The organism is Pseudomonas nitroreducens, from assembly GCF_014204515.1.
Lineage (GTDB): Bacteria > Pseudomonadota > Gammaproteobacteria > Pseudomonadales > Pseudomonadaceae > Pseudomonas > Pseudomonas nitritireducens_A.
This window is the reverse complement of sequence record NZ_JACHLI010000010.1, coordinates 172,493-220,475: the sequence shown is the minus strand read 5'-3', so window position 1 is coordinate 220,475 and position 47,983 is coordinate 172,493. Positions and strand designations below refer to the sequence as shown.

Sequence of the window (47,983 nt, the reverse complement as noted above, 5' to 3'; positions counted from 1 at the left end):
CACATAGTGGCGCGCCACCTCTAGCTTGAACTTCCCATCATGCCTTGCCATGTGGACCCCTCAGAGTTGGTGTCCAACATCTGGGGGTCAGTTCAGCCGGAAGGTAATCATGACTCAGCCTCACAGTGCTTTCAGGCCCCTCCCGGCCGGCCCCGAGCATCGTCTCAAATCGATTCCGCTGGCGGTTCACACGGCCAGCGCTTCGTCCTGGGGACGCCCCTGGCGCAAGCATTCGCTGGGGCTGCCCGCTCCGCGTGCCCTGACATTCAAGGGCCTGCGCTTGCCGGCCCAGGCCCTGCGTTCCTGGCTGCACCTGCTCGCCCGTGCCGGCATGCTGGGCGCACGTCCGGTTCCGGCCAGCATCCTGAGTCCGCCGCTGGATGATGACGACGTCCCACAGCGAATCCAGGACCTGGGTTTTGAATTTTCCTCCGAGATGATCCTGGATTTCGCCCAGCTGGCTCGACAGTCACGTCTCAAAAACGAGGAGGGCGCAGCTCAAAACGATACGGAAGTGCCCGCCCCGGAACTTCAAATTGCGACGTTGGATCCGTCCCCGAATTCGGCTCTGGAGCCGTTGACGGAAACCGACAGTGTTTCTCCGGATTGCATGGATCAGGTCTTCCTGGATGGCCAGGCAACCGGTGCGGAAAGCGCTCCCATTGCACCTGAGCAACTATCTCCTGCCACTTCGATACAGGATGCCCCGCCTGCGGTCGAGGCCGCGCCAGCCCAGGAGGCTGCTGCACCGGCAGTTGAAACCGAGGCGCAAGCCCGGCACGCCCGGCGCATGAACAAACTGTATGAGAGATTCGTCGCCAAAGCGGCCGGCCAGAGTGAGAGTGATCCGGCTGAGCCCGCCGGCCTTGGCCTGTCCGCCTCAGGAGATGCGGGTCCTGAGTGGGCAGAGTCGGTTGTGGCCCATTCCGGCGAGACGGACGTGCCGGCCGAGTCGGGTATTTCGGCCTCCCGTGATATGGACGGTCAGGAGGCATTCGAGACAGTACAGCCAATGTCCGCTTCGCTCGACGAACCTGCCGTTTCGGAAGCGATGGATCCGCACGAGCAGACTGGCGTCCCTGCTCCGGAACTGGCGGCGGTTGCTGAGCCTGTCACGCAGGCGATTGCCGAAGCCGTTGCCGTACTCCACCCGGAGTCACCTGCAGATGAGACGCCGTCTGCCGCGGTTGAGGTCGAAGCCTTCGCCCGAGCGCTGGATGAAACCGTCGCTGCAGAGGGTGCCAAGCAGCCTTCGCCGACGGTCTCGGACGTCCCCGCAATGGCCCCGGAACTGGAGCCGCTCGCCGAACAGGGCGAAGCGCCAGTAGTGACGGAAGCAACCGGGCAAGCGGCCTTGGCGGAGCTGGAAGAGATTGCAATCGCTGTCTCGAAAGTCGAGACAGTCTCCGAGCCGGGCCTTGTGCAGGCGGTCGAGCCTCCTGCGTCGGCGGAAGCAGGAGAGGTCGCCGAAGCTATGCCGAGCGCAGAAGCGGTCGATCAGCCCGAATTGCTCGTCGTTGACGTTCATGACAGGCAGATCGAGGCTGAGGCGGACGTGCCAGCCGCGGTGAGGGCCGTTGAACAGCCGGAGTCACCGATGACCACGCCAGAGGCAGTCATGGCTGAGCCGGAAGCTGAGGATTTCTTCGAGCAGACCGCTGCGCAAGCGACCGGGCCAGCCGAAATACCTGCGATGGAAGAGCTTGAACCGGTCCGCGCTGCTGATGCGGTTTCGCAATCCCTGGACGAGGTGGTCGCCGTGGAACTGGACGAGTTGACCACGCTGCGCGGGATGGAGGCGCGGGAAGAAGTTGCTGCGGCCGTGCCTGCCAAGGAACCGTTCGTGGGACCACCGGTACCAGCTTCCCACGGCTCTCTGCGGACCCTGGAATCGGAGTTCGTCGGCGATGCCACGGTGACGGAATCTGCGCAAGCCGATGCACCGAACGAATGGCCCGAGGTGGCCATGCAGTGGGAGCCGGTGGATCGAGCGCTTCAACCAGAGCTGGAAATGGCCGGTTCTTTGGCTCCCGATGTTCCAGTGGAAACTGAATTCCAGTTGGACGAGATCACCGACGATGACTCTTTCGATCCGATGATCTCCAGCCTGGAAGATGCACTGGCACTGCTGGCGGCAACCAATGGCCCGAGCGATGTCGAGCCTCGGCGTAAGCGGACTGACGATGTCAAACGCAAAGTCGTGCCTGTGTTCGCGGCTCGGCGGGCGACACCGGCACAGCGGCCATCAGCTCTGGCCGAATCGGATGGCTCGCTGGCGGCGATCTTCGCCAAGGCCTTCAGCCCCCAGATGACAACTCACAGCAACCTTGAGGCAGTAGCGCTTCAGGGAATCTTGATCCAGAAGGAATTTGCAATGAGCGAGACACTAGAAGTAGTCACTGAGGCCGAGGGTCTGGACCAGTCGGTTCCCATCACCTCTTCGGAGTTGCAGGAAGTGGCGGCGACATTGAGCGTACCGAAGCTGGAGGCTGACCCGGACGACGTGCTGTCCGACGTCCAGAATACCCTCAACTCCCTGGCGGGCATGGCCCAGGGGCTGACCCAGCAGAAACAGGCGGCGGGCCGACTGCAGGATGAGCTGGAGGAGTGGAACAGCCAACTGTTGGAACGCGAACGTCTGGCCAGTGATAAGGAGGAGCGTCTGGCCCAGCTGGATAGCCATCTTCTTGAAGCCAAGACCAACCTGGATCGTCTGGCGGCGGAGAACAATCGACTGCTGACCGAGCGCAGCGAAGCTCTCAAGCAACTGGCTCACTCGGTGGACCAGCGTGACAGGAGCACCCTCAAACGCGCCGAGGCGATGCAGGTCGAGCAACTACGCAACGACGAACTGGCGGCCAGTCTGCGCGCCCGATCCATTGAGCTGGATGAGCGGGAAAGTTCGCTCAAGCGCAAGGGTGAAGAACTCGCGGTTCGCCTCAAGCAACTGCAAAGCGCCAAGGACAAGTTCAGCGCCATCGTCAAGAGCTTCAACGAAACGGTGCAGTTCAACACGACGCTGTCTGCCATCTCGAAATCGGTAACCGAGTAAAGCCCGAGGCCGGGATGTCGACGACACTCCGGCCTCTGTTTTTCTGCATCGACGAGCGAAGTCCGGAGGTCCGATGCCATCAGAACAAGGGAAGGTCTGGTGGCATCCGCTTTTCGGACTGCTGTAGCCACCGATGCAGTCGTTGGAACGCCCCTGCGCAGGGTTCGAGCCTTGCTGTCAGGGACGGGAACCAGATGAAACGCGGCCGAGACTACAAGGAGTGACATGGCCCGCATCGTACTCATCGAACCGTCACGGCGCGACTTCATCGCAATCCGTCGGTTCCTGCAATCCAGCGGTCATCAGTGCGACCTGCATTTCAGGTTCGCACGTCAGGCACTGAGCCATCTGAAAGTCGGTGATTTCGACCTCCTGGTGATCACTCTTGAGCTACCGGATATCCATGGTCTGGAGCTGGTTGCGATGTTGCGCCGCGCCGGTCAGTTGGTCACTGGTACTCCCGTGCTGGTGTGTTCAAGCCTGGGGTCGCCACTGAACATTCAGCGTGCCATCCGCGGAGGCGTTTCCGGTTTCCTGCTGTTGGACGATCGTCCGACGCTGATCGGTCGGGCTGTCGACGCTGTACTGGCAGGTGGGACCATCTTTCCCGAGCAGGCGCGGGTTCCCCTGGGGGACGATCCGCGTGCGAAATCTGCGCTGATCTTCCCTTCTCATCTGGTCGCTGTCCTGCATGGCCTGCACCGCGGCGTCACCACGGCGTCACTGGCCGAGCACCTGGCGCTTTCCGGAGCCAGCATCGGTCAGCACAAGCGGCAGTTGATGCGCAAGCTGTCTGCAGGAACGCTGGATGAACTGTTCCGGGTCAGTGAGGAGATCGGTTTGCTGCAGCGGCGGCGGGATTTGCCAGATAGCGACTCTGAGTGCGGCGGGACCCTCGGGCCCTAGGGTGGGGAAAGCTTCCCGAAGCGTCTGCCGTGGGCACCTGACGTATGACTTCTTGCGTAGTTTTCCTTCACCCATGAAGGAATTTACTGACATTCACGCCGCCGCGTAGCTGTGAGAATTCCATCTGCAACCTGTTCTGCCTTTCCATCAGAGAGCGCAGGGCAGCCCATCGACATCTATCGACCGGTTTGCCCTCCGAACCCCAGGAGAGGCAGTGCCTGTCAGTCACCGATCCTGTTCGGCGGTTCATGCCGGGTGGTGGCTGGGGTACGGGCGATCACCCTCAGGGTAGGACGTTTCATGACTTCAACATCGAAGCAGAGCGAAGAACACGGACTCTCCCGCGTGGACAGCGCTATGCAGAACGGTCAGGCCATCGAGCCACTGGGATCTCCGATGGATGCGGAGTGTGACAAGGCACTGCTGCATTCCGAGCTTTCCGCGGTCCATCGCCCCCGGGGCGCGTCGCGTTCGTCCCTGTCGGCAGGGTACATCCCGATTGCCGCCTCAGGTCCCGAGCAGCCGGTGAGCAGTGATGTTTTCGACCCGCTTGCCCAGGAGCAGATGGTGAGCGAAACAGCCCCGGCGCCCGATGACAATGCTTTCGAGCTGCTCGAAAGGGACCTGGCTGAGCTCGGCTCGTTCCTCGAAGCTCCTGGCGTGGACCCGGACGACGAGCACCAAGGCGCCGCGCCTGCTGTGGCTCCGTCCGTTCCAACCGCCCTGTCAGAGTCTGCCGTGTTCGACGCTGCCGATCAGCTCACTTCCGCTCAGCCAATTTCCCACTCTTCCCACGAGGAAACCTCGATCATGAATGTCCAAGTTCAACACCAGCGGGAACAAGCCAGTTCCGATACCACCATCGTTCGGGATGCAGTCGAGTCTGCCGTGACCGCTTACCAGTCGTCGGCGATGGAAACTGATGGCGTTCTCCATGATGTGCAGTCGACTCTCGATTCGCTGGCTGGCATGGCTCACGGCCTGTCTCAGCAGAAGCTGGAAATCATGAAGATGCGCGAAGCGCTGGAAGAGCGCCGGCTGACAACAGTAGAACGTGAGCGCCAACTGGCCGAGCGCGAGGATCGCTTGAGCCAGCAGGAGCTGCGCCTGCAGGAGGAGAAACAGGGGGTCGAGCGCGTGGCCGAGCAGAATGCTGCAGTCCTCGCTGAGCGCAGTAATGCGCTGCAGGCCCTGGCAGAAACCGTGGACAGTCGTGATCGCGCAACGACCAAACGTGCCGACGTACTCAACCAGGAGCAGCAGAGCATCGAACGTCAGCTCAACCAGATGCGCTCCCGCGCCCAGGATCTGGATGATCGCGAAGCCGGGTTGCAGCGCCAGAGCGCTGAGCTGGCAGACCGCTTCAAGCAGTTGCTGGACGCCAAGGAACGCTTCGGCGCCATCGTCAAGGGCTTCAACGAGACCGTACGCTTCAATACCACCTACAGCGCCATCAGCAAGTCGGTTGGCAGCGCCGAAGAGGTCTGAGCAGGCCACGCCTGCAGGGCATGAAAAAGCCCGGCAATTGCCGGGCTTTTTCGTGGTCGCGGAATATCCCTTACGCCAGTTGCAGCCAGATCGGCGCGTGGTCCGAGGGTTTTTCCATGCTGCGGATGTCGTAATCCACGCCGGTATCGGCGATGCGTCCGCGCAGGGCTTCGGAGGCGAGAATCACGTCGATGCGCAGGCCGCGCTTGGGGTTGTCCTCGAAGCCGCGGCTGCGGTAGTCGAACCAGCTGAAACGGTCGTCCACGCTGGGGTTCTGCAGGCGGAAGCTGTCCACCAGGCCCCAGCCCTTGAGACGCGCCAGCCACTCGCGTTCTTCGGGCAGGAAGCTGCACTTGCCGGTCTTCAGCCAGCGCTTGCGGTTTTCCTCGCCGATGCCGATGTCGCAATCTTCCGGGGAGATGTTGATGTCGCCCATCACCACCAGGGGCTGGTCAGGCTGGAAACGGGTTTCCAGCAGGTCCTGCAGGTCGGCGTAGAAGCGCTGCTTGGCCGGGAACTTCACTGGATGGTCGCGGCTTTCGCCCTGGGGGAAGTAGCCGTTCATCACGGTGATCAGCTGTCCCTGGGCGTCCTTGAAGGTGCCCCAGATGAAGCGCCGCTGGGATTCCTCGCCGTCGTTGGGGAAGCCGCGCTGCAGCTCCAGCGGTTCCTCGCGGGAGAGCAGGGCCACGCCGTAATGGCCCTTCTGGCCGTGGTAGTGAACGTGGTAGCCGAGGGCTTCGATTTCCGCGCGGGGGAACTGGTCGTCGGCGACCTTGGTTTCCTGCAGGCCGATGACGTCCGGCTGGTGGCGCTCGATGACGGCCTGGAGCTGGTGGGGACGTGCGCGCAAACCGTTGATATTGAAGGAGACGATTTTCATCCTGGACGTCCTGGCAAAAGGAGGATGCTAGCCCAAGCTGGCCGGCCCTGGCGACCCCGGCGCGGCGCTGCTAGGGTTTCGGAGCCGGAACCCGACCCTAACAACAAGAGGCGTCCGCATGCCTGATACCCTCGCCGAAGTCCGTCTGCTGGACAGCGGATACAGCCGTGAAGTCCGTTCGCTGCTGTATCACGCCTATCGCCATGAGCCCACCTTCGCCTACCTGTTCGAGTCCGATCGCCCCGGTTTCGACCAGCGCGTGCGCGCAACCATCCGCGAGTTGGTCAACCAGCACTTCCTCGAGGAGCTGCCGGCCATCGGCCTGCTGCTGGAGGACCGGGTGGTGGGTGTGGCGCTGATCGTCCCGCCGCAACGCCGTCTGGATGTCACCGAAAGCTGGTTCTGGCGCATGCGCATGCTGCTGACCACCGGCCTGGGCTGCACCCGGCGTTATCTGGACTACCACGCGGCGGTGCTCGGCTGCCTGCCGCCGGGACCGTATCACCTGCTGCCGCTGATCGGCATCCACCCCGAGTTCCAGGGTCGGCACCTGGGCGAACAACTGCTCGATGCGCTGCACGCCTGGTGCGCCGAGGACGGTGGTTCCCAGGGCCTGGTGCTCGACACCGGCAACGCGCGCTACCTGGAGTTCTACCGTCGCCACGGCTATCGGGAATTGGGTGAGGTGGCGCTGGGGCCGATCCGCGAGCACGTGCTGTTCCATCCCAACCCCGTGCCGACAGCGCAGCAGGGGTTGCAGCTCTGAGGTAATGGCGGCGCTCAGCCGGCGTGGGCCAGGGCAGGACAGAAGGGTGTCGGGTCCAGTGGCCAGATCGGTTGCCCGGCGCTGTCCACCAACTGGGCGGCGCCGCAGTCGGTGCGGCGCACGCTGAAGCGCACCTGACCCTTCAGGTCGCGCAGGCTCAGCAGACCTTTCCAGTCCTGGCCCTGCACGTTTTTCAGGCTGTAGTCCCTGACCATCTGGTGCTGGGTATCGACCTCCAGCACCGTACCGCGCGCCGGCACGATGAGGCGGCCTTGCAGGTCGTAGAGCGCGGACGGGGAGTCGGCGCTGAGCCCCGTCTGGCTGCGCAGGAACCGGCCGCTGGGGTCCAGGCTGGCGCCGATGAAATCGGTGGGCGCGACCAGACGAATCGCGGAGCGATCGAGAATGCCGACGGCGGGCAGTTCGATCGGTTCGCCCTGGTAGCTCAGGCGGATTTTCGGTGAATGGCGGTCGCTGAAGAGGAAGCGGTCCTGCCCCAGGGCGCCGATCTGCTCGTAGTCGGGAGCGATGAGTTCCTTGCCCTCGTCGGTACTGAAGATGCCGCGAGTCATGTGCATCGGCGCCGAAGAATAGGTGCCGATCATCGCGTAGCCCGCTACGTAGTGACTCTGACCCCAGGGGTCGGTACCGGCATTGCCGGCATAGTCATAGGTGGGGGGCAGGCGCCACTGGCCCTGGCGGTCGATGAGGCCGTAGCGGCCGAACAGGCTGGCACCGTCGTGGCGCCACTCCTGGGCGAGGGCGCCCTGCTGGCCGAACGGCAGGCAGTTGACGAAGCGCGGCGCGATGACCACCTGGCCGTGGTAGTCCAGGTAGCCGCAGGGCTTGTCCTGCGCCTCGCGGAAGGCCACCAGACCCTGGCTGGGGACGCCCAGCCAGGGGTACTTGAGGCCGAACAGCGCGCTGCCGCTGCGGTCCGCCAGGCCGAAGCGGCCGGCCGCACTGACCACCGAATAGCCATCGTTGCGCGGACCGATGTGGTCGTAGGCGACCGGTTGCTGCGCGCCGCTGTCCAGGTCGATGACCCAGTTGCTGGCACCGCGCCGAGCCATCAGCAACCGGGTTCTGTCGGGGCTGTCGCTCTGGGTCGGGATCCAGTCGTAGAGCGCCTCGGTCAGCGCCTGCCCGTGGGTGTCGAGCACACCGTTCCAGCCGTCGATCTCGTAGACGATGTAGCTGCCATCGCTGCTGGGCGTGAGGCGATCGAAGCGCGGCGCCTGCAGTTGTCTGCCGTGGCGGTCCAGGATGCCGTAGAGACCGTCGCGGGCGAAGCCGTACAACTGGCCGGGCAGCAGGATCAGTTCGTCGGTGAAGGCGCTCCGCAGCACCTTGCCGCCGTCGAGGCTGATCAGGTCCCAGTGGCCATTGCGCGAGGCGAAGACCGGGCTGTCCAGGCCGGTCGCCAGGATATTGCCGAAGTCGTTGTCGAAGCCCAGCAGCACCTTGCCGTCCGGGGCCAGCACGCCGCACTTGCCGTTCAGGCAGAGCGCCGTGGCGGGTTGCTCTGTCGGGGTGGAGCGGGCTGCTGCCGATGGGCTTGAGTCGCCCGCGCCCGGTTTGCAGGCCGACAGGATGAGCAGTGACGTGGCCAGAATGGCCAGGCGGAAGGTGGGGATCAGGCAGTTGTTCATCGAAGCTGGAATGTGCGGACTGGAGGATCGCCAGTCTGCAAGAGACGCCCGCTGGGCCTGGAGATGAAAGTCCCGATGCAGTGTGTAGGATCGTTCTGTTGTTGTAAGCGGACCTGTCAGCGGCTCTGCATTGGGCTATTCTGCGGGGCCCCTCGCCGTAGACGTCTAGGATCGCGTATTCCCGTGCTAGCATTTCGCGCCATGAGAGTTGTCCAAGGATTGCTTGGGCTGCTGCTGGTAATGGCCTTCTGCTTGCAGAGGGTACTGGCGGCCGAAGCCCATCTCGATGTTCGTATCACCCCCGCCAACGCTGCGCTCAAGGCCAATATCGAGGCCTACGTGGGCAGCCTTGGCGAGCGTGATCTGGCGGCCCTGCAACGGTTCCGGCGCAATGCCGGCGAGCAGGCGCAGAAGGCCGCCCAGGCCCTGGGCTATTACCAGGCGCGGATTCGCACGCGGGTGCGTGACGACAAGGTGCCGACCCTGCGGATCACTGTGACCCCCGGAGAGCCGATCCACCTGCGCCACGTGACCGTTCGTGTCGATGGCCCGGCGGCGCAGCTCAGGAGCTTCCGCGTGCCCGGCGGCGATGCGCTCAAGCCAGGGGCGCAGCTCAATCACGGCGCGTACGAGGACGCCAAGCGGCTGATCCAGAACCAGGCCTCGCGCTTCGGTTTCTTCCGCGGCCAGTTCACCCAGCAGCAGTTGCGCGTCGACCCCGAGGCCGGCGTCGCCGACATCGATCTGGTGTACGCCAGCGGGCCGCGCTACCGCCTGGGCAAGGTCGACTTCGCCGGCGACTTCCCCTTCGACGAGGACCTGCTGCAGCGCATGGTGCCGTTCAAGGAAGGCGCCGACTACGACTCCGAGCAGATCGCCGACCTCAACCAGGCGCTGCAGTCCAGCGGCTATTTCGACGGCGTGCGGGTCGACGCCACGCCGACCAACGCCGATGCCGAGGTGGTCCCGGTTCACGTCCATCTGGAAGCGCGCAAGCCGCGCACCATGGGCCTTGGCCTGGGCTTCTCGACGGACGTCGGGCCGCGCGCGCGGGCCACCTGGACGCGCCACTGGGTCAACCCGCAGGGCCACAGCCTGGGCTTCGAGGCGGAAGTCTCGGCGCCCCGGCAGAACGTCGGCGCCTGGTACGAGATTCCCCTGGACCCGCCGCTCACCGACAAGCTGCGCTTCACCAGCGGCTACCAGTACGAAGACCTGGTGGACACCGAGAGCAAGCTGCTGACCCTGGGCGGCGAGTGGCACCACAAGCTCGACAGCGGCTGGCAGCGGGTCGTCTCGCTGAACTGGCAGCGCGAGGAGTACAAGCTGGGCGACGATTCGGGTCTGAGCAGCTTCCTGATGCCGGGCATCGGTTATTCGATCCTCGAGGCCGACAACAAGATCGACCCCGGTGAAGGCTACCGCTTGCAGTTCGAAGTGAAGGGCGCCAAGGAAGGTCTGCTGGCCGACGCCGACGTGGCCCATGTCAACGCCATGGCCAAGGGCGTCACCAGTTTCTGGGGAGGACAACGCTTGCTCGGTCGCTTCCAGGTCGGCGGCATCGCCACCAACAACTACAGCGCCATCCCGCCGTCGTTGCGTTTCTTCGCCGGCGGCGACCAGAGCGTGCGTGGCTACGACTACCAGACCCTGTCGCCAAGGAACTCCGATGGCGACCGTATCGGTGGCCGCTACATGGTCGCCGGCAGTGTCGAGTACCAGTACCCCATCGCCGAGCGCTGGCGCATCGCCGCCTTCGTCGACCAGGGCAACTCGTTCAACTCGCTGGACTTCCCCTCGATCAAGACCGGCGTCGGTATCGGCATCCGCTGGATTTCCCCGGTCGGCCCGCTGCGCCTGGACCTTGCCGACGGCCTCGACGAAGACGGCGGCATCCGCCTGCACTTCTCCATGGGGCCTGAGCTGTGAGTCGCGCGGGCTGGATGCGCGCGTTGCGCTGGAGCCTGGGCGGCCTGCTCGGGCTGATCCTGCTGCTGGCCATCGGGGTAGCGATCCTGCTCGGTACGCCGGCGGGCAGTCGTGCCTTGCTGAGCTGGGTGCCGGGCCTCTCCGTCGAGGAGTTCGACGGTCGCCTTGCCGGTGGTTTCAGCGCCAGACGCCTGGAGTGGAGCGATGGCGCCACCCACCTGGTGCTCGACCAGCCGCAGATCGACTGGTCGCCGGCCTGCCTGCTGCGCATGACCCTGTGCCTGCGCCAGGTGGTTGCCAATGACGTGCTGCTGACCCTGCCGCCCAGCGAGCCGAGCGAGTCCTCCGGACCGATCGAGCTGCCCGATCTCAGCCTGCCGTTGTCGCTGGAGCTGGGCGACATCCGCATCGGCCGTTTCCTCCTCGATGGCCAGGAACAGTTGCGCGACGCCCAACTGGCGGCGCACTGGGACCATGACGGGTTGCACATCGACTCGGTGAGCCTGGCCCGCGATGGCCTGAGCCTGTCGCTCAAGGGCCTGCTCAAGCCGACCCAGGGCTGGCCGCTGGAGGCCGAAGGCACCCTGGGCCTGCCGGCGCCGGGTGACAAACCCTGGACCCTGCAACTGCAGGCCAGGGGCGAGCTGATGGGCCACCTGAAATTGCAGGCGCAAAGCAGCGGCTACCTGGACGGCAAGCTGGAAGGCGACCTGCAACCCCTGGCGGAGAACCTGCCGGCCACCGCCCTGGTGACTGCCGACGGCTTCAAGGCCGACGCTTCGCTGCCCGACACCCTGACCCTGAACCAGCTGCGTCTGAATGCCAGCGGCAACCTCAAGGACGGCTACCAATTGGCCGGCGCCGCCGTGCTGCCCGCCGAGGAAAGCCCGGTAGTACTGACCCTGCGTGGCCGCGTGGATGCCCAGGGGGCGGACATCGCCGCGCTCGACCTCAGTGCCGCCAAGGACCAGCGCGTGGCCGTGACCGGCCGCCTGGACTGGAAGGACGCCTTCGCCGCCAACGCCAGGCTCGACTGGCTGGACTTCCCCTGGCGCCGCCTGTACCCGCAGATCGACGAGCCGCCGGTCAGCGTGCACACCTTCAAGGCCGAAGTGAGCTACAGCGCTGGCGCCTACCTGGGCAACTTCGATGGCGCCTTCCGAGGGCCCGCCGGCGATTTCACCCTGGCCAGCCCGGTGTCGGGCAACCTCGCGGAAGTCTTCCTGCCGTCGCTGAAACTGGTGGCGGGGCAGGGCAGGGCCGAGGGACACCTCAAGGTCGGTTTTGCCGATGCGGTGACCTGGGATGCCGCCCTCGACCTGTCCGACCTCGATCCGGCCTACTGGCTGGAAGAGATGCCCGGCCGGCTCGGCGGACCGCTGCGCAGTCAGGGTTCGCTCAAGGGCGAGGTGCTGAACCTCGACGCCAACCTCGACCTGCAGGGCCGCCTGCGCGGCCAGCCGGCTGCGCTCAAGGCGAAAGCCACGGCGGCGGGGCAGGCGTGGAAGGTCGATGACCTGTCCCTGCAACTGGGCGACAACCGCATCAGCGGGCAGGCCGCGCTGGACCAGCGCCTGTCCGGCCGCCTGGACATCGCGCTGAATCGCCTGGGCCAACTGTGGCCGCAACTGTTCGGTCAGGTCAGCGGCCGCCTCGATCTGGCCGGCACGCTGCAGGCGCCGCAAGGCCAGCTGAAACTCGATGGCCAGCGCGTCGCCTACGCCGATCAGGGATTGCGTTCGCTGGACCTGACGGCCTCCCTCGACGCCGCCCAGCGTGGCCGGGTGACTCTGACGGCGCAGGGCCTGCGCAGCGGCGACAGCGATTTCGGCGTGCTCAAGCTGGAAGGCAGCGGCGACCGCCAGCGCCAGCAGCTCACGCTGAACCTGCAGGGCAAGCCGCTGGCGCTCGACCTTGGCCTGGATGGCAGCTGGAACGGCAAGGATTGGCGCGGGCGCCTCGCAAAAGGCGACATCCAGAGCGGTGGCCAGGACTGGCGCCTGCAACAGCCGGCGCGCCTGGAGCGCCTGGCGGACGGGCGGATCAACCTCGGCGCCCATTGCTGGGCCTCCGGTCCGGCCAGCCTGTGCATGGAAGACCAGCGGCTGATGCCCGATCCGCGCCTGCGCCTGCACCTGCGCGAGTTCCCGCTGGACAGCCTGGCGCGCTGGCTGCCCGACGACTTCGCCTGGAAGGGCAAGCTCGACGGCGACGTGCAGCTCGACCTGCCGGCCAGCGGGCCCAACGGCTCCGTGCTGATCAACGCCAACAACGGCACCCTGCGCATCAAGGAGCAGGAGGAGTGGGTCGACTTCCCTTACCAGCGCCTGCAACTGGAAAGTCGCCTGACGCCCCGGCGCATCGACACCAGCCTGCAGTTCCTCGGCGACCGGCTGGGCAGCCTGGAGGCCCAGGTGCAGCTCGACCCGCGGCCGAAGAGCAAGCCGGTGAGCGGCACCTTCCGCCTCAACGGCCTGGACCTTGCCGTGGCCCGGCCGTTCGCGCCCATGGTGGAAACCCTCAAGGGCCACCTCAATGGCAGCGGGCAGATTTCCGGCGGCCTGCTGGCGCCGCGGGTCGATGGCCAATTGCAGATCAGCGATGGCGAAATCTCCGGCGGCGACCTGCCGACCCGCTTCGAGCAGTTGCAGGTCACCGCGCGGATCGCCGGCGAGCAGGTCGACCTGAGCGGCGACTGGAAGGCCGGTGAGCACGGCAACGGCAGCCTGTCCGGGCGCATCGCCTGGGCCAGCGGGCTGGATGTCGACGTCAAGCTGCGCGGCAATCGCCTGCCGGTGACGGTGGAGCCCTACGCCAATCTCGAGGTCGAGCCTGACCTGACGGTGCAGATGGCCGGTGACAAGCTCGCTGTCTCCGGCTCGGTGCAGGTGCCGCGCGGCGCCATCGTGGTTCGCCAGTTGCCGCCGTCCACGGTGAAGGTGTCCGACGACACCGTGATCGTCGGTGACAAGCAGGAGCCCAAGGCCGCTACCGCGCTGAACATGGACATCGACGTCAGGGTCGGCAGCGACAAGCTGACCTTCAGCGGTTTCGGCCTGAACGCCGACCTTGCCGGCCAGGTGCACATCGGCAACAACCTCGACACCCGCGGCGAACTGCGCCTGAACAATGGCCGTTACCGCGCCTATGGACAGAAGCTGACTATCCGCCGCGCGCGGCTGCTGTTCGCCGGACCCATCGACCAGCCCTACCTGGACGTCGAGGCGATCCGCAAGGTCGACGACGTGGTCGCCGGCCTGCGCCTGACCGGCAATGCCGAGCAGCCGCGCAGCGAAGTGTTCTCGGAACCGGCGATGAGCCAGCAGCAGGCGCTGTCCTACCTGGTGCTGGGGCGGCCGATGTCCAGCGGCGAGGACAGCAACATGCTCGGCGAGGCAGCCCTGGCCCTGGGCCTGGCCGGCAGCGCGCCGCTCACCGGCGAGGTCGCCCAGCGCCTGGGTATCCAGGATTTCCAGCTGGACACCGAAGGCACCGGCAACAGCACCAGCGTGGTCGCCAGCGGCCAACTCTCCGACCGCCTCAGCCTGCGCTACGGCGTGGGCGTGTTCGAGCCGGCCAACACCATCGCGCTGCGCTACCTGCTGAGCAAGAAGGTCTATCTGGAGGCCGCCAGCGGGCTGGCCAGCTCGCTGGATATCTTCTACAAGCGCGACTTCTGACGACCGCTTGTCCGGCGGTCTTCATGGCGTCTTAAGGAAGCCGCCGCAGACTCCCCAGCGCCGCCGTTCGCGGCGTCAGGGGAGTTCTCATGCGTCTGGACTTCGTCAGGGCCCACCTGCTCGAATTCATCAACAAGGGCTTTCCGGCCCGTCAGCTGCGTCGGCTGGCTTCGCGCGACCTGCTGCGCGGCAGCGCCGCCGGCCGCCAAGCTGCCCCAGCGCTGACATCGGCCTTGCTGGAATGGTCGGCGCTGGAGCCGGCCGTGGTGCTGGAGCGCCTGGAGAGCCACCGTGACGGCCTGAGCGAAAGCGAGGCGGCGGAACGGCGGCTGCGCGTGGGACCCAACGAAGTCGACCAGGTGCGCCCCATCGGGGCCGGGCTGCACCTGTGGTACTGCTACTGCAATCCCTTCAACCTCCTGCTCAGCGTACTCGCGGCGGTGTCCTGGTGCAGCGGCGACATCGAGGCGGCGCTGGTCATCGGCAGCATGGTGGCGATCTCCACGCTGCTGCGTTTCATCCAGGAAAAACGCTCCAATCGCGCGGCCGAGCGGCTCAAGGCGATGGTCAGCAACACCGCCACGGTGTTCCGCAGTGCCGAGGAGCAAGGCACGACCCAGCGCCGGGAGGTGCCGATCGACGAACTGGTGCCCGGCGACCTGCTGTGGCTCTCGGCGGGCGACATGGTGCCGGCCGACGTGCGCCTGCTCAGCGCCAAGGACCTGTTCGTCGGCCAGGCGGCACTCACCGGCGAATCCCTGCCGGTGGAGAAGTTCGCCCAGCTGCGCGATGCCCGCCAGAGCAACCCGCTGGAGCGCGACAGCCTGTGCTTCATGGGCACCACCGTGGTCAGCGGCTCGGCCCAGGCGGTGGTGATCGGCACCGGTGCGCGCACCTACTTCGGCTCCCTGGCCGAGCGGGTGATCGCCAGCGACCGGACCCCCACGGCTTTCCAGGCCGGGGTGAACCGCGTCAGCTGGCTGCTGATCCGCTTCATGCTGGTGATGGCGCCGGTGGTGCTGTTGCTCAACGGCTTCACCAAGGGCGACTGGCCGCAGGCGGCGCTGTTCGCCCTGTCCATCGCCGTCGGCCTGACCCCGGAAATGCTGCCGATGATCGTCACCTCGACCCTGGCCAGGGGCGCGGTGGCGCTGAGCCGGCGCAAGGTGATCGTCAAGCGCCTGGACGCCATCCAGAACTTCGGTGCGATGGATATCCTCTGCACCGACAAGACCGGCACCCTGACCCAGGATCGCATCGTCCTCGAGCGCCATACCGACGCCTTCGGCCAGGTGCAGGATCGCGTGCTGCAACTGGCTTTCCTCAACAGTCACTACCTGACCGGCCTGAAGAACCTGCTGGACGTCGCCGTGCTGGAGCATGTCGAACTGCGCCAGGCGCTGAAGGTCGACAGCCGCTTCCACAAGCTCGACGAGATCCCCTTCGATTTCGCACGCCGGCGCATGTCGGTGGTGGTCAGCGAACGCGACGATCTGCACCTGCTGATCTGCAAGGGCGCCCTGGAGGAGGTGCTGGCGGTCTGCACGTCGGTGGAGACCGCCGCGGGCGTCGAGCCGCTGACCGGGGCGCGCCTGCAGCGCATCCGCGCGGTGGCCGACGAGCTCAACCAGGAAGGCCTGCGGGTAGTCGCCGTGGCCACCCGCGAACTGCCGCCCGAACGCGATGCCTACGGCGTGGCGGACGAAACCGGGCTGTGCCTGGCGGGCTACATCGCCTTCCTCGATCCGCCCAAGGAAACCACCGCCCCTGCGTTGCGCGCGCTGGCCGCCAGCGGCGTGGCGGTCAAGGTGCTCACCGGCGACAACGAGCGGGTCAGCCTGAAGGTCTGCCGCGACGTCGAGCTGCCGGTCAGCGGCGTGCTGCTCGGGCCGGAGCTGGACGAGCTGGACGATGCCGCGCTCGGCGAGCTGGCCGAGCGCACCACGCTGTTCGCCAAGCTCACCCCTGGTCACAAGGAACGCCTGGTCCGCGTGCTGCGCGAGCGCGGCCACGTGGTCGGCTTCCTCGGCGACGGCATCAACGACGCACCGGCGCTGCGCACGGCGGACATCGGCATCTCGGTGGATTCGGCGGTGGACATCGCCAAGGAAGCCGCCGACCTGATCCTCCTGGAAAAAAGCCTGATGGTCCTGGAGGAGGGTGTCATCGAAGGGCGGCGTACCTTCGCCAACATGCTCAAGTACATCCGCATGACCGCCAGCTCGAATTTCGGCAACGTGTTCAGCGTGCTGCTGGCCAGCGCCTTCATCCCGTTCCTGCCGATGCTGCCGTTGCAGCTGCTGGTGCAGAACCTGCTTTACGACCTGGCGCAGGTGGCGATTCCCTTCGACCAGGTCGACGACGAACTGCTGCGCCAGCCGCAGCAGTGGAACCCGGCGGGCCTGGGGCGTTTCATGCTGTTCTTCGGGCCGCTCAGCTCGATCTTCGACATCGCCACCTTCTTCGTGCTGTGGCATGTGTTCGGCGCCCAGTCGCCCGGGCAGCAGGCGCTGTTCCAGTCCGGCTGGTTCGTCGAGGGGCTGATCTCGCAACTGCTGGTGGTGCACATGATCCGCACGCGGCGCCTGCCGTTCCTGCAGAGTCGCGCCGCCTGGCCCCTGCTGGGCATGACCCTGGCGATCAGCGCGGTGGCGATCTTCCTGCCCATGGGCCCGCTGGCGCATTCGTTCCGCCTGCAGCCTTTGCCGCTGGGCTACTGGCCGTGGCTGGTGGCGATCCTGCTGGGCTACATGGCGCTGACCCAGGCGGTGAAGGGCTGGTTCGTCCGCCGCTACGGCTGGCAGTGAAGCTTCACAACCGACGGACGAAACGCTGAGCCGCTGGTCATTCGACATCTACGTTCAATACACTCGGGGCATCCGTCTTCTCCTGTCGTGAGTCGTGATCTTGCCGCTGCAAGCCCCGCCACCGTCGTTTCCGCCCCGCGCACGCCTGACGTGCCTGGCCTTTCTGGGCCTGGCGCTGCTGGCCGCGCCGCTGGCCGCCTGCGAGAAGACCCTGCGCTGGGACGACGACCCGCCGTTCAGCATGCAGTTGCCCGATGGTCGCATCGGCGGCCTGTACGTCGAACTCAATCGCGAAGTGCTGGAACGCCTCGGCTGCCAGGTGCGGATGGTCAAGCTGCCCTGGGCCAGGGCGCTGCGGGAACTGGAACAGGGCCGGCTCGACGTGCTGCCCGGGGCCTTCCGCAAGCCCGAGCGCGAGGTCTATGCCTGGTTCTCCGGCACCGTGCTGCCGCCCTCGCGCAATATCCTCTTCGTCCGCCGCGACCTGCCGCAGCGTGACAGCCTGCAGCAGTTATCCGATCTGCCGGGCAGCGATTTCCGCCTCGGTGCGCAGATCGATGTTTCCTACGGCGAACCCTACCGCCAACTGATGGCCGACCCCGACTTCGCCGCGCGGGTGTTCTTCAACCCCAGCCGCAGCAACCTCTGGCACATGGTCGACAAGGGCCGCATCGACGGCATCATCGCCGACGAGCACAGTGGCCAGTACGAACTGCAGCAGCTGGGCCTGGGCGGCAATATCGGGCCGACGCCGGTGGTGGTGTCAGCCGAATCCGCCGAAGTCGCCTTCAGCAAGCGTACCCAGGACGAGGACTTCGTCCGCCGCTATGCGCAGACGCTGAAAATGCTGGTGGACGAAGGCGAAGATCGACGCATCCTGGCGCACTACGTCAGCAATTGATCTCCCACCCGGTCAGGGTTTGCGCCAGAGATTGGTGCGCCGCGCCTTCGCTTCGTGCTCCTCGAACTGGTACTGCCCCTCTTCCTCGGGTGTCTGCGCGTCGTTCTGACGCCAGCGTGCCAGGCCGATGCTCAGCTGCGCGCGGCCGATATCCAGGGTGTGGCCACAGTTCGGGCATTCCGCCGGGGTGACCCAGACCGCCGCGCGGAGACTGCCGTCGGCTTGCTGCTCGGCGAGCTTGAGCGTGGCGCTCTTGCCCAGGGAAAGCTGCACCAGAGCGGCGCGGGAGCGCTGGCCGAAGGGTTTCTCCAGCTCGGGAGCCTGGATGCCGCGCAGGTGGATGGTGGTCTCAGTGCCGTCGCTGCGCTGGCAGGTCAGCTGGTCGCCGCTGAATACGGCGGTGACCTGGCACTCTTCATCCGCGAAGGCGGCAAGGGGCAGGAAGACAAGGGCGAGCAGGGCGGCGGGAACGAAACGCATGGGACCTCCGGTGGACCCCGTCAGCATAACCGCTGGCGGCGTCCTCCGGGGCCCTGATGCCGGGCTTTTACTGGATCAGCGCCATCACCTGTTCGCTGTAGCGCGGGCCTGCGGCCGCGCCGGCCGGGAAGATCGCATCCAGCTCCAGCAGCTCTGCCCGGGTCAGCGCCAGGTCGACGGCGGCGACGTTCTCCTCCAGGTACTTGCGCTGCTTGGTGCCGGGGATCGGCACCAGATGCTCGCCCTGGGCCAGCACCCAGGCCAGCGCCAGTTGCGACGGTCTCACGCCGCGGGCAGCGGCCAGTTCGGCGACCTTGTCCACCAGTTGCAGGTTCTTCGCGAAGTTTTCCCCACTGAAGCGCGGGCTGGAGCGGCGGTAGTCGTCTGCGGCGAAGTCATCCGGGCTTTTCAGCGCACCGGTGAGGAAGCCCCGGCCCAGTGGGCTGTAAGGCACGAAGCCGACGCCCAGGCGTGCGCAGGCGGCCAGCACGCCGTTTTCCTCGGGGTCGCGGGTCCACAGCGAGTATTCGCTCTGCAGCGCGGTGATCGGGTGGACCTTGTGGGCGCGCTCCAGCGTCTCCGCCGAAGCCTCGCTCAGGCCCAGGTAGCGTACCTTGCCGGCCTTCACCAGTTCAGCCATGGCGCCGACGGTTTCCTCGATGGGCACCTTGGGGTCGACCCGGTGCTGGTAGTAGAGGTCGATGTGATCGGTGCCCAGGCGTTTCAGGCTGCCTTCCACGGCCTGGCGGATGTATTCCGGGCTGCCGTTGGCGCCACGCACCTGGGGTTGTTCCGGGGTGCGCACGATGCCGAACTTGGTAGCGAGGAACACCTGCTCGCGCTTGCCCTTGAGCGCGCGGCCGAGCAGTTCTTCGTTGGTGTGCGGGCCGTAGATGTCGGCGGTGTCGAGCAGGGTGATGCCCAGTTCCAGCGCGCGGTGCAGGGTGGCAATGGATTCCTGCTCGTCGCTACCGGTGGTGTAGAAGTCGGACATGCCCATGCAGCCAAGGCCGATGGCGGAAACGACGGGGCCTTGCGGGCCCAGGCGACGGGTTTTCATAGGAGGATGCTCCGGGTGGGAAAGGGGGCAGGTCCATTCTTGTTGTTTGCTGGGCATGGATAAACCGGTGGATTACGGTTTAACTATTCGGTCTGGATGAATAATCGGAGTCGCCATGGACCGCTTGCAGGCCATGCAGGTCTACACCCGCATCGTCGAACTCAAGGCCTTCGGCAAGGCGGCGGACAGCCTGCAACTGCCGCGCGCCAGCGTGACCCAGCTGATCCAGCAACTGGAGGCACACCTGGGCGTGCAACTGCTGCGCCGCACCACGCGGCAGGTCAGCGTCACCGCCGACGGCCAGGCCTACTACGAACGTTGCGTGCGCCTGCTGGAAGACCTGGAGGAAGCGGAGAACTGCTTCTCCGACTCACCGGCCAATTCCTCCGAGAATCCGCGCGGCAAGCTGCGCGTCGACCTGCCCAGCTCGCTGGGGCGGCTGGTGGTGATTCCGGCCTTGCCGCAGTTCTGTCGGCGCTACCCGCAGATCGAGCTGGAGCTGAGCCTCAACGACCGCCAGGTGGACCTGGTGCGCGAGGGCGTGGATTGCGTACTGCGCGCCGGCGAGCTGCCCGACTCCAGCCTGGTCGGCCGGCGCATTGCCGAGTTGGAGCAACTTACCTGCGTGAGCCGCGATTACGCGCAGGAGTTCGGCCTGCCCGAGCACCCGGAGCAGCTGGAAGGGCACCTTGCGGTGAACTACCAGTCCGCCTCCAGCGGGCGCATCTTCGACCTGGAATTCCGCTTCGACGGCCAACTGCGCACCCAGCGGCTGCCCAGCCGGATCACGGTGAACAACGCCGACGCCTACATTGCCGCCTGCCGCGCCGGCTTCGGCCTGATCCAGGCGCCGCGCTACCACCTGAGCGAGGGCCTGGCCAGCGGCGAACTGGTCGAAGTGCTGCGCGGCTGGCAACCACCGCCACTGCCGGTGAGCGTGCTCTATCCCATACGCCGGCAGATGTCGCGGCGCCTGCGGGTGTTTTCCGACTGGCTCGGCGGGCTGTTCGCGGCGGGCATCGGCTGAGCCGTCGCTCGTCGGAAAGCTGCTGGCCTGCGCTGCCGGCGTCACCGGCCTGACTATGCTCAAGGCCGCCGTAGAGCGGTCCGCAGTCGCCGAAGTTGCGGCGTTTCTTTTCAACCAAAGTCTGAAGGAAACGACCCAAATGAGCATCGTCAAAGCGAAAGATGGCACTGAAATCTTCTACAAGGACTGGGGCAGCGGGCAGCCGGTGGTGTTCTCCCACGGCTGGCCGCTCAATGCCGATGCCTGGGATGCGCAGATGCTGTTCCTGGTGCAGAAGGGCTACCGGGTCATCGCCCATGACCGCCGTGGGCACGGCCGTTCCGGCCAGCCGGCCAACGGCAACGATATGGATACCTACGCCGACGACCTGGCGGCGGTGATCGACGCGCTGGACCTCAAGGATGCCACCCTGGTGGGCCACTCCACTGGGGGTGGCGAGGTGGCGCACTATATTGGTCGCCATGGCACCCGGCGGCTCTCCGGCGCGGTGCTGATCGGCGCGGTGCCGCCCCTGATGCTCAAGACCGCGGCCAACCCCGGCGGCCTGCCGATCGACGTGTTCGACGGCATCCGCAAGGGCGTCAAGGAAGACCGCTCGCAGTTCTACAAGGACCTGGCGCTGCCGTTCTACGGCTACAACCGGCCGAACGCGAAGACATCCCAGGGGGTGATCGACAATTTCTGGCTGCAGGGCATGACCGGCGGACACCTGGGCCATTACCTGTGCATCCACGAGTTCTCCGAGGTGGACTACACCGAGGACCTGAAGAAGATCGACGTGCCTGTGCTGATCCTGCACGGTGACGACGACCAGATCGTGCCCATCGGCGCCGCCGGCCAGCGCTCGGTGGAACTCGTCCAGCGCGGCGCGCTCAAGGTCTACAAGGGCGGCCCCCACGGCATGTGCACGACCATGGCCGACCAGGTGAACGAGGACCTGCTGAACTTCCTCAATCGCTGAAGTGAAGTCTCCGGGGCCGCCCGGCCCCGGTATTCGACACGAAGTCAGCGCTCGCCGGACTGTCCGCCGACGGTCTTGCTGATGGCGCTCAGCGCCGTGTTGAAGCGCACGGTCTCGTTGAAGCTGCGGACAATGGCGCTGAAGCGCTCCTTGGCATCCACCAGTTGCTTGAAACGTTCGGTCAGCTCGTGGTCCTTCTGCTGCAGCATGGTCTCGCGGCCATCCAGTTCGGTGTGGCGCACGCGCATCTGCGCCAGCTTCCTCTCCAGTTGCTCCTGCTCGGCCTGCAATACTTCTGAACGCTTGGCGGTGGCGCGGTCGCGGCTGTCGACGGTTTCCGCCAGCGACTGCAGGGTGGCGCTGCGTTCGGCCAGGGTAGCGGCCTGCTGTTCGCCCAGTCGGGCCAGCGCGGCCTTCTCCTGCTGCAGGCGTTGCTCCCATTGGCGCAACGCTTCCTCGCGCTCATTGAGCAGGCGCTCGCGTTCATCGGCCTGTTCGTGGCGTGCGTCCAGCGTCTCGCGCTCCTTGATGGACTCCAGGCGCTGCTGCGACAACCCCTGGGCCATGCCGGCCAGGGAGTCCAGGGTGCTCTGCACGTCCTGCAGGACGTTCTCGGTGTCGCTGGATTGCGCTGACATGGCGTCCGCCAGCAACGGGTCGGCGGCACTCGGCGAATTGGCGGTCGACGCAGCGGGTTCGCTGCTGCTCCGGCTCGCCTCGCGCTGCAGGGTCTCGTTCAACCTGTCCAGCTGATCCAGGGTGCGCTGGGCGCTCTGCTGCTGTTTCAGGGCATAGTCGGTGGCGCCCGGCGAGTAGGCGCTGGACTGGCCGGGGGCGGCGCCGAGGGAGTCCGGCAGTTGGCCGGGCGGCAGGTCGTAGAGTTGCGAGAGGTGATCATCCGGGTGGGCGAAGGGGCGCTGCGGGTCGGGCTGGCCGGCTCCTTCCGTGGGTTCCTTGGAGTTGCGAATACTCATGGTGGTCTCCTGGGGCTGTTCCTTCGGGTCGCCCGGCGGTATCGGAGTCGATGGGTTGGCGCGCGGTGCAAACAGGCTGCCCAGGCGCGCGGTGAACTGGCGAACCCGAGCCATGGCCGGTAACCGCTGCGGCAAGGCCGGAGCCAGGGTCTGCATCTGCGTCTGCAGGGACACGGACGGCACGGAGACTGAGGGTTCGAGCGACTCTGGCATGGCGGTGCTCACGCGGGATGCTTGCGCTGTCTCGGGCGGCGTACTGTGTGGCTCGCTCTCAACTGGGTAGCCGACGATCGCCCATTAGCAGTTTAGGTCGAGACCGAAGCTTTGCCGGGCGAAGTGGATTTGTGGTGGGGTGGGTGACGAACGGCAGATCTTCAGCGGTGCTCCAGCACGTTCACCAGGCTGCCCAGCGGATCGCGCAGAAAGAACCGGCGCACGCCCCAGGGCTCGACGGTCAGCGGGTAGACGACCGCGTGACCGCCGGCAAGGGCGCGTTCATGCACCTGATCGAGATTGTCCACTTCGATGGACAGGTCCGGCACCGGTGCGCCGGAGCCGCCTTCGCTGGCCAGGCTCAGTTGCGCGAGTGCGCTTTCACCGCTGGCCAGGGTGATCAGCCAGCCGTGGTCCATCACCACGTCGAGGTCGAACAGTTCGCGGTAGAAACGCGCCACTTCTTCAGGCTTGCCGGTGGCGAGGTTGGCGACGATGCGGCGAACGGTCATGGCGGCGCTCCGTAAAGGGACGCCGCCAGCATAGACGCTCAGTGGGCCGGGCGTGCCGGCGGCATGCGCCGACGGTGGATGCGGTAGAACTGGTAGAGCACGCCGAGGATGCAGAGCAGCAGGGCGATCATCACGGTGGTCTGCACCGGCGGCGAGTCCGGGCCCTGGCCGATGGGGGCGGACGGCGGCAGGCGCGACAGCGATTCGTTGAGCGAGGGGATCATCATCAGGAAGAAGCTGAAGCTCATGGCCGCCGTTTCCAGGTACTCGCCCAGGCCGCCCAGCGCACTGATCCGCTGCGCATAACTGCCCACCGCGATGGCCACCAGGCAGAGGATGCCGATGGCATGCCCGGCATTGAAGCCGCCGGTGCTGGACAAGCCGAAAGCGGTCAGCACGCCGAGGATCATTCCGTAGACATACCAGCGCCCGAGCGGGCTGCGCGGGTCGATGCGTCCCGCGCGGTAGAACGCCCAGATGCCGGCGACCAGGGGCACCAGGCTGATGGCGGTATGCACGATGCCCAGGGTGGAAAGCGGGTTGGCCATGACGAACTCCTCGCAAGCGGACACATTTGTACGAGCAGGAACGCCACGCATCCACGAACTGTGCCGGGGCACGGAGGGGCGGGTGTGTTGTCAGGTTAGACGCAACCCGCGTGGGAGTAGGCCTTGGCCGTGGTCAGCCGACGAACGTCACAGGCGCTTGTTGAGCCAGCGCGCGAGGCGGTCGCCGCCTAACTGGATCAGCGTCACCAGCGCCACCAGCAGGATGATCACGGTGAGCATCACCTGGGTGTCGAAACGCTGGTAGCCGTAGCGGTACGCCAGGTCGCCAAGACCGCCGGCGCCAATGGCGCCGGCCATGGCCGAGGAGTTGATCATGGTCACCAGGGTGATGGTGAAGCCGGCCACTATGCCCGGCCGCGCCTCGGGCAACAGCACGTTCCAGATGATGTGCCGGGGCTGGCAGCCCATGGCCTGGGCGGCTTCGATCAGGCCGTGGTCGACCTCGCGCAGGCTGACTTCGGCGATGCGCGCGAAGAATGGCGTGGCGGCGATGGTCAGCGGGACTACCGCGGCCCACACGCCATAGCTGGTGCCGACGATCAGCCGGGTGAAGGGGATCAGCGCGACCATCAGGATCAGGAAGGGGATCGAGCGCAGCACGTTGACCACGCTGCCCAGGCCCTGGTTGAGTAGGCGCGCCTGGAAGATTCCGCCGCTGCCGGTGGTGACCAGCACCAGCGCCAGCGGGATGCCCACCAGCAGGACGATGGCCGAGGACGCGCCGATCATCAGCAGGGTGTCGAGCAGGCCTTGCAGCAGGCGATCAGGCATGGGTGAGCACCTCCAGCCTATCGGCGACATCGCGGGCCCGTTCGAGCAGTTGCGGGGCGCTGGCGGCGGGGGCGGCGACGCTCAGCAGCAGGCGACCGAGGGCGCGGCCCTGGATGCGCTCGATGCCGCCGTGCAGCAGGCTGATGCGGCTGCCCAGGGCCTGGGCGATGGCCAGCAGGTCCGGCTCCTGTTCGCGCACGCCGGTGTAGTGCAGGTCGAGAATTACCTCGTTGTCCGACGGATGTTCCAGCCGTGCCAGCAGGTCCGGCGGCAGGTGCTGCTGCAGCGAGCCGAGCAGGGTGCGGCTGACCTCGTGCTGCGGGTTGCCGAAGACTTCCCAGACATCGCCCTGTTCGACGACGCGACCGCCTTCGAGCACCACCACGCGGTCGCAGATTTCGCGGATCACCGCCATCTCGTGGGTGATCAGAACGATGGTCAGGCCCAGGCGGCGGTTGATGTCGCGCAGCAGCGCGAGGATGGCCTGGGTGCTCTCCGGGTCCAGTGCCGAGGTGGCCTCGTCGCACAGCAGGATTTCCGGCTGGTGCACCAGCGCGCGGGCGATGCCGACGCGCTGCTTCTGCCCGCCGGAGAGTTGCGCCGGGTAGGCGTGGCGCTTGTCGCTCAGGCCAACGAGCTGCAGCAGTTCATCGACCCGCTCGGCGATGCGCGCCTTGGGCACGCCAGCCACGCGCAGGGGCAGGGCGATGTTCTGCGCAACCGTCTTGGCCGACATCAGGTTGAAGTGCTGGAAGATCATGCCGACGCGCCGGCGCAGGCCGACCAGTTGCTGCGAATCGAAGGCGCCGATGTCCTCGCCGTCGATCAGCACCTGGCCGACGCTGGGATTTTCCAGGCGATTGAGGGTGCGGATCAGCGAGCTCTTGCCGGCGCCGCTGCGGCCGATGATGCCGAACACTTCGCCACGGCGGACGGAAAGGTCGATGTTGCTCAGTGCCTCCACCGGGCCGTGGTGGCCGGCATAGGTCTTGCCCAGCCCGCGCAGGGCGATGTGCTGGGTGGCGAGTTCGAGATTGCGGTTGAAGCTGACCATGGTGGGGGCCTGTTCGGTAGATCGGAGTGGGCGTTTTTCCCTCTCCCTGGCCCTCTCCCTGAAGGGAGAGGGGACTGGTTCGGTGTGGGGGCAGAGATCGGCATTCGCCCCGGACTCCGGCGCGGCACGACGGCTTTTGTAGGAGGGGGCATGCCCACGCGGTGGATGCCGGCGCGGTTATTGCCAGCCCGGCTGGTAGAGCGAGCCGTGGGCCTTGTCCAGCGCGGCGCGGACCTGCGGCGAGTGCTGGTAGAGGTCGACGAACTGCTTCAGCTTGCCGTCCGGGTCCTTGTAGTCATCGCGGGTGACGAACTGGATGACGTACTCCTTGTTCTCGATGCCGTCGAACAGCAGCGCGCTGTTCGGATCGAGGGTGCCGGCCAGGCGGATGTAGTGCGGGTAGCCCTGGGCGAGGTCGACATCGTCCAGCGCGCGCACCAGTTGCACGGCTTCCAGCTCGATGATCTGGAGGTGCTTCGGGTTGGCCACGATGTCATCCAGCGTCGCCTTGTAGCCCACGCCATCCTTGAGCTTGAGCAGCCCGGCCTTCTGCAGCAGCTGCAGGCCGCGGCCGCCATTGATCGGGTCGTTGGCGATGGCGACCTTGGCGCCCTCGGGCAGGTCGGCGATGGCCTTGTATTTGGTCGAGTACAGGCCGACGTTGTTGATGATCCCCGGCGCGAAGGCCTTCAGGTGCAGGCCGCCTTCGCGGTTGGCGTTTTCCAGGAAGGGCGTGTGCTGGAAGTAGTTGGCGTCGATGTCGCCGTGGTCGAGGGTGATGTTCGGCGCGTTCCAGTCGGTGAACTCCACCAACTCGACCGTCAGGCCCTGTTGGGCGGCTTCCTTCACCGCCACTTCCAGCGGCGGTGCGAAGGCGGCGGTGGGGCCCAGGCGCAGTGTGTCGGCGGCCTGGGCGAGGCCGGCGGCGAGCAGGCTCAGGGACAGACCGAGGGAAAGCTTCAAGCGTGCATGCATGGCAACGAATCCTTTTAGAGTTTCTTAGAGAGAGAAAGCTGGAGTCGCTCCAGTGGCGGTTGCCTGGCGGAAGCTCGCGCCGACATGCCGGGCAGGCAGGCGGGCGCGGCCGGCGCCGAAGAGTTTTTCCCGCAGGGTGCCGTCCGCGTAGGCGGTCTTGTAGGCGCCGCGGTTCTGCAGTTCGGGCACCACCAGGTCGATGAAGTCGGCGTAGCTTTCCGGCTCCACCGTGCGGGTGAGGTTGAAGCCGTCCAGGCCCGCCTCGTTGATCCAGCCCAGCAGTTGGTCGGCCACCTGCAGCGGGTCGCCCACCAGCGTGGTGTAGCGCCCGCCGAGGGCGAGTTGCTCCAGCAGCTGGCGCACGGTGGCGTCGGTGCGAGCGACGGTGAGGGCCTTGGTGGCGGACTCGATGGCGTTGGTCTTCTCGTAGCGGATCGGCTCGTCCAGCGCGTAGCGCGAGAAGTCGATGCCGGTGGTGCTGGCGAAGTGCGCAAGACCGGCCTCGGCGCTGGCGAAGCGGCGGTACTCGGCGAGCTTGTCGCGGGCCTCGGCCTCGGTCGGTGCGACGATGACGTTGATGCCCATGAACACCTTGATGTCGTCCGGGCGGCGGCCGGCATCGACCGCCGCCTGGCGGATGCGGTCCACCAGTGTGCGGGTGGCTTCGCGGGTCTGCGCGGAGACGAAGACGCACTCGGCATGGCGCGCAGCGAAGGCCAGCCCGCGATTCGACGCACCGGCCTGGAACAGCAGCGGCGTGCGCTGCGGCGACGGTTGGCTGAGGTGGTAACCCTCGACATCGAAGAACTCGCCGTGGTGGCGCACCTTGTGCACCTTGCCCGGCTGCGCGTAGAGGCGTCGCTGGCGGTCGGCGAGCACGGCATCGTCTTCCCAGCTGCCTTCCCAGAGCTTGTAGAGCACTTCCAGGTATTCGTCGGCGCGGTCGTAGCGGCGGTCGTGGTCGATCTGTCGCTCCTGGCCCATGGCGCGGGCGGTGCTTTCCAGGTAGCCGGTGACGATGTTCCAGCCGATGCGCCCGTCGCTCAGGTGATCCAGCGTGGAGAGCCGCCGGGCGAACGGGTAGGGCGCCTCGTAGGTGAGGTTGGCGGTGACGCCGAAGCCCAGGTGCTCGGTTGCGCCAGCCATGGCCGAGACCAGCATCAGCGGGTCGTTCACCGGCAGCTGGATGGCCTCCTTGGCGGTGAGTTCGATGCCGTTCTGGTACACGTCGTAGACGCCGAGGATATCGGCCAGGAACAGGCCATCGAACAGGCCCTTTTCCAGCAGGCGGGCGAGGTCGGTCCAATGGCTGAGCTTGTTGAAGTCGCTGGAGCGGTCGCGCGGATGGGTCCACAGGCCGTGGTTGATGTGGCCGACGCAATTCATGCTGAAGGCGTTGAGGAGGATCTGCTTCTGGCTCATGGGAAATCCTTGTTGGCAGCCTGCTGCGGGCGGCCTTTGCAGGCGCGGAGCTGGTCGGCGATAGCCCGAGTGGCCGGCGCGATGGCGGATAACGCCAGAGGCGTTATCCGCCCTACACGGGTCGGATATGACGGTGCCAAAACCTTCCCCTCACCCCAGCCCTCTCCCAGGGGGAGAGGGGGCAGATTGTGCCGGCTGATACTTTGGTTTCCCCCTGCACCGAACGGTCCCCTCTCCCTTTGGGAGAGGGCTAGGGTGAGGGGCTCTTGGCGAAGTGCGGCGCAGAACATCAGATCGCCCCTCGGGCGCGGTGGCGACTGGTCGTTGAGGTAGTAGGGGAACACGCCTTGGGCGTTATGCGCCCTGCATTGCTTGGGAAGGTCGGTGCCAATGCTTGGCCCTCACCCCAACCCTGGCTACGCGCCCCGCTCAGAGGGAGAGGGGGCAGATTGTGCCGGCTGGTACCTTGGTTTCCCCCTGCACCAAACGGTCCCCTCTCCGTTTGGAAGAGGGCTAGGGTGAGGGGCTCTTGGCGAGGACTGGCACGGAGCATCAGATCGTCCCCCGCCGCGGCGGTAGCTGGCCGTTGAGGGTGTAGTTGCCCACCGCGAAGTACTTCCAGCGCGCCGGGTCGTGCAGGGTGTGCACGCGGGCGTTGCGCCAGTGGCGGTCCAGGCCCAGCTCGGCGAGGCTGGCGCGGCTGCCGCCCAGTTCGATCAGCTTGGAGCCGGCCAGCAGCGAGACCTCGGTGGTGATCGCCCGCGCTTCGGCCACGGCAATGGAGGCGGCCGCGACGCTCTCGGCGGTCGGCTCGGCGGTGGCGGCATCGAGCACACGGCCGGCGCGGTCCAGCAGTGCCTCGGCGGCGTGCAGGCGGATCGCCAGGCGGCCGATTTCGTTGATCGCCAGTGGGTCGTCACTGGCCTTTTCGACGCCGGCATCGATCCACGGCCGCGCCTTCTCGCGCAGGAACAGCAGCGTGTCCTCGTAGGCGCCACGGGCGATGCCGACGTCGATGGCGGCGTGGAGAATCTGCGCGAAGGGGCCGACCGTGGTCGGGCGCTCGAAGGCACTCTGGAACGGCACGATGTCGTCATCGCTCACCGGTGCGCCAGCGAAGGTCACGCTGCCGCTGCCGGTGGTGCGCTGGCCGAAGCCGGACCAGTCGTCGATCACCTCCACGCCCGCGGCATCGCCGGCGATGAAGGCGAACTGCTGGATGCCGTCGTCATCGATCACCAGGGTGGGAATGCGCTGCGCGTAGAGCGCGCCGGTGCAGTAGAACTTGCGGCCGTGAATGCGCAGTTGACCGTCCTCGCGCTTGAGGCGGGTGGTGCGCTCGTGGGCGGTGCGCGTGCCGATTTCCGCCAGCGCATTGCCGAAGCGCACGCCGGCCAGCACCTCGGCGAACAGGCGGGCTTTCTGCTCTTCGTTGCCGTTCACCCGCAGCAGTTCGACGGCGTAGAAATGGTTCTGCGGAATCTGCCCCAGCGAGCCGTCGGCGGCGGAGATGATGGCGATCGCGCGGGCTACGGTGACGCGGGAAACCCCCGCGCCGCCATGCTCGCGCGGCACGGTGATGCCCCACAGGCCGGAGCGGCTGAAGCGCTCCAGTTCGTCCCACGGCAGACGCCGCTCGCGGTCGCGGGCGATGGCGTCTTCGCGGAAGTCGGCGGCCAGGGCGCGGGCGACCTCCAGGGCTTCGTCGTCGCTGCGGATGATATGGACCAGATCAGGGGTTACGAGGCTGTTCATCGGCGCTCCTCAGATCCAGGAATGACGCGCCGGACGGGCGCCGTTGAGGTGGTAGGCGCCGACTGCCTGGACCTTCCAGCGCACCGGGTCGTGCAGGGTGTGCACGCGGGCGTTGCGCCAGTGGCGGTCGAGGTTGAATTCGGCCAGGGTGGCGCGGCTGCCGGCCAGCTCGAAGAGCTTTTCGCTGGCGGCCAGGCTGATCTCGGTGGTCAGCACTTTGGCCTCGGCCACGGCGATGGAGGCGCGGGCGGCGGACTCGTCGTCGATGGGCCGTGCGCTGACCTCGTCGAGCACATGGCCGGCGCGCTCCAGCAGCGCTTCGGCGGCATGCAGTTCGACTTGCAGGCGGCCGATCTCGGCGATGGTGAAGGGCTCTTCGCTGGCGTTCTCGACGTTCGCATCGATGAAGGGACGGGTGCGCGTGCGGATGAAGTCGCCGGCGTCTTCCAGGGCGTTGGCCGCGATGCCGGCATCGATGGCGGCCTGGATCAGTTGCGACACGGCGCCCTGGATGCTCGGAACGTCGGCCAGGCGGCCGTTATGGATCACCAGCGAGCCGGCGACCGGTGCGTTATCCAGCAGCACGGTGCCGCTGGCAGTGGTGCGCTGGCCGAAGCCGGACCAGTCGTCGACGATGCGCAGGCCGTCCACGCCACGCTCGACGAAGCCCATCACGGCGCGGCCTTCCTCGTCGATGGCCTTCACCGCGACCCAGTGGGCGAACAGCGCGCCGGTGGAGTAGAACTTCTCGCCGCTGACGCGGAAGTGTTCGCCGTCGCGCAGCAGCCGGGCCTTGAGCTCCAGGGTATTGCGGGTATTGCGTTCGGGGCCGGCATTGCCGATACGCCGGCCATTGAGCACGCCACCGAACAGCACGCGCTTCTGCGCGTCGCTGGCGACGTTGTCGATGACGTTGAGCAGGCCGAACTGGTTCTGCGGAATCTGCCCCAGCGCCGGGTCGGCGGCGCAGATCACGCGGAACACCTCGGCCACGGTGGCGTAGGACACCTGCGCGCCGCCGTATTCGCGGGGAATGCTGATGCCGCCCAGGCCGAGGGCGGTGAAGTGCTCCAGCTCGCGCCAGGGCAGCGCGCGCTCGCGATCGCGGGCGGCGGCGCCGGGTTTTGCCAGGCGGGCCACTTCGTGGGCGGCGTCGATGGCCTGGACGTCATTGTCGATGCGGCGCGCCGGGAGTTGCCGGGGCGCCTGGTCACGAAGGTCCTTGGGTGCGGATTCGTTGGTCATGCGGATTCCTGTTGTTATCGCTGTTCGGGAGGCTCCCTCTCGCCAACCCTGGCTGCGCGCCCCGCTCCGAAGGGAGAGGGCCGTTCGGAGTGCGTTGCCAGCTTGGATTCAGCCGGTCAGGCGCGTGGTGCAATTGCAGGTGTTCTCAGGGATATCAGGCGGCTCGGATAGCCCCCTCTCCCTTCAGGGAGAGGGCGGGGGGAGAGGGCTTCCCCGCGCGCGCCAGAACTCGCATCAGAAAGCCGGGGCAATCTCGCCCTTGTAGCGGGTCAGGATGAACTGGCGGACTTCCGGCGAATTCAGCGCCTTGGCCAGCTTCTGGATGCCCGGGTCCTGGATGTTGTCCGGGCGGGCGACGAGGAACTCGGCATAGAGGTCCTTGCCTTTCTCCACGATCAGCGCGCTCTTGGTGTCGATGCCGGCTTCCAGTGCGTAGTTGGCGAAGATGAACGCCAGGTCCACCTGCTTCACCGCGCGGGCCAGCAGGGCGCCCTCCAGCTCACGGATCTTCAGGTGCTTGGGGTTGTCGGTGATGTCGCGCTCGGTGGACTGCGGGTTGCTCGGGTCCTTGAGCTTGATCAGGCCGCTCTCGGCCAGCAGCACCAGGGCGCGGCCGGTGTTCACCGGGTCGTTGGGGATCGCCACGCTGGCGCCATCGGGGATGTCGGCAAGGGACTTGTATTTGGTCGAGTAGGCGCCGAACGGCTCGATGTGGATGCCCACCACCGGCACCAGGTCGGTGTGGCGGGTCTTGTTGAAGTCATCGAGGAAGGGGCGGTACTGGTAGTAGTTGGCGTCGAGGTTCTTCTGCGCGAGCTGCAGGTTGGGCTGGATGAAGTCGGTGAAGACCTTGATGTCCAGGTCGACGCCTTCCTTGGCCAGTACCGGTTTGACGAACTCGAGAATTTCCGCGTGCGGTACCGGGGTGGCGCCAACAACGAGTTTCTCCCCCGCGTGGGCGGAGAAGGCGACGACGGCCGCCAGAATGGCGATGGCCTTTTTCATGGGTGTTGCTCCTTGGGGCATTGGTGGGTGGGCCGTCGTGGTGTGGACGTGAGGCCTTGATGGCAGCGGGGCCCGGCTGCCGGCGGGTGGATCGCAAGTGCCGCTCCCGGACGGGGAGTGGGCGGGGAATTCAGCGTCGGGTGTAGCGCACCACGAGGCGGTCGCCGCTCATCTGCAGGGCCTGCACCAGCAGGATCAGCAGGGCGACGGTGATGATCATCACGTCGGTCTGGAAGCGCTGGTAACCGAAGCGGATGGCCAGGTCGCCGAGGCCGCCGCCGCCGATCACGCCGGACATCGCGGTGTAGTCCACCAGCACGATGGCGGTGACGGTCACGGCGGCTATCAGCCCGGTGCGCGCCTCCGGCAGCAGGGTGTGCCAGATGATCTGCCAGGTGCTGGCGCCCATCGCCTGGGTGGCTTCCACCAGGCCGCGGTCGACCTCGCGCAGGGCGGTTTCCACCAGCCGCGCGAAGAACGGCGTACAGCCCACCACCAGTGGCGGAATGGCGCCGGCGACGCCCAGCGAGGTGCCGGTGATCAGCGTGGTGACCGGGATCAGCACGATCAGCAGGATGATGAAGGGCAGCGAGCGCAACATGTTCACCACCACCGAGAGCGCGCGGTACAGGCCGGGCCTGGCATGCAGCTGGCGCTTGCCGGTGAGGTACAGCAGTACGCCCAGCGGCAGGCCCAGCAGCACGGTGAAGGCCAGCGCGCCGCCGAGCATGGCGAGAGTGTCCAGGCAGGCCTGGGCGAGGTCGTGCCAGTCGAGGTTGCGGAACCAGCCGTCCATCACTGCTGGCCTCGGCGCAGCTTCGCGGCGCGGTGTGAGGTGCCGAGGCGGTCGCCCTGGCCGAACAGCTTGTGGCGCAGGGTGCCCTGTTCGTACTCGCGCTTGAACAGGCCGCGCGCCTGCAACTCGGGCACCAGCAGGTCGACGATGTCGACGAAGGTTTCCGGCGCCACCAGGCTGGAGAGGTTGAAGCCGTCGACGTCGGTGTCCTCGACCCAGGCGTGCAACTGGTCCGCCACGGTCTGCGGCGAGCCCACCAGCAACGGGCCGTCGCCACCCAGGGCGCAGTAGTCGGCGATCTCGGCGGCGGTCCACTGGCGCTGCGGGTCGGCAGCGCTGAAGGCGTCCACCGCGGACTGGATGGCGTCGCTCTGTACGTGGCGCAACACCTGATCCGGCGCGTACTGGCCGAAGTCGATGCCGGTCCAGCCGGAGACCAGTGCCAGGGCGCCTTCGCGGTCGCTGTAGCGGCGATAGTCTTCCAGCTTGGCCAAGGCTTCTGCATCGGTCGGTGCGACGATCACGGTGAGCTGGTTCAGCACCAGCACGTCGCTGGCCTGGCGGCCGGCTTCCACGGCGAGACGGCGCAGGTCGGCCACCTGGTCGCGGAGGATGTTCTTGGTCGGCGCGGCGACGAATACACACTCGGCGTTACCGGCGGCAAAGGCCTTGCCGCGGCTCGACGCACCGGCCTGGTAGAGCACCGGCGTACGCTGCGGCGACGGCTGGCTGAGGTGGAAGCCGGGTACCTCGAAGTGCTCACCCTTGTGTTCGATCGGGTGCACCTTGCGCGGGTCGGCGTAGACGCCGCTGGCGCGGTCGGCGACCACCGCATCATCGTCCCAGCTGGCTTCCCAGAGCTTGTAGCAGACCTCCAGGTATTCCTCGGCCAGGGCGTAGCGCTGCTGGTGGTTGAGCTGCTGCTTCAGCCCCAGGTTGCGCGCACCGCTGTTGAGGTAGGAGGTGACGATGTTCCAGCCGGCGCGGCCACGGGTCAGGTGGTCCAGCGTGGAAATGCGCCGGGCGAAGGGGAACGGGTGCTCGAAGGACACCGAGGCGGTGATGCCGAAACCCAGGTGTTCGGTGGCCGCGGCCATGGCCGGGACGATCTGCAGCGGGTCGTTGGCCGGCACCTGCGCGCCGGCACGTAGCGCAGCATCGGCGTTGCCGTGGTAGACGTCATAGACGCCCAGCACGTCGGCGAGGAACAGGCCGTCGATCTTGCCGCGTTCGAGGGTTTTCGCCAGCTCGATCCAGTAGTGGATGTCGGTGTAGCGCGCGGCCTGCTGGTCGCGCGGGTGGCGCCAGAGGCCGGGCGAGAGGTGGCCGACGCAGTTCATGGCGAAGGCGTTCAGGCGGATCTGCTTGCTCATGGTTCAGCCTCAGTTCCAGTCGTGGCGCGGCGGGCGCTGGTCGTTGAGCAGCCAGTTGCCGACCAGGTGGTACTTCCAGCGCACCGGGTCGTGCAGGGTGTGCACGCGGGCGTTGCGCCAGTGGCGGTCGAAACCGTGGCGGGCGAGGGTGGAGCGGGTGCCGCCGAGTTCGAACAGCTTGTTGCTGGCATCGATGGCGACCTCGGTGGTCAGCACCTTGGCCTTGGCCACGGCGACCGAGGCGCGGGCCACGTTGTCCTCGTCCGGCGCTGGGCGCGCGGCGTCCAGCACCTTGCCGGCGCGTTCCAGCAGGGCGTCGGCGGCTTCGATGCGGATGCCCAGTTCACCGACCTGGATGATGGTCAGCGGGTCTTCGCTGGCCTTCTCCACGCCGGCGTCGATCCACGGGCGCGCCTGTTCGCGGACGAAGGCGATGGTGTCGCGCAGCGCGGCGCGGGCGATGCCGGCGTCGATGGCGGCGGTGGTGAGCTGGGCGAACGGGCCGGCCAGGGTCGGCACGTCGTAGGAGCGGTGGGTGGGGAAGACGTTGAACGCCGCTACGCGCAGGCCTTCCACCAGTACGGTGCCGCTGGAGGTGGTGCGCTGGCCGATGCTGGCCCAGTCGTCGACGATCACCAGGCCCGGCGTACCGCGCGGGACGAAGGCGAGCTGGGCGTTGTTCTGCTCGTCGAGGCCGAGCACGCCGATCCAGTGGGCGTACAGCGAGCCGGTGCAGTAGCCCTTGCGGCCGCCGATGAGCACGCTGTCGCCGTCATGGCGCAGGCGGGTCTGGATGTCCTGGACGTTCTTGCCGCCGGTCTCCGACAGCGCGTTGGCGAAGCGGTTGCCCTTGAGCGCGAGGTCGAAGAAGAAGCGCTTCTGCTCTTCGGTCCCCTGCAGGCGGATGTCTTCCAGCAGGCAGTAGTGGTTCTGCGGAATCTGCCCCAGCGACGGGTCGGCGGCGGAGACGATGGCGATGACCTCGGCGAGGGTGGCGTAGGACACCTGTGCGCCACCGAATTCGCGGGGCACGGTGATGCCCCACAGGCCGCTGTTGGAATAGACCTCGACCACCTCGGGCGGGACTTCGCGGTGGCGGTCGCGTTCGGCGGCGCCTTCGAGCAGGAAGGCAGCGACCTTGTGGGCGACGTCGATGGCTTCGGCGTCGGAGCCGATGACATGGGCGCGCGGCTCGCGAATGTCGTAGTGGGCGGATTCGGGGAGTTGGGACATGGCAGTACAGCGACCTCGGCAGATGAATCGACCCGGCGTTCGGGTCTGTCTGTTCAGGTCATTGCACAAGCTGTGCCGGAAATTAAATTACTTATAAATCAATGGTTTGATTGTTTTGATCAACAGTTGCGGCGCTGGGCGAACAGCAAAGTGTTGGGCGGGTGTTGCTGGAGCAACAGTGCTGGAGCAGCGATTGGCCTTGCGGAAGAGGCGCGTCTCCGCGATCAGGGTTCCCAGCTACGTGGAAACCACCGGCAGAGCACCAACGCAGGATGGCGTGGAGCGCAGCGATACCCATCAATTGCGATACACCGAGATCGGACGGCGAGCATTGCGTAGGGCGCATAACGCGTCAGCGTTATCCGCCGTTATGGCATCGGCGGATAACCCGTTCCGGGTTATGCGCCCTACGGGCTGGAGCAGCGATTGGCCTTGCGGGAGGAGAGCTTCTCCGCGATCAGGGTTCCCAGCTACGTGGAAACCACCGGCAGAGCACCAACGCAGGATGGCGTGGAGCGCAGCGATACCCATCAATTGCGATACACCGAGATCGGACTGCTAGCATTCCGCAGGGCGGATAACGCGCCAGCGTTATCCGTCGTTTTGGCATCGGCGGATAACCCGTTCCGGGTTATGCGCCCTACGGGCCGGAGCAGCGATTGGCCTTGCGGGAGAGAAGTTGCTCCGCGATCAGGGTTCCCTGCCACAGGCAAATCACCAGCAGAGCACCAACGTAGGATGGCGTGGAGCGTAGCGATACCCATCGCTTCCCGAGCACCTTCAGCAGCATGGGTATCGCAGGCTCCACCCATCCTACGTTCGTGTTCCCTCATGCTGCGGTGTGGTTTGTGGCGCGCGCTTGAGCCAGCGCATGAGTGCTGTACCGATCTCCACGGTGCGCGAGCGTGACGGGCAGCCCGGTGTGGCAATCAGCTGCGGCAGCAGGAAGCCCACCTCCATCTCGTTCGGGCCGCAGAAGCCCGGCTCGGAGGTGTCGAGGAGCTCTTCGTTCCAGTGCGGGAAGCGCTCGCTGCCACGCTCGAATGCAGTCAGTGCGTTCATGATCGATTCGCCTCCCTAGAGGTCCAGTATCAATGGCTGCACGCCGCTGTCGTCCTGCGCCGGGATGGCGCAGCAGATCAGTGCGCTGCCGGCTTCGGGCATCTCGGCCGGCGGGTTGGGGTAGTGCACCTGGCCGCTGACGATCTTCGTCCGGCAGGTGCCGCAGGAGCCGCCGCGGCAGCTGAAGTCGGGCGACAGGCCGCGGGCTTCGGCCAGTTCCAGCAGGGTGCCGCTTTCCGGCTTCCAGCGGGCTTCCTTGGCGGAGCCGGAGAAGTACACCGGCACCGGGTCGGTGGCAGCGGGCGGTTGCACCAGCGCCGGCACCTGGCTGTCGCCCTGGCGTTTGAGGGTCGAAGGGCCGAAGGTCTCGGCATGGATGCGCGAGTCGCTGATATTCAGCCCGCGCAGGCCGTCGTAGATCGCCTGGGTGAACTCGCCGGGGCCGCAGACATAGAAGTCGTAGTCGTCCAGCGGCAGGCGCGCCTTGATCGCCTCGATATCCAGGCGCCCGACCTGTTCGAAGTCGCGGCCGGCCAGCGCTTCGGCTTCCGGGCGGCTGAGGGCACGATGGACCTGCAGTTGCGGGGCGCGCTGGCGCAGTTCGGCGATCTCGCGCTGGAACGGCAGCTGGTCCAGGCTGCGTGCGGACTGGAACAGGTGCACGCGTCGCACCGGGCCGGCCACCAGTTCGCGCAGCATCGACAGCATGGGGGTGATGCCCACGCCAGCGCCGATCAGTACGACCGGGCGTTCGCTATCGGTCCTGAGGGTAAAGCTGCCCATGGGCGCGCGGACCTGCAGGCGGTCGCCCACCCGCACCTGTTCGTGCAGGTGACGGGACGCCGGACCCTGGGCCTTGACGCTGATGCGCAGCTCGCCATCGGAAGGTGCGCTGGAGAGGCTGTAGGTGCGGATCAGCGCCTGCTCGCCAACGTTCAGGCGCACGGGAAGGTGCTGGCCCGCAGCAAAGTTCACGGCTGTATCGGCCGGCGGTTGCAGGTAGAAGGAGCGGATGTCCGCGCTTTCCTGTTCCACACGCAGCACTTGCCAGTCCTGCCACTGCTGGCGCTGTTCGCGCTCGCGCAGTTTGGCGTCGGCCTCGGCCCAGGTGCCGGTCATCAGGCTGCTGGGCGAGTATTCCCGGAAGCTCCAGCGGGTCGCCAGGGCGCTGCGGCGCAGCACGGCGCTCTGCACGTCCAGGGTCCACAGGCGTTCGGCGCCTTCGAAGGCGGCGAGCTGCGGGCTGTCGAAGAGAATCTCGGTACGGCCGTGGACCTGCAGCACGTCGCCGCTGGTGAAGTCGACGAACAGCAGCCCGGCCTGCGGGTTCACCTGCAGGTTGCCGAGGGTATTGAAGTGCAGGTTGCCGGCGTAGTCGGGGATGGTCAGGCGATTGCCGGATACCTTGACGAAGCCCGGACGGCCGCCGCGATGGGAGACGTCCACCGAGCGCTCGCCATCCTCGTGCTGCACGTAGCTGGCGACGAAGAAGGTGTCGGCGTTGCCAATGATCGCCGCCAGTTCATCGTTGAGCTCGACGAAGTCTTCGCGCGGGGCGCGCTGGCCGTAGCGCTGCTCGTCACGGCTCCAGTCGCGCTTCTGGATGTACTGCGGGCAGTTGCCGAAGGAGTGCTCGACGGCGATGGTCAGCAGGCCGCCATCGACTTCGCGCAGGACGCCGTTCATGCGATTGCGCCGGCGGGTGTGCAGCTCGATGCCCAGCAGGCCGATGGCATGACCGGCTTGCAGACCGCTGGCGGCCGGGTCCTGGCCATCGGGCACGCTGTCCAGCAGCAGGCTTTTCGGCTCGGGGGAGGTGATGAAACCCTCCGCGCCTTCGAGCACCGTTGCCCAGGGCCGGCCCTGGTCGTCCACGGCGCCGGCGATTATGAAGGGCAGCTGGTGATAGAACTCGCGGTGCTGGTCGGGCATGTAGTCGCGGATGACTTTCTGGCCGTGGACTTCCATGCGCTCGGCGACGCCGACGCGTTCCTGGATCGCCTTCTCGCCGGCATGCCAGGGAGAGGTACGGTGCTTGGGCAACTGGAACATGGCGCTCACCTCGCGACGAAGTGGCTGCCGGGTCGCCCCGGCAGCGCGGGTTGCATCAGGCTTGCAGGCCGATGGCGGTACGCGGCATCGGTACGAAACCGGGCAGGGCTTCGACGCGGGCCAGCCAGGCGCGCAGGTTCGGGTAGTCCTGCAGGGAGACGTTGCCCTCCGGCGCATGGGAAATGTAGGAGTAGTTGGCCACGTCGGCGATGCTGGCCTGGTCACCGGTCAGGAACGGCTTGTTCGCCAGCTCGCCTTCCATCACCTGGAACAGCGCATGGGCGCGGGTGGCGACTTCCTCGGCATTGAACTTGGCGCCGAACACGGTGATCAGCCGCGCGGCGGCGGGGCCGAAGGCAACCTGCCCGGCGGCGACCGACAGCCAGCGCTGCACGCGGGCGGCGCCTTGCGGGTCTTCCGGCAGCCAGCGGCCATTGCCGTACTTCTTCGCCAGGTAGACGAGGATGGCGTTGGAGTCGCTGACGATCACGCCGTCGTCATCCAGCACCGGCACCTGGCCGAAGCTGTTCAGGGCGAGGAAGTCCGGGTGCTTGTGCGCGCCCTTGGCCAGGTCGACGAAGATCAGTTCGGCGGGCAACTGCAGCAGCGAGAGCATCAGCTCGGCGCGGTGCGCGTGGCCGGACAGGGGGAAGTGATAGAGCTTGAGGGCGTGGGCCATGACGGTGACTCCGGTGATGGGTTTGAAGGCAGCGCCGAGTCGCTGGGTGGCGGGTTGTTCGGGCTGATGGGGGAATGCTGCGCGCAATGCTGCGCGGGCAGAATCGCCAGGGTCGGCAATCCAGCGTTTCAGAATGCGGAAGAATCAGGTGGGAGCCAGAGCCAGAGCCAGAGCCAGAGCCAGAGCCAGTGCGTGCTGGCGAGCGGCGATGCCGTGCCGTGCCGTGCCGTTCGCGAGCAAGCTCGCTCCTACCGGGCGGGCAAGGTCCGCTCCTGCACGGAGACATCTGCGCCGCGGTTGAAGCGTAGGAGCGGACTTTGTCCGCGAAATCCGCAGCGGCGGAGGGTGGGATAGCCGGAGGACTCTGTGGCTTCGCGCCGGCGAAGACGAGAGCGATTAACCGGGGCTATGGAGTAACGGTAGGGATTCGCGGACAAGGTCCGCTCCTACATGGAGATTTCTGCGCCGCGGTTGAACCGTAGGAGCAACTGTTTTCTTCGGAAAGACCGTGCCTGTGTTTCCCTCTCCCTGAAGGGAGAGGGGGCTGTGCGGTGCAGGAGGACACTGCAGCATCAGGCGGCACGATCGGCTCCCTCTCCCTCCGGGAGAGGGCTGGGGTGAGGGGGAGGCGCAAACACTGAGCTATCCGGGGAAAGGCAAGTGCTCCTACGCGATGAGTGGCGGATAACCCGTTCCGGGTTATGCGCCCTACAAAAAGCTGGAGCTAGCAGTCAGTGAAGGCAGTTGCTCCTGCGTGACGGGCTGGCGCTAACGGCGGAATCAGCCGCGCAACGCCGGATGGGCGCGCAGGCGTGGTACCACGAAGTCGAGGAAGGAGCGCACCCGCGCGCTGGCGCGGCGTCCTTCGCGGTAGATCAGGTGCACCGGCACGCCGGGGGCGGCGTAGTCGTCGAGGACCACCTGCAACTGGCCGGCACTGAGTTCGCGGTGCACTTCGTGGCTCAGGCAGCGGGTCAGCCCGAGGCCCTGGAGGGCCGCGCCGATCGCGGCGTTGGCAGTGCTGCACGCCAGGCGCGGGGCGAGGCGCACCGCGCGGGCGGCGTCCTGCTGGCGGAAGCGCCATTCGCTGAGCGCACCCAGGCTGCCGGCGACGATGATGCTGTGCATCTTCAGCTCTTCCGGCGCCTGCGGCGTGCCCTGGCGCGCGAGGTATTGCGGTGCGGCGCAGACCACTGGGCGAACCGTGCCCACCGGCAGGGCGAAACCGGAGGAGTCGGGCAGCGTGCCGATCACCAGGGCGATGTCGATGCCGTCTTCCAGCAGGCGCGGCAGGTCTTCGCGGGTGCGGCCGAGCAGGCTGACGTCGGGGAACGCGGCGAGGTAGTCCAGGGCGATGGGGGCGAAGACCAGGTCGGCCAGCGACAGCGGCAGACTGACCTGCAACAGGCCGGCGGGATGGGCGTGAAGGTCCTCGGCAGAGCCTTGCGCCGCGTCGACCGCGCGCAGGATATTCCGGCAACTGGCGGCGAACGCCTCGCCGCGGGTGCTCAGCTCGATTCCGCGTGGCCCGCGGCGCAGCAGTTGGCAGTGCAGGCGGGCTTCCAGGGCCGCGACGCTGCGCATCACCGTGGCCGTGGACAACCCCAGCTGGCGTGCGCCCGCCGCCAGGCTGCCGCCCTGCACCACGGCGTCGAACACCTGCATCTGCCGATACCGGCTCATGCCGGGCCGGCCTGCAGCGCCGGGTCCTGGCGCAGGCGCTCGGCGCAATGCGCGACGAAGCTGCTGACCTTGGCCGGCAGGCGCGGGTTGTCCTGGTACAGCAGGTGGATGGGGAGCGCCGGGGTGGCGAAGGCGTCGAGGACGATTTCCAGTTCGCCCCGTGCCACGGCGTCGGCGGCCTGATAGGAGAGCACGCGGGTGTAGCCGCCACCCAGGCGCGCGGCGTGGAGCGCCGCATTGTTCGAGCTGACCGTGAAGCGCGATGGCGGGCGCAGGGTCAGCGGCCCGTCGGCGGTGACGAACTGCCAGTCGGTGAGCAGGGTGCTGGTGGCGGCCATCACCACCGGTGCATCGAGCAGATCATCGGGATGCTCTGGGCGACCATGGCGGTCGAGGAAGGCCGGGGACGCGCAGACCACCGGACGAATCTCGCCGACCTGCAGCGCGGTCAGGCTGCCTTCGGGCAACTGGCCGATGCGCACGGCGACATCGATGCCCTCGTCGAGCAGGTTCACCACGCGGTCCACCAGCAGCGCGTTGACCCTGACATCCGGCTGGGCCTCGAGGTAGCTGGCGATCAGCGGCACCAGGTACAGCTCGCCGAACAGCACCGGGGCGGTGACTGTCAGGTTGCCGCGTGGGCGCAGGGCGCTGCCGGAGGCCAGCTCCTCGGCTTCTTCCAGCTCCTGGAGAATGCGCCGGCAGTCCTCGACGTAGCGCTGGCCGGCTTCGGTCAGGCGCACGCTGCGGGTGCTGCGGGCCAGCAGCAGGGTGCCCAGGCGCTGCTCCAGGGCGGCGATGGCGCGGGTCACGCTGGGCGGCGACAGGCCCAGCTGGCGGGCGCCAGAGGCGAAGCTGCCGGATTCGGCCACCGCCAGCAGCACTGTCATTTCCTGAAACCTGTCCATTGTTCACCGTGTGGGCCGGAGGGCGGTTGCCAGACTGTAGTGGGAAGCGGCGCGGGAATGAAGGGCGGCGGGCTTGCGGGCGACATCGGCGTGCTCGCTAGCGCCTTGTCGCTTGACCGCGCCCCGGCCGCTCCGGCACAAGCGCTGAAGGCGCCCGCAGCGGGGTCGCCACTGCCCACGAGCCTTCCCCATGACCAGCAAGACCACGGCCAGCGTTCTGGCCGACACCAGCAACCCGCGCCTGGGCATCGCCCTGTGCCTGCTGTCGATGCTGATTTTCGCCTGCCAGGACGGCATCACCAAGGTGCTGGTCCGCCACCTGCCGGTGGCCGAGCTGGTGATGGTGCGCTACTGGGTGTTCGTGCTGTTCGCCCTGATCGTCTGCCGCGCCCAGGGTGGCGTGCGCGCCGCCAGCCGCAGCGCCAGCCCCTGGCAGCAGGTGGTTCGCTCGCTGCTGGGCGTCGGCGAGATCGCCATCTTCGGCCTGGCCCTGCGCTACCTCGGGCTGGCGGAAACCCACGCGCTCTACGCGGTCTTCCCGCTGATGACCCTGGGCCTGGCGCGGATCTTCCTCGGCGAGCGGATGGTCGCCCGGCAATGGCTGGCGGCGGCGGTGGGCTTCGGCGGTACGTTGCTGATCCTGCGCCCCGGCATGGGCGTGTTCGAGCCCGCGGCGCTGATCCCGCTGGCGGCGGCGCTGACCTTCGCCTTCTTCAACATCCTCTCGCGGCGCATCAGCCAGACCGATTCCTTCGCCACCACCACGCTGTACATGGCCGTGGTCGGCGCTGTGGCGGCCACCTCGGCGGGGATTCCCGCCTGGGTCACGCCGACGCCCCACGAGGCGCTGCTGATGTCCATCGTCGCGGTGTCCGGGGTGATCGCCCAGCTGCTGCTGATCCAGGCGCTGAAGTACGCCCAGGCCTCGACGCTGCAGCCGTTCAACTACTCGCTGCTGGCGTTCGCCACGCTGATCGGGCTGATCGTCTTCGGCGAGGCGCCGACCGCCTGGACCATCAGCGGCGCGCTGCTGATCCTGCTGGCGGGGCTGTATTCGGTGCGGCCGCGGCGCTGAGGCGCGGTTCAGGCATCAGAGCGCGCTGCTGACCTGGGTGCGGTCCATCAGGCGGATGCTGTCGCGGCCGCCGCGCTTGGACTGGTAGAGCGCCGCGTCGCCCTGTTCGATGAGCGCGGCGAGGCTCGCCGGAGCCTGGTCGAACAGGCTGGCGCCGATGCTCAGGGTGACTGCCTGGGGCGTGGCGAAGTCCTGTGCGGCGAGGCCCTGGAACTGTTCGCGCAGCTTGCCGCTGAGGGCCAGCACCGCTTCGGCGTCGACATTGACCAGCAGGATGACGAATTCGTCGCCACCCAGGCGCGCCGCCAGGGCGCGCTCGGGCAGCTGGGCGCGGATCATCTCGCTGAGCGCCACCAGCAGGCGGTCGCCGGCGGTGTGCCCGTGCAGGTCGTTGACCAGCTTGAAGTTGTCGATGTCGATCAGCAGCAGGGCGCCCGGCCGGCCCACGGCGATGTCCTCGAACAGGCGCGGTGCGCGGACTTCCAGGGCGCGGCGGTTGTACAGCGAGGTCAGCGGGTCGCGCGCGGCCAGGCGGGCCATGCGCTTCTCGCGGCGATAGCGCTCGGTGCCGGTCATCGACAGGGCGATCAGCATGATCGCCATGGCGCCCTCGACCAGGGAAATCTGGATGATCTCGCCGCGGAAGGCCGCCAGGTCGATCAGCGTGCCGGGGATGATCACCGTCATGCCCTTGGCCAGGTAGAAGGCGCCGTGCACCAGCAGCACGTAGCGCAGCTGCACCGCGCCGACGCTCAGGGACTTGCCATGGGGCCGCAGCAGGTAGCTGGCGCGCAGGGAGAGCAGGGCGACCAGCCAGGAGTTGGCCAGCAGCATCAGCTTGGACCACGACGGGCTGTCGTCGGGCAACAGCAGCAGGGAGGCCCAGAACAGCGGAATCAGCAGCCAGAGCCGCGACAGCCGCGCTTCGGTGAAGCGCGCGACGCCGGTGAGGAAGAACCAGTGGGCCAGCACCAGCAGGCCGTTGGCGAACCAGATGCCGACCAGCAGGTAGCCGCTCATGCGCAGCAGCGAGAGCACGCAACCGACGGTGATGGTGGCGAAGCCCGCGCTCCAGAACAGCAGCGAGCGTTCGCGCACGCTGCGCCACTCGACGGCCAGGTACAGCGCCGCGGCCGCGGCGAGGGCGACCGAGATGGTCAACATGGTGGGTGGATCGAGCGCCATAGAACGGACCGTACTGCAAATTCGGTGAAAGGGCACGATTGTAAGCTGCCGAGGCGTTTTTTCGGAGGTCGATGATACGCGGCGTCGCTGAATTTCCGATGACGGGCGCAGGCTTGACTCTCCCGCCAGGGGGAGGGTTTAGCCTGCGAGGCCTTGGCAACCCGAATGAGGCAACGATGCGAGGCAAGAAGGTTCTACTGATCCTGGGGCATCCGGCGGGCGACAGCTTCTGTGGCGCGCTGGCCGAGCGATACCGGCAGGCGGCGAGCGCTGCCGGGCATGAGGTGCAGTTGCTGCGCCTGGGCGAGCTGGCGTTCGACCCACTGCTGCACCGTGGCTATGCCGGTGTCCAGCCGCTGGAGCCCGACCTGCTGGCGGCGCAGGAACACATCCGCTGGGCGCAGCACCTGGTGTTCGTGTTTCCGGTCTGGTGGGGCGGGGTGCCGGCGCTGCTCAAGGGCTTCCTCGATCGCGTGCTGTTGCCCGGCTTCGCCTTTCGCTACCGCAAGGGCTCACCCTTCCCGGAGAAGTTGCTGAAAGGACGTACCGCGCACCTGCTGGTGACGATGGACACGCCGCCCTGGTACTACCGCTGGTTCCAGCGCATGCCGGCATTGCACCAGATGCGCCGGACCACCCTGGCCTTCTGCGGCATCCGGTCATTGCAGACGCAGGTCTACGGGCCATTGCTGAATGCTTCGGCGCAGCGCCGTGAGCGCTGGCTCGGCAAGGTCGAGGCGCTGGCAGCGGGTTGAACGGGCTTGTCTTTGCACGGGCGACCTGCCCATCCTTGGCCGATTGCCCGACACAGGGAAGGAGCGGTGCACATGTACATCGGGAAGGTCGCCGAGCTATCCGGCGTAACGGTCAAGGGCATCCGCCATTACGAGGCGATCGGGCTGTTGCCGCCGCCGCGCCGGGAGGGCAAGTACCGAGTCTATGGCCGCGAGACGGTCGAGCTGCTGGTGGTGATCAAGTGCGCCCAGCAACTGGGCTTCAAGCTCCGCGAGATGCAGGAGCTGCTGCAGCGCGATGACGGCCTGGCGCCCTGGGATCGGGTACGCCAGGCCATCGCCGCCAAGAAGCGCGAGCTGCGCAGCAGCATTCGCGAACTGCAGCGCAATTACCGCGAGCTGGAGGCCTTCGAGAGCAGCCTGCAGGACGCACACGGGTCCTGCGAACTGGGGCGGTTACCGACAGCAGGCTGAATGCGCGCTGGCGTCACAGCGTGCGGATCGAGGTGCTGATCGCCCGCGCGCACTCGATGGCCGCCGGCGCCAGGCGCCGTTCGGCATCCTCGCGGCTCCAGCGGCTGGTGGGCGCCACCACGTGCACCGAGGCCACCGGGCGGCCCTGGCTGTTGCGCACCGGCGCGGCCACCGCCATGTCGCCGAGGAACAGCTCCTCGCTGTTGATCGCAAAGCCCTTGCGGCGGATCTCGGCGATCTCCGCGAGGATTTCCTCCAGCGAGGTGCGGGTGTACTGGGTGTGGCTGTTCAGGTCGCTACCCTGCAGCAGTTCCAGCACCTCGTCATCGCTCAGCGCACTGAGGTAGGCGCGGCCCGAGGCGGTGCAGTACATGGGGATGCGGCTGCCGATAGGCAGGTGGATGGGGATGAACTTCGGCCCGACGAAGCGCGCCACGTAGAGCATGTCGGTGCGCACCGGCTCGGTGAGGTTGGTGGTCTCGCCGGTGGTCTGCGCCAGCTCGGCGAGGAAGGGGTTGGCGACGTCCACCAGGGTGTCGGCGGCGAGGTAGTTGTAGCCGATCTCCATGACCTGCGGGGTCAGCTGGAAGCGCTTGGTCTGCGGGTGCTTGCTGACATACCCCAGCGCTTCGAGGGTATGGATCATCCGCTGCGCCGAGCTCTTGGTGATCTCGGCAGACTCGGCCACTTCGGCCAGGTTCATGGTGCGGTTGCGCGCGTTGAAGGCGCGCAGCACGGCCAGGCCCTTTTCCAGCGACTGATTGAACAGGCTGTTGTCGTTGTCGCTCATTTCTTGTCCTTGGGCGTCCTTGAGCAGAATCAGGCTGATTCAGGCTTTAAGTATCGATATGCGATATTTATAAATCTCTTTACGATTCTTGTAAATCATTTATATTGCGGTCAACGCCTCCTGCCGATACGAGGCTATCCATAACGCATAAAGACAATAATCCGCGTCAAATGGGAGTTCACCAATGCATCCTCGCCTCCGCGTGTTTTCCTGCGCTCTCGCGCTCGTCGCCAGCTGTGCGGCATCCCTGGCCGCCCAGGCCGAAACCCTGAAGGTCGGCGCCACCGCCACCGGCGTGCCGTTCACCTTCCTCGACATCAAGACCAACAGCATCCAGGGCATGATGGTCGACTCCGCCCAGGCCGTGGCCAAGGCCGGCGGCTTCGACGTGGAGATCGCCCAGACTACCTTCGCCGCGCTGATTCCCTCGCTCACCGCGAAGAAGATCGACCTGATCTCCGCCGCCATGCTGCGCACCCCCGAGCGCGAAAAGGTGGTGCAGTACTCCGACCCGGTGTTCGAGTACGGTGAAGGCCTGGTGGTGCGCGCCGACGATGACAAGGCCTACACCAGCATGGATGACTTCAAGGGCGAGGTCGTCGGCGCCCAGGTCGGCACCATCTTCATCGACGCGCTGAACAAGCGCGGCATCTTCAAGGAAGTGCGCGGCTACGACTCCCTCGCCGACCTCACCCGCGACCTGGCCCTGGGCCGCATCAAGGCCGGCTTCGGCGACCACCCGATCCTCGCCTACCAGATGGCCAAGGGCAGCCTGAAGAAGGTCCGCCTGGTGGACAGCTACCAGCCGCAGATCAAGGGCGAGGTCTGCCTGATCCTGCGCCAGGGCGATCCGCAGCTGCTTGCCCAGGTCAACAAGGGCATCGCCAGCATCAAGGCCGACGGCACCCTGGCCGGCATCATCGGCAAGTGGCACCTGGACTGACGTCCGCCTTCGCTACGCCTTTTCCCAAGCCTTACCCGCGCCTTTCGCCGCAGCCCTGCGCCCGGTGAAGGGCGACGGCCGCCTCCGAATCACGCCCACGGACATGCCCATGTTTTTCCAGAATGCCCTGGACTTCCTGCCCATTCTCCTGAATGGCGCGGTGGTCACCGTGCAGGTCACGGTCGCCTCGTTCCTGCTCAGCTCGCTCATCGGCCTGGCCTTCGCCCTGATGATGGTGTCGAAGGTGCGCGCCGTCGCGCTGTTCGCCATCTCCGCGGTGAACATCATCCGCGGCCTGCCGATCATCGTGCAGCTGTTCTACATCTACTTCGTGCTGCCGGACTTCGGCGTGCAGCTCAGCGCCCTGCAGGCCGGCATCATCGGCCTGGGCATCGCCTACTCGGCGTACCAGGCGGAGAACTTCCGCGCCGGTATCCAGGCCATCCAGCAGGGGCAGATCGAGGCCGCCGAGTCCTTCGGCATGCGCGGCCCGATGATCATGCGCCGGGTGGTGCTGCCGCAGGCCTTCCGCATCGCCCTGCCGCCCTACGGCAACACCCTGGTGATGATGCTCAAGGACTCCTCGCTGGTGTCCACCATCACCGTCGCCGAGATGACCCGCGCCGGCCAGCTGATCGCTTCCTCGACCTTCGAGAACATGACCGTCTACAGCCTGGTGGCCTTGCTCTACCTGGCCCTGAGCCTGCCGCTGTCGTTCGCCCTGCGCCGCCTCGAAGCGCGCATCGCCACGAGGAAGAAAGCATGATCCGCATCCAGTCGCTGCACAAAAGCTACGGCAGCACCCGCGTCCTCGAAGGCATCGACCTGTCGGTGGAGAGCGGCCAGGTGGTGTGCCTGATCGGCCCGTCCGGCTCGGGCAAGTCGACCCTGCTGCGCTGCATCAACGGC

Annotated in this window: 40 protein-coding genes (1 of these 40 only partly in view); 16 read left to right on the top strand and 24 right to left on the bottom strand. The window is 66.8% G+C overall.

Annotated elements, in window-relative coordinates:
- Positions 1-109 precede the first annotated feature (109 nt).
- The 3 genes from HNP46_RS15150 to HNP46_RS15140 all read left to right on the top strand — a co-directional run bounded on the left by HNP46_RS15150 (position 110) and on the right by HNP46_RS15140 (position 5,446).
- Positions 110-3,052 (top strand): hypothetical protein, encoded by a 2,943-nt coding sequence (locus HNP46_RS15150; RefSeq protein WP_184590288.1) that lies wholly within the window; start codon positions 110-112, stop codon positions 3,050-3,052.
- Positions 3,053-3,277: 225 nt separating this feature from the next.
- Positions 3,278-3,958, top strand: coding sequence for a response regulator transcription factor (locus HNP46_RS15145; RefSeq protein ID WP_184590286.1), 681 nt, complete (start codon positions 3,278-3,280; stop codon positions 3,956-3,958).
- A 300-nt stretch (positions 3,959-4,258) separates the two neighbouring features.
- Positions 4,259-5,446 (top strand): hypothetical protein, encoded by a 1,188-nt coding sequence (locus HNP46_RS15140; protein ID WP_184590284.1) that lies wholly within the window; start codon positions 4,259-4,261, stop codon positions 5,444-5,446.
- A gap of 70 nt (positions 5,447-5,516) precedes the next feature.
- Here the strand turns inward: HNP46_RS15140 and xthA are convergent, their stop codons facing one another.
- Positions 5,517-6,329, bottom strand: a complete 813-nt coding sequence (gene xthA / locus HNP46_RS15135; protein ID WP_184590282.1) for an exodeoxyribonuclease III — start codon at positions 6,327-6,329, stop codon at positions 5,517-5,519.
- A gap of 118 nt (positions 6,330-6,447) precedes the next feature.
- Between xthA and HNP46_RS15130 the strand changes: the two genes are divergently transcribed.
- On the top strand, positions 6,448-7,095 hold the full coding sequence (locus HNP46_RS15130) for a GNAT family N-acetyltransferase (protein ID WP_184590280.1): 648 nt from the start codon (positions 6,448-6,450) through the stop codon (positions 7,093-7,095).
- A gap of 14 nt (positions 7,096-7,109) precedes the next feature.
- Here HNP46_RS15130 and HNP46_RS15125 read toward each other — a convergent pair whose 3' ends face one another.
- Complete coding sequence (locus tag HNP46_RS15125) at positions 7,110-8,747, bottom strand: WG repeat-containing protein (RefSeq protein ID WP_184590278.1); 1,638 nt, start codon at positions 8,745-8,747, stop codon at positions 7,110-7,112.
- A gap of 201 nt (positions 8,748-8,948) precedes the next feature.
- Between HNP46_RS15125 and HNP46_RS15120 the strand changes: the two genes are divergently transcribed.
- The 4 genes from HNP46_RS15120 to HNP46_RS15105 all read left to right on the top strand — a co-directional run bounded on the left by HNP46_RS15120 (position 8,949) and on the right by HNP46_RS15105 (position 18,064).
- Entirely contained in the window at positions 8,949-10,676 is a 1,728-nt protein-coding gene (locus tag HNP46_RS15120) for an autotransporter assembly complex protein TamA (protein WP_409372438.1), read from the top strand.
- A 14-nt stretch (positions 10,677-10,690) separates the two neighbouring features.
- Positions 10,691-14,356: a translocation/assembly module TamB domain-containing protein gene (locus tag HNP46_RS15115; RefSeq protein ID WP_184590297.1), complete on the top strand. Its 3,666-nt coding sequence runs from the start codon at positions 10,691-10,693 to the stop codon at positions 14,354-14,356.
- An 89-nt stretch (positions 14,357-14,445) separates the two neighbouring features.
- The gene (mgtA, locus tag HNP46_RS15110) at positions 14,446-17,163 is read left to right on the top strand and encodes a magnesium-translocating P-type ATPase (protein ID WP_184590276.1); all 2,718 of its coding nucleotides are present in this window, start codon (positions 14,446-14,448) and stop codon (positions 17,161-17,163) included.
- Between the two features lie 94 nt (positions 17,164-17,257).
- Positions 17,258-18,064 carry a substrate-binding periplasmic protein gene (locus HNP46_RS15105; RefSeq protein WP_184590274.1) on the top strand — a complete coding sequence of 269 codons (807 nt, stop codon included), beginning with the start codon at positions 17,258-17,260 and terminating at the stop codon, positions 18,062-18,064.
- 12 nt (positions 18,065-18,076) lie between these two features.
- Here the strand turns inward: HNP46_RS15105 and HNP46_RS15100 are convergent, their stop codons facing one another.
- Both HNP46_RS15100 and HNP46_RS15095 read right to left on the bottom strand, forming a co-directional pair.
- Positions 18,077-18,544 carry a thermonuclease family protein gene (locus HNP46_RS15100; protein ID WP_184590272.1) on the bottom strand — a complete coding sequence of 156 codons (468 nt, stop codon included), beginning with the start codon at positions 18,542-18,544 and terminating at the stop codon, positions 18,077-18,079.
- A gap of 67 nt (positions 18,545-18,611) precedes the next feature.
- Entirely contained in the window at positions 18,612-19,604 is a 993-nt protein-coding gene (locus HNP46_RS15095; protein WP_184590270.1) for an aldo/keto reductase, read from the bottom strand.
- A gap of 115 nt (positions 19,605-19,719) precedes the next feature.
- Here HNP46_RS15095 and HNP46_RS15090 point away from each other — a divergent pair, with 115 nt between their 5' ends.
- Complete coding sequence (locus HNP46_RS15090) at positions 19,720-20,631, top strand: LysR family transcriptional regulator (protein WP_184590268.1); 912 nt, start codon at positions 19,720-19,722, stop codon at positions 20,629-20,631.
- Between the two features lie 139 nt (positions 20,632-20,770).
- On the top strand, positions 20,771-21,592 hold the full coding sequence (locus tag HNP46_RS15085; protein ID WP_184590266.1) for an alpha/beta fold hydrolase: 822 nt from the start codon (positions 20,771-20,773) through the stop codon (positions 21,590-21,592).
- A gap of 44 nt (positions 21,593-21,636) precedes the next feature.
- Here the strand turns inward: HNP46_RS15085 and HNP46_RS15080 are convergent, their stop codons facing one another.
- The 18 genes from HNP46_RS15080 to HNP46_RS14995 all read right to left on the bottom strand — a co-directional run bounded on the left by HNP46_RS15080 (position 21,637) and on the right by HNP46_RS14995 (position 41,873).
- Complete coding sequence (locus tag HNP46_RS15080) at positions 21,637-22,740, bottom strand: hypothetical protein (protein ID WP_221454977.1); 1,104 nt, start codon at positions 22,738-22,740, stop codon at positions 21,637-21,639.
- A gap of 200 nt (positions 22,741-22,940) precedes the next feature.
- Positions 22,941-23,291, bottom strand: a complete 351-nt coding sequence (locus HNP46_RS15075) for a VOC family protein (RefSeq protein ID WP_184590262.1) — start codon at positions 23,289-23,291, stop codon at positions 22,941-22,943.
- 38 nt (positions 23,292-23,329) lie between these two features.
- A complete protein-coding gene (locus HNP46_RS15070) occupies positions 23,330-23,839 on the bottom strand; it encodes a hypothetical protein (RefSeq protein WP_260403177.1) in 510 nt (169 codons plus the stop codon).
- A 147-nt stretch (positions 23,840-23,986) separates the two neighbouring features.
- Positions 23,987-24,661 (bottom strand): methionine ABC transporter permease, encoded by a 675-nt coding sequence (locus HNP46_RS15065; protein WP_184590258.1) that lies wholly within the window; start codon positions 24,659-24,661, stop codon positions 23,987-23,989.
- Positions 24,624-25,685 (bottom strand): methionine ABC transporter ATP-binding protein, encoded by a 1,062-nt coding sequence (locus HNP46_RS15060; protein WP_184590256.1) that lies wholly within the window; start codon positions 25,683-25,685, stop codon positions 24,624-24,626. Before HNP46_RS15060 ends, HNP46_RS15065 begins: the two co-directional genes overlap by 38 nt.
- Before the next feature lie 177 nt (positions 25,686-25,862).
- The gene (locus tag HNP46_RS15055; RefSeq protein WP_184590253.1) at positions 25,863-26,660 is read right to left on the bottom strand and encodes a MetQ/NlpA family ABC transporter substrate-binding protein; all 798 of its coding nucleotides are present in this window, start codon (positions 26,658-26,660) and stop codon (positions 25,863-25,865) included.
- 24 nt (positions 26,661-26,684) lie between these two features.
- The gene (locus tag HNP46_RS15050) at positions 26,685-28,082 is read right to left on the bottom strand and encodes an LLM class flavin-dependent oxidoreductase (RefSeq protein WP_184590251.1); all 1,398 of its coding nucleotides are present in this window, start codon (positions 28,080-28,082) and stop codon (positions 26,685-26,687) included.
- A gap of 552 nt (positions 28,083-28,634) precedes the next feature.
- Positions 28,635-29,837: an SfnB family sulfur acquisition oxidoreductase gene (locus tag HNP46_RS15045; RefSeq protein ID WP_184590249.1), complete on the bottom strand. Its 1,203-nt coding sequence runs from the start codon at positions 29,835-29,837 to the stop codon at positions 28,635-28,637.
- Between the two features lie 9 nt (positions 29,838-29,846).
- On the bottom strand, positions 29,847-31,082 hold the full coding sequence (locus HNP46_RS15040; protein ID WP_184590247.1) for an SfnB family sulfur acquisition oxidoreductase: 1,236 nt from the start codon (positions 31,080-31,082) through the stop codon (positions 29,847-29,849).
- 234 nt (positions 31,083-31,316) lie between these two features.
- Positions 31,317-32,087 (bottom strand): MetQ/NlpA family ABC transporter substrate-binding protein, encoded by a 771-nt coding sequence (locus tag HNP46_RS15035; RefSeq protein ID WP_184590245.1) that lies wholly within the window; start codon positions 32,085-32,087, stop codon positions 31,317-31,319.
- 130 nt (positions 32,088-32,217) lie between these two features.
- Positions 32,218-32,883: a methionine ABC transporter permease gene (locus tag HNP46_RS15030; protein ID WP_081516688.1), complete on the bottom strand. Its 666-nt coding sequence runs from the start codon at positions 32,881-32,883 to the stop codon at positions 32,218-32,220.
- Positions 32,883-34,256, bottom strand: coding sequence for an LLM class flavin-dependent oxidoreductase (locus tag HNP46_RS15025; RefSeq protein ID WP_184590243.1), 1,374 nt, complete (start codon positions 34,254-34,256; stop codon positions 32,883-32,885). The genes HNP46_RS15030 and HNP46_RS15025 overlap by 1 nt, the downstream gene beginning before the upstream one ends.
- A gap of 9 nt (positions 34,257-34,265) precedes the next feature.
- Entirely contained in the window at positions 34,266-35,489 is a 1,224-nt protein-coding gene (locus HNP46_RS15020; RefSeq protein WP_184590241.1) for an SfnB family sulfur acquisition oxidoreductase, read from the bottom strand.
- Between the two features lie 813 nt (positions 35,490-36,302).
- Positions 36,303-36,551, bottom strand: a complete 249-nt coding sequence (locus HNP46_RS15015) for a hypothetical protein (RefSeq protein ID WP_184590239.1) — start codon at positions 36,549-36,551, stop codon at positions 36,303-36,305.
- A 15-nt stretch (positions 36,552-36,566) separates the two neighbouring features.
- Positions 36,567-38,603, bottom strand: coding sequence for a pyridoxamine 5'-phosphate oxidase family protein (locus tag HNP46_RS15010; RefSeq protein WP_184590237.1), 2,037 nt, complete (start codon positions 38,601-38,603; stop codon positions 36,567-36,569).
- A 55-nt stretch (positions 38,604-38,658) separates the two neighbouring features.
- Positions 38,659-39,282, bottom strand: coding sequence for a glutathione S-transferase family protein (locus HNP46_RS15005; protein ID WP_184590235.1), 624 nt, complete (start codon positions 39,280-39,282; stop codon positions 38,659-38,661).
- Between the two features lie 780 nt (positions 39,283-40,062).
- Positions 40,063-40,965: a LysR family transcriptional regulator gene (locus HNP46_RS15000; protein ID WP_184590233.1), complete on the bottom strand. Its 903-nt coding sequence runs from the start codon at positions 40,963-40,965 to the stop codon at positions 40,063-40,065.
- Positions 40,962-41,873 (bottom strand): LysR family transcriptional regulator, encoded by a 912-nt coding sequence (locus HNP46_RS14995; RefSeq protein ID WP_184590231.1) that lies wholly within the window; start codon positions 41,871-41,873, stop codon positions 40,962-40,964. Before HNP46_RS14995 ends, HNP46_RS15000 begins: the two co-directional genes overlap by 4 nt.
- A gap of 190 nt (positions 41,874-42,063) precedes the next feature.
- Between HNP46_RS14995 and HNP46_RS14990 the strand changes: the two genes are divergently transcribed.
- Positions 42,064-42,948, top strand: a complete 885-nt coding sequence (locus HNP46_RS14990) for a DMT family transporter (RefSeq protein WP_184590229.1) — start codon at positions 42,064-42,066, stop codon at positions 42,946-42,948.
- A gap of 15 nt (positions 42,949-42,963) precedes the next feature.
- Here the strand turns inward: HNP46_RS14990 and HNP46_RS14985 are convergent, their stop codons facing one another.
- A complete protein-coding gene (locus HNP46_RS14985) occupies positions 42,964-44,133 on the bottom strand; it encodes a GGDEF domain-containing protein (RefSeq protein ID WP_184590227.1) in 1,170 nt (389 codons plus the stop codon).
- 176 nt (positions 44,134-44,309) lie between these two features.
- Here HNP46_RS14985 and HNP46_RS14980 point away from each other — a divergent pair, with 176 nt between their 5' ends.
- Together HNP46_RS14980 and HNP46_RS14975 are read left to right on the top strand one after the other, a co-directional pair.
- Positions 44,310-44,888 carry an NAD(P)H-dependent oxidoreductase gene (locus HNP46_RS14980; RefSeq protein WP_184590225.1) on the top strand — a complete coding sequence of 193 codons (579 nt, stop codon included), beginning with the start codon at positions 44,310-44,312 and terminating at the stop codon, positions 44,886-44,888.
- Positions 44,889-44,960: 72 nt separating this feature from the next.
- Entirely contained in the window at positions 44,961-45,341 is a 381-nt protein-coding gene (locus tag HNP46_RS14975) for a MerR family transcriptional regulator (protein ID WP_184590223.1), read from the top strand.
- A gap of 13 nt (positions 45,342-45,354) precedes the next feature.
- Here the strand turns inward: HNP46_RS14975 and HNP46_RS14970 are convergent, their stop codons facing one another.
- The gene (locus HNP46_RS14970; RefSeq protein WP_184590221.1) at positions 45,355-46,131 is read right to left on the bottom strand and encodes an IclR family transcriptional regulator; all 777 of its coding nucleotides are present in this window, start codon (positions 46,129-46,131) and stop codon (positions 45,355-45,357) included.
- A 184-nt stretch (positions 46,132-46,315) separates the two neighbouring features.
- On the opposite strand from HNP46_RS14970, the gene HNP46_RS14965 reads away from it, so the two are divergent.
- The 3 genes from HNP46_RS14965 to HNP46_RS14955 all read left to right on the top strand — a co-directional run.
- Positions 46,316-47,074: an ABC transporter substrate-binding protein gene (locus HNP46_RS14965; protein ID WP_184590219.1), complete on the top strand. Its 759-nt coding sequence runs from the start codon at positions 46,316-46,318 to the stop codon at positions 47,072-47,074.
- A 109-nt stretch (positions 47,075-47,183) separates the two neighbouring features.
- On the top strand, positions 47,184-47,840 hold the full coding sequence (locus HNP46_RS14960; protein ID WP_184590217.1) for an amino acid ABC transporter permease: 657 nt from the start codon (positions 47,184-47,186) through the stop codon (positions 47,838-47,840).
- On the top strand, positions 47,837-47,983 hold the 5' portion of the coding sequence (locus HNP46_RS14955; protein ID WP_184590216.1) for an amino acid ABC transporter ATP-binding protein. 597 nt of this gene lie beyond the right edge of the window; 147 of the gene's 744 nt are visible here — the first part of the coding sequence; it begins with the start codon at positions 47,837-47,839; its stop codon lies beyond the right edge, outside the window. Before HNP46_RS14960 ends, HNP46_RS14955 begins: the two co-directional genes overlap by 4 nt.

Coding starts and splice junctions, on each gene's coding strand:
- HNP46_RS15030 (WP_081516688.1), bottom strand. CDS start 32,883: ATGGACGGCTGGTTCCGCAACCTCGACTGGCACGACCTCGCCCAGGCC.
- HNP46_RS15060 (WP_184590256.1), bottom strand. CDS start 25,685: ATGGTCAGCTTCAACCGCAATCTCGAACTCGCCACCCAGCACATCGCC.
- HNP46_RS15050 (WP_184590251.1), bottom strand. CDS start 28,082: ATGAGCCAGAAGCAGATCCTCCTCAACGCCTTCAGCATGAATTGCGTC.
- HNP46_RS15070 (WP_260403177.1), bottom strand. CDS start 23,839: ATGGCCAACCCGCTTTCCACCCTGGGCATCGTGCATACCGCCATCAGC.
- HNP46_RS14975 (WP_184590223.1), top strand. CDS start 44,961: ATGTACATCGGGAAGGTCGCCGAGCTATCCGGCGTAACGGTCAAGGGC.
- HNP46_RS14960 (WP_184590217.1), top strand. CDS start 47,184: ATGTTTTTCCAGAATGCCCTGGACTTCCTGCCCATTCTCCTGAATGGC.
- HNP46_RS15065 (WP_184590258.1), bottom strand. CDS start 24,661: ATGTCGCCGATAGGCTGGAGGTGCTCACCCATGCCTGATCGCCTGCTG.
- HNP46_RS15055 (WP_184590253.1), bottom strand. CDS start 26,660: ATGCATGCACGCTTGAAGCTTTCCCTCGGTCTGTCCCTGAGCCTGCTC.
- HNP46_RS14985 (WP_184590227.1), bottom strand. CDS start 44,133: ATGGCGCTCGATCCACCCACCATGTTGACCATCTCGGTCGCCCTCGCC.
- HNP46_RS15100 (WP_184590272.1), bottom strand. CDS start 18,544: ATGCGTTTCGTTCCCGCCGCCCTGCTCGCCCTTGTCTTCCTGCCCCTT.
- HNP46_RS15085 (WP_184590266.1), top strand. CDS start 20,771: ATGAGCATCGTCAAAGCGAAAGATGGCACTGAAATCTTCTACAAGGAC.
- HNP46_RS15020 (WP_184590241.1), bottom strand. CDS start 35,489: ATGTCCCAACTCCCCGAATCCGCCCACTACGACATTCGCGAGCCGCGC.
- HNP46_RS15115 (WP_184590297.1), top strand. CDS start 10,691: ATGCGCGCGTTGCGCTGGAGCCTGGGCGGCCTGCTCGGGCTGATCCTG.
- HNP46_RS15120 (WP_409372438.1), top strand. CDS start 8,949: ATGAGAGTTGTCCAAGGATTGCTTGGGCTGCTGCTGGTAATGGCCTTC.
- HNP46_RS14980 (WP_184590225.1), top strand. CDS start 44,310: ATGCGAGGCAAGAAGGTTCTACTGATCCTGGGGCATCCGGCGGGCGAC.
- HNP46_RS15095 (WP_184590270.1), bottom strand. CDS start 19,604: ATGAAAACCCGTCGCCTGGGCCCGCAAGGCCCCGTCGTTTCCGCCATC.
- HNP46_RS15130 (WP_184590280.1), top strand. CDS start 6,448: ATGCCTGATACCCTCGCCGAAGTCCGTCTGCTGGACAGCGGATACAGC.
- HNP46_RS15035 (WP_184590245.1), bottom strand. CDS start 32,087: ATGAAAAAGGCCATCGCCATTCTGGCGGCCGTCGTCGCCTTCTCCGCC.
- HNP46_RS15000 (WP_184590233.1), bottom strand. CDS start 40,965: ATGAGCCGGTATCGGCAGATGCAGGTGTTCGACGCCGTGGTGCAGGGC.
- HNP46_RS15090 (WP_184590268.1), top strand. CDS start 19,720: ATGGACCGCTTGCAGGCCATGCAGGTCTACACCCGCATCGTCGAACTC.
- HNP46_RS15045 (WP_184590249.1), bottom strand. CDS start 29,837: ATGAACAGCCTCGTAACCCCTGATCTGGTCCATATCATCCGCAGCGAC.
- xthA (WP_184590282.1), bottom strand. CDS start 6,329: ATGAAAATCGTCTCCTTCAATATCAACGGTTTGCGCGCACGTCCCCAC.
- HNP46_RS15150 (WP_184590288.1), top strand. CDS start 110: ATGACTCAGCCTCACAGTGCTTTCAGGCCCCTCCCGGCCGGCCCCGAG.
- HNP46_RS15040 (WP_184590247.1), bottom strand. CDS start 31,082: ATGACCAACGAATCCGCACCCAAGGACCTTCGTGACCAGGCGCCCCGG.
- HNP46_RS15010 (WP_184590237.1), bottom strand. CDS start 38,603: ATGTTCCAGTTGCCCAAGCACCGTACCTCTCCCTGGCATGCCGGCGAG.
- HNP46_RS15140 (WP_184590284.1), top strand. CDS start 4,259: ATGACTTCAACATCGAAGCAGAGCGAAGAACACGGACTCTCCCGCGTG.
- HNP46_RS14965 (WP_184590219.1), top strand. CDS start 46,316: ATGCATCCTCGCCTCCGCGTGTTTTCCTGCGCTCTCGCGCTCGTCGCC.
- mgtA (WP_184590276.1), top strand. CDS start 14,446: ATGCGTCTGGACTTCGTCAGGGCCCACCTGCTCGAATTCATCAACAAG.
- HNP46_RS14995 (WP_184590231.1), bottom strand. CDS start 41,873: ATGGACAGGTTTCAGGAAATGACAGTGCTGCTGGCGGTGGCCGAATCC.
- HNP46_RS15125 (WP_184590278.1), bottom strand. CDS start 8,747: ATGAACAACTGCCTGATCCCCACCTTCCGCCTGGCCATTCTGGCCACG.
- HNP46_RS15005 (WP_184590235.1), bottom strand. CDS start 39,282: ATGGCCCACGCCCTCAAGCTCTATCACTTCCCCCTGTCCGGCCACGCG.
- HNP46_RS15015 (WP_184590239.1), bottom strand. CDS start 36,551: ATGAACGCACTGACTGCATTCGAGCGTGGCAGCGAGCGCTTCCCGCAC.
- HNP46_RS15025 (WP_184590243.1), bottom strand. CDS start 34,256: ATGAGCAAGCAGATCCGCCTGAACGCCTTCGCCATGAACTGCGTCGGC.
- HNP46_RS15145 (WP_184590286.1), top strand. CDS start 3,278: ATGGCCCGCATCGTACTCATCGAACCGTCACGGCGCGACTTCATCGCA.
- HNP46_RS15075 (WP_184590262.1), bottom strand. CDS start 23,291: ATGACCGTTCGCCGCATCGTCGCCAACCTCGCCACCGGCAAGCCTGAA.
- HNP46_RS14970 (WP_184590221.1), bottom strand. CDS start 46,131: ATGAGCGACAACGACAACAGCCTGTTCAATCAGTCGCTGGAAAAGGGC.
- HNP46_RS14990 (WP_184590229.1), top strand. CDS start 42,064: ATGACCAGCAAGACCACGGCCAGCGTTCTGGCCGACACCAGCAACCCG.